Genomic DNA, 56,385 nt, shown 5'->3' on the forward strand with positions numbered 1-56,385 from the left:
TCAGTTAGGATTCTTAAGTGATCAGATCGCACACACGTGAAAGAGTTCAAAAAAATCCCCAAGCTACAAGCTTGGGGATTTGTGTATAAGAGACAGCCTTTTAAGGAGGCTTTTTTTGTGCTTTAACAAATTAAAGCAAACGTTTGCTTTTTCTCTGGCGAGTTAAAATAGTTCTGGTATGATGCCTTCATTCGATTTATTCAGCGCATACTTCTCGCTGGATATCTTCTCTTTATGACGTTTGATTAAGATGATAGGAATGTCGCAATGAGCCTTGCTAATCAAGTACTTGCCGTCAATGACGACCTGCCAATTCGCACCCACAAGCCTGTTCACAGCGGAAAAGTCCGCTCTGTTTACTGGTTAACTGAAGAAGACAGCGCACGACTGATCAAAGAAAAAGGATACGATGTCGCTCCTGATGCCCCACTGGCTATCATGGTGATCAGTGATCGTATCTCAGCCTTCGATTGTATCTGGCACGGCGAAGGTGGACTAAAAGGCGTTCCGGGTAAAGGCGCTGCTTTGAACGCAATCTCTAACCACTGGTTCAAATTGTTTAAAGATAACGGCCTTGCTGATAGCCACATCTTAGATATCCCTCACCCATTTGTTTGGATCGTACAAAAAGCGAAACCAGTTAAGATTGAAGCAATCTGCCGTAAATACATCACGGGCTCTATGTGGCGTGCCTACGCAAATGGCGAACGTGAATTCTGTGGTATTGAACTTCCTGAAGGTCTTGAGAAAGATAAAGCACTGCCTGAATTGCTCATGACGCCTTCAACCAAAGGTATTTTGAAAGGCATTCCTGGCGTTCCTGAAGCGGATGATGTCAACATTACTCGCCAGAACATCGTAGACAACTTCAAAGCCTTTAACTTTTCAAACGCAGAAGACATCGCGCAGTACGAGAAGCTATTGAAAGAAGGCTTTAACGTTATCAGCAATGCACTCGAAGCTATTGACCAAACGTTTGTGGATACCAAGTTTGAATTTGGCTATGTACACGACGCGGCAGGTAATGAGAAGCTTATTTATATGGATGAAGTCGGTACGCCTGATTCATCACGCATTTGGGATACGAAAGAATACCAAGCGGGCAACATCGTTGAAAACTCGAAAGAAGGTTTCCGTCAGTTCTTGCTAAGCCACTTCCCAGATCCTGATATTCTACTAAACAAAGAGCGCATGCCAGAACGTGAAGCGCTTGCTCGTGATAACGAACTGCCAGTAGAATCTTTGATGGACATCTCACGCACTTACATCGGTATTGCAGAGAAGATAACGGGCCAACCAATCAAGTTGAGCAACGATCCAAAAGCTGAAATCATCGAAATTTTGAGCAAAGAATACGGTTTGATCGACTGAAGTAACACTCAGTATTGAACGGTTAAATTAACCAAACGAAAAGTCCGCACAAGTGCGGACTTTTTTATGTTTTGAACAAAGCGACGAGTCGCCCCCTACTCTATATCAAGCGTCAACCCATCCGATGTGGATGCCACTTTTGTAGTGACTTGATAGTTTCTATCTTTAATCGTAGATAACATATACCACGTTGACTCTGCTTTCTCAGGTGTAAAGGTGACACCCATAAAGCCACGTTGCTTGATGTCTGTCCATTGCAGTTCAGAAACTAAATTCGGCAATGTATATTCCATTTGAGCAATGGCGACGGGCTCCAACGCTAAATATTCTTCCAAGCCCGGAGAGCTGACCGAACTTGTCGCGAACTCGACACCAACAGGGTTGTTTGACACATCCTTCAGTTCACTGGTCCACGCATTGTGCGTATCACCAGCTAAGCAAACAAAATTGCCTGAGCTTGCTTTAACGATTTCATAAACACGCTCACGTTCCACGTAATAGCCATCCCAAGCGTCTAGGTTGTATGGCAACTTTACGGTGTCCGAACTTGGATCAGCAAGATAACTGGCGATCGCATTATTCACTGCTAGCAGCGCGTCCATTTTCTGCTCATCCGTCGCCGTAAAGAGTTGGAACATCGCCAACATCACCGAGCTAGGTAGCTCCATTCTCGACATAAGAACCTGCTGCCCAAGCACATTCCATTTTGCTTCTTGATTAAACGCATTCATTAACCAAGCGAGCTGCTCTGTACCAAGTAGTTCTCGTTCTGTACTGCGAGACTGCGCAACTAATCCACCAATCGCTTCCATAGTAGGAGCATCGAGAGAAAAATAATCCAATGGCTGATCGCGGCCTACCAATCGAGTATCGAGCATCATCAAATTGATCAAATCACCAAAGGCAAACTGACGATAAATCAACATATTTGAAAAGGTGTTTTCTCGCACAGGAAGCCACTCAGTCCAAGCCGCTGCCGCCGCGGCGCGTCTGTCATTAAAACTGCCTTCGCTGTTGTGGTGGTTTTCCGCCCCTTCCTTCCACGCATCATTGGCTAACTCGTGGTCATCCCAGATTGCGATCATCGGTAATGCTGCATGCAGAGTTTGGAGATCTTCATCTTGGCGATATTGAGCGTAACGCTTTCGGTAGTCATCTAACGTAATACATTCGGTGCCCTTGCTTGGCTCACGTCCCAATGCTGCCGCATCCTCACTCGCATAACCCCCAGCACCATATTCGTAGATGTAATCGCCAAGGTGCAAAACCACATCGAACGACGCTTTTTGGTGCTGTTCCAAGATCTCTTTATAGACATTGAAGTAACCCGCCGGATAATTCGCACAAGAAACAACGGCCATCGATGCTTTGTCTACACTGCCTTCTGGTAGAGTCTGCGTTATGCCTACAATACTGCTCGCCTCACCGACCATAAAACGGTAGTAATACTGTGTATTGGGGTTGAGATTTTGCACATCTACCTTCACCGTGAAATCACGACTGGTATCTGTCGCAAAGGTGCCGCTTTGCTCAATACTAGAGAAATCTTCCGTTACAGACACCTGCCAAGAGACATCGACATAACTCGCCTCCGTAGTCACGCGTGTCCAGATGATTACTTGAGTTTGTGTTGGGTCCCCACTGGCGACACCATGTTCGAATGAGGCAGCGGTGACTGTATTTTTTTCATCACTCCCACATGCAGTTAATGTGGTAGCAACGGCTCCTGAAGAGACGACTTTTATAAAATCTCGGCGAGACAATGACATAGTAACTTCCTTTGTTATAGTGTTCTTATCGATGCGCGTTTTCCTACGCTAAGTAACAAGCCAATTTTGGTATTGGGTTTGTTTGGCTAATTACTCTAAAAAACATTAAGTTAGAAGCTAGTTATGACAATTGCATTTCTGGATGTGACATTTTTGTTAATTAAAGTGTAAATACTCTATATTCATCACATTTCCAACAAACCATGAACCTATTGATAAATGTGATATTAAAAACAAAAAAAGCGACCCGTTACAGGTCGCTTTGTGTTTGAGGATATGTTCCTTGGCGTTAGAGCTTCAAATTAAGCACATCTTGCTCTGCAGTTTCTACTTTTAGTTTACTTCGAGATTCAATGTACTCTATCTGCTGAGAGTCTAACGAATAAGGCATCACTACACGTAACTCATGGATTCCTTCATGTTTTGCTAGTTTCACCAACATCACTAGATTGGATTCATCGCTCTGACGTGAAGACATCGATTTTAAGGCAGCATCCCAAAGGCGATCCTCTGGTTGGCTTAATTCCGCGATGTTCTGTTTCCACATCAGACCAAAAATGGGAGCGATGGTGGCGAAGGCCTCCAAAAAGGTCCACTTCTTACTTCCCGTTGCTCCTAGGAAGCTTGTGTAGTCGAATTCAATGCATGTCTTTCCTTGTTGCTCCATCCTATGCCTCGACACTCTGAACTGAGGTATACAAAATATCGTTCAATTACTTTGATATAGCAATAGGATATAAAACAATGGTCTTTTATGCCTTAATTTGACCTCAAAAGGAAATATTAAAACCAGCTTTGTAACAAATGATGTACAGCTTCGCCATATATACGCATCCAATTGATTAATATTGTAAACGCCAAACTAAAAGCACGCTCCCACAAGGAGAAGAAGCAAATCGGTACTAGAGGTTAACCAATTTGATTCCCAGTCCAATACGGGTTTGTGAATGGTCATAATCAATCAAGGTTTCACCATAGCCATGGTAGCCCTGAACATACAAACCTAGGATGTCATTAAAGTACAAGGTGTACCCCAATTCTACGCCACCTTTGTCATCGGCAAAGTTGTAGAAGCCTCGGGTATTAAACACACCAGCGCCAGTGTAGAACTTCGCCCACAATTCATAGGGTGCATAGTAGTCTTCCATGTCGTCATTTTCTGTGGTGACAACCCACCAAGCATGCGCACCGTATTCAACTGGACCGGAGAAACGCTCAGCAGCGAGATAAAGACGATCCCAGCTACGAGAAAGCTTACTCGACTGACCGTTTGATTCATGCTTGTAACCTAACTCTAAGTGGTTAAATAACAGCATGTTTGATTGGTGAGCCAAGAACACTTGTGGTTTGTAATTGGTCTCTCTGAACGGAGAGGAAATGTCAGAGTTAGCGAGTTGCCAGAGAGACTTTTGCGTGTATGCGCCCATTAACGCGGTGCCAGAGCTGAATCGGTAAAACGGGATCGAAGCTGAGATCTGAAACTTCACTTCAAACTGTTGCAGCGAGTCCATTTCAGAACCGAGTTCGTTGTAAGCGTTTTGATTGATGTCGGTGGTGTATGTACCTAATACGTAGTTGTCTTCATAAGTTGAAATCTGTGCAATGTTTTTTCCGTAAGCCAATGCGGGACACAACAAGAATGGAATTACTTTATATTTCATCGTTTTCCTTCACGCCGCTCAAGAGGAGCGGCAAATTCATTCCTTATCACCTAAAAATTAGGTCATAAACTGCAAGGGAAACGTATTAAAGCAATTATCGTTCCGGGTTATGAATTGCCTTATTTCACATCCAGCACACGACTGGCTTTTTTGTACTGCACTTTCCAACCAGACCAACGAGGTAGCTCCCAGCGTTTAGGGTCCCCCTTTCGATTGCCATCGGTATAAATAACATGAACCAACTTTCGAGACACGAAGTACTCCACATCGAGTTTTAATTCAGCCAACAGCAGTTTAAGCGGAAATTGCTCTGCAAAGTCCTGATACTCCCAATCAGGAATGCCTTCGAATGGGATATCGTCCGCTTCAAACAGTTCAATGTCTTCCATGCTTTCCACGCCAAGCGTTTCTAACTGTTCCACGAGCCAAGTTGAAAACGACAAACCATCAAGCGTGGCTTTATCGATAGGCTCTTGATTTAATCCAAGCGCGTTATAAATCTTCCAATGTCGTATTTGCTGTTTTCTTAACGGGGCAAAACCCGGCAGTAGCGTTTCGGCTTCAATCATCTCCACGATGGACTGAACGGCGACACCACCTTCAAGCGCTTGGTATTCAGTGCAAATGGTTCGCCCAGCATAGATCAAATGCATGGTCGCGCGCGGCGCTTCTTCCTCATAATTGGTTTCGCCTTGCTGCCACTCGCCAAGTTCTAATTCACGCAACAGCTTAAGTGAAATGGGCAGCATGACAGAGGCAAGGTTAAGAGTCTGCTTTACGCCTCGTCCGGGCACGCTATGACTATCTAGCACCAATGCTGCTTCGCTTTTTTCGGGGAAACGGCTATTGCGCCCGACCATCATTTCCATCAAGCCATTGCCTAGCGCGTCACGACGTCGTTCTCGGCGCACAAATACAAGTTCTGGATGTAACTTGGCAATGGCTTTGGTCAACTCATCACGTTTGTATCGCGATGCGACTTCAAGATCCGGCAATTCAAACACTTCTCGCATTTGTTTTGCTAAACCTTGCGCTTCATCAAGCACGCTCGCATCAACATTAACGCCAGGAAGCTGCTCCCCTCGCACTATACGAATCATCAACGAGGCATCGCAGCCAAATGGTTCTTCTTGCGCTAATGCTTCGGCCGATTCCCCACCTTGCAATTGATACAATTGAGCGGGTACAGACAGCGCTGCTGCTAAGTCGATCATTGCTTCTTTTTCTGCTTTGGTTTGGATACGAGTCACTAAATCCGCAAATAAGGCATCAATTGGTAAAGGGTAAACTTTTTTACCGTGTTCGGTGATGTCACCTTGCTCGTCTATCGCTTCCATCCCTTGCAGGGTTTGGAGTGCGGAGTTGAGTGACTTTTCAGGTACAGAATCGAGGAAGGAAAGTTCGGAAAATCTATAACCACAACAAGCCGCAGCGAGCATTGGCTCTACAAGTTCTTCACGGTGCAATTCAGGTGGCGTCACCAGTTCCAACGGAGCATGCTCACCAAACAAGCGAATACACGCCCCTTCAGCAACACGACCTGCCCGCCCCATTCGCTGCGCCGCACTGGCTTTAGAAATGTTGGTTAACGTGAGTGCTGTGCGTCCATTTCGTTGCACGGTTCTGCGTTCTAAACCACTGTCGATCACGACGCGGATGTTTGGAATGGTCAGAGAGGTTTCCGCGACGTTGGTTGCCAACACCACTTTGCGTTGCTTTTGTACTGTCAATGCACGGTGGCGTTCTTCATCAGTGACTGACGCATGTAACTTCACCACCATTACATCATCAAGGTTTTGCAGCATCTGTGAACATTGAGTGATCTCTTTACGACCCGGTAAGAAAACGAGAATATCGCCCTCTTCGTCTTCCAAAGCTTCTTTCACTGTTCGAACGACATCATTCTCGCAACCCTTTTTGTTCGGCAAGTAACGGCTATCCAGTGAACGATGAGTCAAGGTAACAGGAAAACAACGACCTTCCGATCGCAGCCGTTTGGCATCCAAATAGTTCGCCAGTTTTTCACCCTCTAAGGTCGCTGACGTGACAATCAACCGGTGCTGTTTTTCTTGCTTTAAAATCGCCGTAAGGAGATCAATGTCCCAGCGGCGTTCATGAAATTCGTCCACCATCACGATATCGAAGCTAGCCAGTTTGTCTTCCGCGAACCAACGCAGTGCAACACCGGGTGTCACGAACACGACATTGGTGTTTTCATCGTAGTGTGCATGAAGCTTAATCGCGTAACCAATCTGCTTACCAAGTGGTTGGCCGGATTGCTCGGCAAGAAACTCGGCTAACGATGTGCAAGCAATTCGACGTGGCTCAATCACCAATACTCGGCCGTGATTGGCCGCCCAAAGCGGCAAGCGTGTGGATTTACCAGAACCGGTTTCGGCTTCTACCACTAAATGGTGGTGATTCACGAGTTGGTCAAATTCAGCTTGTAAGCTATCGATAGGTAATTGAGACATAAAAGATAGAACGTGATAATGGATTGCGAGGCATTATACCTGAGTGAGAAATTCCTGCTTTAGGAATCGCTTCTGACTAATTAATGACAGTATTATCGTTTCAGTGACGATATTTTCGTCGGTAATTGGATTTTTTTGCGACATTACGTTGATGTACATCAACGAATGTTTACAACTAAATAGTGAACCCGTTAGAATTTTGCACGCATCCTTCAACCCTACATTTAAGGCACCCAATGAACAACGACAAGCGCCCACTCTATATCCCATATGCGGGTCCGGCTCTTTTAGCGACCCCTCTTTTGAACAAGGGCAGTGCGTTCTCCGGAGAAGAACGTAGTTCATTCAACTTGGAAGGTCTTCTACCAGAGACGACTGAAACCATCCAAGAACAAGTAGAGCGTGCGTACCAACAGTACAAAAGCTTTGAAAGTGACATGGACAAGCACATTTACCTGCGCAACATCCAAGACACGAACGAAACGCTATTCTACCGCCTAGTTCAAAACCACATTTCAGAGATGATGCCGATCATCTACACACCAACCGTTGGTGCAGCATGTGAGAACTTCTCAAACATCTACCGTCGTGGTCGTGGTCTGTTTATCTCGTACCCGAACCGTGATCGTATCGATGACCTGCTAAACAACGCAGCAAACCACAACGTTAAAGTTATCGTGGTAACGGATGGCGAACGTATCTTGGGCTTGGGTGACCAAGGTATCGGCGGCATGGGTATTCCAATCGGTAAGCTTTCTCTGTACACAGCGTGTGGCGGTATTAGCCCGGCTTACACACTACCAATCGTACTGGATGTGGGTACTAACAACCCGCAACGTCTAGCCGATCCTATGTACATGGGTTGGCGTCATCCACGTATCACTGGTCCAGATTACGATGCGTTTGTTGAAGAGTTTATCCAAGCAGTACAACGCCGTTGGCCAGATGCCCTGATCCAGTTCGAAGACTTTGCACAGAAAAACGCAATGCCACTTCTAGAGCGCTATAAAGACCGCATCTGTTGTTTCAACGACGACATTCAAGGTACAGCGGCGGTAACCGTAGGTTCTCTACTTGCAGCATGTAAAGCGGCAGGTACTAAGCTATCTGATCAACGTATTACTTTCTTGGGTGCTGGCTCAGCAGGTTGTGGTATCGCAGAAGCGATCATCGCACAAATGGTGTCGGAAGGGATTTCTGATGAGAAAGCACGTTCACAAGTTTACATGGTTGACCGTTGGGGTCTATTACAAGAAGGCATGCCTAACCTTCTTGATTTCCAACAGCGCCTAGTTCAGAAGTTCGATAACACGAAGAAGTGGGAAAATGAAGGAAATGGCTTCTCACTTCTTGATGTGATGCACAACGCTAAGCCTACTGTACTGATTGGTGTATCGGGTGCTCCAGGTCTCTTCAGCGAAGAAGTGATCAAAGAGATGCACAAGCACTGCAAGCGTCCGATCGTGTTCCCACTATCGAACCCAACGAGCCGCGTAGAAGCAACACCAAACGACATCATTCGTTGGACAAACGGTGAGGCACTAGTAGCAACTGGTAGCCCATTTGAGCCAGTGGTTCATGAAGGTCGCTCTTACCCAATCGCACAATGTAACAACAGCTACATCTTCCCTGGTATTGGTCTCGGTGTACTAGCAGTGAATGCGAAGCGCGTAACGGACGAAATGTTGATGGAATCAAGCCGTGCATTGGCAACATGTTCGCCATTGGCTATCAACGGCAACGGTGCCCTACTTCCGCCACTAGAAGAAATTCACTTGGTATCGAAGAAGATTGCATTCGCTGTAGCGAAGAAAGCGATTGAACAAGGCGTTGCGCTAGAAATAACCGATGAAGCGCTAAACGATGCCATTGACCAAGCATTCTGGCAGCCGGTTTACCGTCGTTACAAACGCACAGCATTCTAAGTTTTGCTACGCTTTGTATAATATTTAGCCCTCGCATTGCGGGGGCTTTTGTTTTTTATGCTTTTTTTTCTCATCCTAACCATATTTTGGCATAAATGGGCTTCTCTCTTTTCATTTCTATCAGATATGATGAGGGATACACATTGAAATAAGGACATCGAACGTTTTGCTGTTTTCTCGCATAAAGTCAAACTGGAAGCTCAAGTTCTCATGGAAGCGTCTGGCTTTGGTTTTGTCGATCTCTTTACTCGGACTCTTGGTCACCGTTATCGCCATTGACCGTTGGGTCGTGCTGCAAGCGCAAGAAGAAATCTTCACCGACTACGAACAAGTACCAGAGCACGAAGTCGCAGTCGTACTTGGCACCAGTAAGTACATTGGGAAAATCCTCAATACTTATTACACCCACAGAATCAACGCCGCTATCGAGCTGTACAAACAAGGAAAAGTGAAGCAGTTTTTGTTGAGTGGAGACAACGCACATCGCTCTTACAATGAACCTTGGACGATGAAGCGCGATTTACTCAGAGCGGGTGTGCCAGAAGAAGTGATTCATCTCGATTATGCAGGATTTCGTACTTTAGACTCGATCGTGCGCGCTAAAAAGATTTTCGCCTCCGAGCGTTTCTTGATTGTCACACAACGATTCCATTGTGAGCGTGCTCTGTTTATTGCTGATGCTTATAATATCGATGCACAGTGTTTGGCCGTAGCGGGCCCAACAGCGAGTAAGCAGAAACTCAATATGAGAACACGCGAACTGATGGCCCGCGTGAAAGCATTTTTGGACTTGTACATCATGAATACGCAACCGCGCTTCCTTGGCCCTCAAGAGCCAATCGTTGCAGTGGAAGAAAAGCAGGAAGCCATCGACAACGAACGCAATATCCCGGTTCAGTGAGTCGAGCCAAGTGTCGCTTCTTTCAACATCCTTGTTCAATACAACACCGCGATAACAATTCATTAAAAGTAAATGGGTAGATTTCTACCCATTTCCAATTCTCAACCTCACACTTTCTTATTCCGCCGCCGATTCAGACAAAACACCCTTTCGCATTCGCAGTAACATTTAAATTAATAAATAACTACAAGTCAGTTACTTTGCCATAAAAAACCAACACTAAGGCAATGCAAAAGGAGCACAACCATGACCGCACTCGCTGTGACATTGAAGAACTGGTTCTTCACACGCAACAGCATGATATTGACGTCTAATGTCCTGCTATTCGCTATTCTGTTCAACACCTTACCCTTTGAGCCTCAAGTCGTAACCGGCTTATGTATTTTGATTTTCGTTGCCGTACTTTGGTTGACGGAAGCCCTTCACGTAAGCATCACGGCCCTATTAATCCCGTTACTCGCGGTGTTCTTAGGCGTATTCAATACCCAAGCCGCACTGAACAACTTCTCCAACTCGATCATTTTCTTGTTCTTGGGTGGTTTCGCACTCGCCGCCGCGCTTCACAAGCAAAAACTCGATCAAGCGATTGCCGACAAGGTATTGCTGATTGCGCGCGGTAAAATGTCTGTCGCGGTCTTCATGTTGTTTGGTGTGAGCGCGGGTCTATCAATGTGGATCTCTAACACGGCAACAACTGCGATGATGCTGCCTTTGGTTCTTGGTGTAATGAGCAAACTAGATGCGAAGAAGAGTCACAGCACTTACCTATTCGTGCTACTTGGTATCGCTTACAGTGCGTCGATTGGTGGTATCGCAACACTGGTTGGTAGCCCACCAAACGCAATCGCAGCGGCAGAAGTTGGTCTGAGCTTCACTGAGTGGATGGAACTTGGCTTGCCGATTTCATTGATTCTTATGCCTATCGCAATCTTAGTGCTTTACGTGATGACCAAGCCGGATTTAAGTCATCAATTCGAACTTGACCACAAACCTGTTGAGTGGACAAACGGTAAGAAGATCACGCTGGCGATTTTCCTATTAACAGTAACTTTCTGGATTTTCAGCAAACCAATTAACGCCATGCTGGGCGGCTTCGCGAAGTTCGATACTTTGGTGGCGATTGGTGCGATTCTTTTGCTTGGTGCTTCTCGCGCTGTAGAGTGGAAAGACATTGAAAAGACGACTGACTGGGGTGTTTTGATCCTGTTCGGCGGCGGTATTTGTCTCAGTAACGTCCTTAAGGCAACAGGGACAAGCGTATTCTTAGCTAACGGTCTAGCTGGTTTCCTAGAGCAAGCAGGCGTACTACTCACGATCCTATCAGTGGTTGCGTTTGTTGTTTTCTTAACAGAGTTTGCAAGTAATACAGCAAGTGCGGCGCTATTGGTACCAGTATTTGCCACCATTGCAGAAGCACTTGGTCTATCGCCAGTCATTCTTTCAGCATTGATTGCTGTAGCTGCATCATGTGCCTTCATGCTACCAGTAGCAACGCCACCTAACGCGATTGTATTTGCGACGGGTCATATCAAACAGAAAGAGATGATGCGAATCGGTATGGTACTGAACGTTGCATGTATCGGTGCACTAACTCTATTCGCTTGGTTGTTCTGGTAAGCATCGCTCAAATATAAAAGAGCTGCGCTCAAACGCCGCTCTCTTTTCAAACTAGCTGTCCTTGGTAATCACCCGAATACCTAACTACTACCCCCTAGTCATGTTCAGCAGTTCCCTTTTGGTGGTCGGTCGGCCACCTTTTTTCTATGAAGCCTCAATTGCCGCTTCAGATTGCTTTTGCATACCGTAGTTAACCTCTATTCTATTTCGGCCGTTACGTTTGGCTAAATACAAGACTTCATCAGCACGTGCCATGGTTTCAGAAACACGCTCATTCTGCATTTGAGCAACACCAATGCTGCACGTCAAAAGCTCACCATGCACCCAAAGATGCTTCTCAACATTCTCTCTGATCAATTCCGCTTTTTTAACGGCTTGTTCGATATTCGTGTTCGGGCAGAAGACCACAAATTCTTCCCCTCCCCAACGAACAAGGCGATCTTCAGGTAGGATCGAGCTTGCAATCACCATCACGAACTCACGCAAGATATCATCGCCCATCTGATGGCCATATTTATCGTTAACACGTTTAAACTTATCCAAGTCCATGTAAAGAATGGAGAACGAGTCATGCCCCCATCGAACTTGTCGTGCTTGCTGCTCTAGCCAACTTTGTACCGCGTGACGGTTCATCGCACCAGTTAAAGCATCGCGATGAGCCAGTTCCGCAAATTCATAATTTTGTGTACGAAGCGTCGAATTCACCTTCTCTAAATGGCGGTGGCGTTTCCGTGCTTTGTTGTATGCGATTTTATTTTTACGCATTTCTTGTAGTGAGAATGCTAAACCCAGCGCCATCCATGAGAACAACAAAGCGAACAACAGTGTCGACTGCTCTACATATGCGCCTTCAAACTCAATCTTGTCGATAACGATCTTATGTTTACCGAGTGCCGCCCCCGCTCCAGTTGCGATATCAATTCGAGTGATATTAGAGAACTCCGGTGCAGAATGTTCAATCGCGACATCGTTGTCATTCAACCACCATGTCATCACCTGAAGGTTTGCAATTGGAATTTCTATGATCTCACTAAAATCTGAGGGAGAAAACTGCATGCCATTGTATTTAATGGTGTACTCATCATTTGGATCTGAGTAAGCCGAGTTAAAGTTTCTCAAATACAAACGTAAGTTCTTACTTGGATTCTCTCCATTCCCTGCCGATTCATAGCGGACTTTAAGACGAACGGTATGGTAACTCGAAAGATCGAGCCCTTTCGTTGCTTCCTTTACATCGGTATAGACTGAGATTCCGCAGTATGGCCATGCATATTTGCTCTCTTTCAAATCACAGTTCAACACCAAACTGTGATTCTGGTAGGTAATGTCAGACTCGCTAAGGCCACCAGCGACTGCATCGTTTGTTACGTGGATATTGAACAAGTCTGGGGTCACAACCAGTTTACGAGTATCACCAAGCAAACTGTATAGCGCCACTAAACTGATGGTGCATATCGACAATGCAAAGATTAATTTATGTATCCACTTCATAATGATAGACCTAGTTACTGACTACTGTACTGTTTATATAGTGCAATGTACTGAAAGTTTTTTAACAATTCAAATAAAGTTATTTATCAAGCTAAAAAGTGATTTTTGATTCACACTCTCGTTTTCAATACACCTCCCTTACAAACTAAATGTGATTTTGGTTCAAGTCTGTAAGAATGTTCTCGCTAATTCTTATTTGCGAAGCATTTCACGGTGCTTAGAGATGGGTGTTTAAAAAGGCAGCGAACACGCTTCAATTCCATTTCAGTGCCGCTTTCTTCTGCCTCTCTTCTTTACTTCGGTATATACTGGTCAAAAACACAATAATGAGTAATGTCATGTCAATAATTGCTACAGGCACGCTAAACAAAATGCGTGCTTCTCTAGATGGTGCAGTAAGCTACCGACTGCCAGTGGGTGAAGAAGAAGTGGATTTGAGTCCGTTTCTTGGAAGAACCCTCACCCTAACTCACACAGGTAACATCTATTGTTGTTCTTGTGGTAAGAAAACCAAGAAGAGCTACTCTCAAGGCCACTGCTTTGTTTGCATGAAGAAGTTGGCGAGTTGCGACATGTGCATCATGAAGCCAGAAACTTGCCACTACGAACAAGGCACCTGCCGTGAGCCACAGTGGGGTGAAGAGAACTGCATGGTGGACCACTTCGTTTACCTATCGAATACTTCGAGTTTAAAAGTGGGCATCACGCGCCACACGCAAATTCCAACCCGTTGGATCGATCAAGGCGCGACACAAGGTCTGCCTATCTTCAAAGTGAAAACTCGTCATATCTCTGGCTTGATTGAAATCGAGCTAGCAAAACACATTGCCGATAAGACCAACTGGCGAACGCTACTTAAGGGCGATGGTGAGCCAATTGAACTGCAAGATCGATTTGCAGAACTGCTGCCATTAGTAGAAGAAAAAATCGCTGAGATTAAACAACAGTACGGTGACGACGCGATCGAGGTGCTAAGTGAGAATATCACTGCCCTAAGCTACCCAGTTCAGCAGCACCCTACCAAAATTACTTCGCACAACTTCGATAAAAACCCAGTTGTTACGGGTACGCTGCAAGGCATTAAAGGCCAATACCTGATCTTTGATACTGGCGTGATCAACGTGCGTAAGTTCACCTCTTATGAGGTTGAAGTGAGCGAATAAGCCCTTCTTCACTCAACAAAAACAAAAAAGCTCGAGGCAAGTGCTCGAGCTTTTGATTTGTGGAATCGTCGATGATTACGCGTCGAGTATGCTCTCTAACACATCAAATAACATATCGATCTCTGCTGTTGTGTTGTAGTGCATACAACCGATACGCACCACGCCACTCGACTCTTCTAGGCCTAACTGACGAACGAGTCCTAGCGCATAGAAGTGTCCATTCCAAACGCAGATATTGTGCTCACCCAACGTCTTCGCGATGAACTCTGGAGCGTATTTATCAAAAGTCAGCGCGAAAGTTGGCGTTCTCAGCTGGCTACTTTCATTGTTAATACCAAACAGATTCACCCCATCAAGCGCACTCAAGCGCTGCAAGAAATGCGCACTTAATTGCTGCTCATGCTGATTGTAAAAAGCATAACTTTGCTCTAAGCGCTGACGAAGTGATGCACCTTCATCACCAAATTGCGCTAGGTATTCGATAGCAGCAGTCACGCCAGCTAAACCTTCGAAGCTCTGCGTACCCGTTTCAAAACGTCCTGGCCCAATATTGGTTGCAGGCTCAACTTTATAAGGCTTGATTGCGTGCAACCATTGATCGGCGATGTAAGCGATACCAACATGAGGTCCAAAGAACTTATAAGCAGAACAAGCAAGAAAATCACACCCTAACGCTTGTACATCAACTAAATGATGTGGCGCATAATGAACTGCATCCACATACACCTGAGCACCAATGTTGTGTGCCATTTCGACTACACGGTGCATATCGACAATCGAGCCGGTGGTGTTTGATGCATAAGTCACCGCGACTAAGCGCGTTTTTTCACTCAACAAGCTCTGAAGGTGCTCAAGATCCAGCGTGCAATCTTCTTCATTAATTCTGACTTGATGAACCACCACGCCTTTGTCTTCTGCTGCTTGCTGCCAACTCGATACGTTAGAGTAGTGGTCTAGGGCTGAAACAATGATCTCATCGCCCTCTTGCCAATCTCGACTAATAGCGCGACTTAGCTGGAATGTCAGGGAGGTCATATTCGCGCCAAACACGATATTGCCAGAGGACGGTGCATTTAGCAGAGCTTGTGCCGACTCACGAGCCGATTGCATTACATCAACTGTCTCTCGACTTGAGAAATAATGACCACCAAGGTTGGAGTTGAATCGTCCAAGGTAGCTAACCATACTATCCAACACCGACTGCGGAACTTGAGAGCCGCCAGGACCATCAAAAAACGTTACTGGACGGTCGTTATGGTATTGCGCCAATGCCGGAAACTGCTCTCGAATTTGGTTAAGATTGAAGTTCATTTCGTTTGTCCGTCGCTGTCAGTACAAATACATCCATGTGACCTTCTTGATCATTAATCACTGAGCGAATTGGAACGGCGTTGTGCCACAGTTTGCTGTCTGCCAGCATTGCTACTTCCCCATTCTCCAGCACTTTACGGAAGAAAGGCGCTTGGTTGTGGCTGCTGTAAAGCATGATGTCACCACCCATGATGTTGTGACGCCCGACACCGACTAATGCAATATGGTCAAAGCCGTCTTGGTGCACTCCTTCTGGCGCAACTTGTGTTTCATCGTAAATTGCGGTGATTCGCATTTGGTGAATTTCGATTTCCTGACCATTTGGTAGATGATTTGCGTTAACGAACAGCTCACACATTTCTCGCAAACCTTCGCTGGAAAGAATCCCTTTTTCAATTGGCTCAAATTGACGAACCACATCGCCTTGAAAACGGTTGATATCCGAAGACTGTACAAAGCTGTTTTTGTTTAAATCGACTACCTGACCATTTTCGAACCCCACGACCGAGTAACGACGAAGACGATATTGGCCGTCAGCGTGCTCAGTACGAGGTAAACCTTCAAAGGAAGGAGAAAGCTGCTCAATCGCTGCCATGCTGAGCTGAGTTAAATGTAGGGTGTTCTCACGTGAATGTAACATCATTGGCTCCTTTAATGAGGCACATCTGGTTTGTATTAGTTAACATTTAATTTACAACCTAGAATACGCAAATATTCTGCAATTACCAGAATTTGACGTTGATAGCTTCAACAAAAACAAAAAAACAACATACATAGCTACTACATGGCTACATATTAGTTTAAACATTCAAACTAGAGACTCAGCAGTATTTGAAACTAGAACTCTGCACTATGAATAGAATTTTATGCTAGAAGAAAACACTTCACGATGAATATCAGCAAGTTCTAACCTATAACCAATAATTCGATCAGTACAATCCGTTTATGCTTTTAAAGCACTAAGAATTTCCATACAATCGAAAGAAATGTTCAGCCCTCTATGGAGCCATAATGAGCGACGTAAAACACTGTAAATTATTAATTCTTGGTTCTGGCCCAGCAGGTTACACCGCAGCAGTCTACGCAGCGCGTGCTAACTTAAACCCTGTGCTAGTAACGGGAATGCAGCAAGGTGGTCAGCTAACGACCACTACTGAAGTAGAAAACTGGCCTGGTGACGCAGAAGGTCTTACTGGCCCAGGTTTGATGGAACGCATGAAAGAGCACGCAGAACGATTCGAAACAGAAATCGTGTTCGATCACATCAACGAAGTGGATCTGTCTCAACGTCCATTCCGTCTAAAAGGTGACTCTGGTGAGTACACTTGTGATGCGTTGATCATCTCGACAGGTGCATCAGCAAAATACCTAGGTCTTGAATCTGAAGATGCATTCAAAGGTCGCGGCGTTTCAGCTTGTGCAACTTGTGATGGTTTCTTCTACCGCAATCAGAAAGTTGCGGTTGTGGGCGGTGGTAACACGGCAGTTGAAGAAGCGCTTTACCTATCAAACATTGCATCAGAAGTTCATCTGATCCACCGTCGTGATTCGTTCCGCGCAGAGAAGATCCTTGTAAAACGTCTGATGGATAAGGTTGAAAACGGCAATATCGTTCTTCACACAGACCGTACACTAGATGAAGTACTAGGCGACGACATGGGCGTTACTGGCGTTCGTGTCAAAGATGTGAACAGCGGTGCGACCGAAGATCTCGAAGTAATGGGCGCATTCATCGCGATCGGCCACCAGCCAAACACGCAAATCTTCGAAGGCCAAGTAGACATGAAAGATGGTTACATCATCGTTCAATCCGGCCTTGAAGGTAATGCAACGCAAACCAGCATCAAAGGTGTTTTTGCTGCAGGTGACGTAATGGACCATAACTACCGCCAAGCGATTACTTCTGCTGGCACAGGTTGTATGGCAGCATTGGATGCAGAACGCTTCCTAGACGCGCTTACTGACAAATAACTTTTCACATTTGTGTCATATCCTTAAAGCCCAGCGGTATTCCCGCTGGGTTTTCTTTTGTATACTACCGCCTCATTAAAACAATTATCATTAAGCCTTCACAATGGATAAGAAAAAGCAAAGCAGCTTGAATAAGTGGCTTAAGCAACAGAGTAAGTTGGCCAAACGCTGGCTGATGGTTGCGATAGGCCTAGGCGTACTATCAAGCGTGTTTTTATTGGCTCAAGCAGCCCTGCTCGCCTCCATTCTTCACCAATTAATTATCGAGCATGTCGACAAGAGTGAACTTGTTTGGCACTTCGTCGGATTGGGTGTCACCGTTGTCGGTCGCGCGGCCTGTACTTGGGGGCGCGAAATTGCCGGTTACCGTTGCGGCGAACAAATCCGCGTTTATATTCGTCAACTGATTCTCGATAAAGTCCACCAACTTGGTCCTGCTTATATCAAAGGCAAGCCTGCAGGTAGCTGGGCAACGTTGATTTTAGAGCAAGTAGAAGACATGCAAGATTTCTTCTCTCGCTACCTCCCGCAAATGTCGTTGTCTGTTTTGGTGCCTTTCATCATCCTAGTGGTGGTTTTCCCAATCAACTGGGCGGCAGGCCTCATTTTCCTTGTGACGGCACCTCTTGTTCCTATGTTTATGGCATTGGTCGGCATGAAAGCCGCGGATGCAAACCGTAAGAACTTTAAAGCGCTACAGCGTCTTTCAGGTCACTTCTATGACCGTTTGCAGGCGATGACAACCATTCGTCTGTTCGACCGCACTAAGTCAGAAACCGAAACTTTGAAAGGAGCATCTGAAGTTTTCCGTACACGTACGATGGATGTATTGAAGATTGCCTTTCTATCTTCTGCGGTACTTGAGTTCTTCACTTCAATTTCAATTGCGATTACGGCGGTTTACTTCGGTTTCAGCTACATCGGTGAACTTAACTTTGGTTACTACGGTGCTGGTGTAACCCTCTTCGCAGGTTTGTTTATTCTGATCCTTGCGCCTGAGTTCTACCAACCACTTCGCGACCTTGGCACTTTCTACCATGCGAAGCAACAAGCGGTCGGTGCAGCAGAAAGTATCGTTGAATTCCTAGAGCTAGACGTTGACCAAGTAAAAGATGGTCACAAAGCTGTTGAACAAAACGCCGCGATTTATATCGAAGCGAACGATCTTGTTATCTTCAGCCCTGAAGGTAAGCAACTTGTCGGTCCCCTATCCTTCTCCCTAGATGCCAACCAAAGCACGGCACTAGTCGGCCCAAGTGGCGCAGGTAAAACCAGCTTAGTGAATACCATCCTTGGTTTTATGCCATACAAGGGCAGCTTGAAAATTAACGGCTGTGAATTGTCTGAGTTGGATCTAACAACATGGCGTGAAGCCATCAGTTGGATTGGGCAAAACCCAATGCTTCTACACGGCAGCATTCGTGACAATGTCACCTTAGGTAAACAAGATATTCAAGACCAACAAGTCCATTCGGTACTCAACGACTCCCACGCCGCAGAGTTTGTTGAAATGCATGGCTTGGATTACCAAATTTCTGACCGCTCCGGTGGTTTATCTGTTGGTCAGGCACAACGTCTTGCACTTGCTCGTGCGATGCTACAAAACGGTCGTTTTTGGTTGCTTGATGAACCAACTGCCAGCTTGGATGCTCGCAGCGAAAAACTGGTTATGGAAGGCATCGGTAAATACACCGAGTCCACCACTAACTTGATGATCACTCACCAATTGGCACCACTGCAAAATGTGTCTCAGATTTTGGTGATGCAACAAGGACAAATTGTCCAACGTGGTGATTACACAACGTTGGCATCGCAAGATGGTTTATTTAAAGAAATGTTGGCTGCCAACCTAGCTCAACGTGAATCAGACAAGGGGAACTTAGATGCGTGATTTACTCCCTTATCTAAAACTGTATAAAAAGCACTGGTTTGGTTTGTCTCTGGGGATGCTTCTAGCGTTTCTGACGCTGGCCGCTTCTGTTGGTCTATTAACGCTGTCCGGCTGGTTTATCTCTGCAGCCGCTGTAGCGGGTTTGACCATTGCTCGCGAGACTTTTAACTACATGCTGCCTGGCGCAGGTGTTCGTGGCGCTGCGATGGCGCGTACTGCTGGCCGCTGGGGCGAACGTGTTGTTAGCCACAATGCAACCTTCAAGCTACTGACGGATCTACGTATCTTCTTCTTCAAGAAGCTTGCACCGCTGATCCCTGGTCGCGTCTCTACCATGCGTGATGCGGATCTACTGAACCGCCTAGTGGCAGACGTAGATGCAATGGATCACGTGTACTTGCGTCTTATCAGCCCTGTGATTGTTGGCGTATTCGGTATCTTATCGCTAACCGCAGTACTTGCTTTCTTTGACTGGCATCTTGCCCTATTGCTTGGCGGTATCCTGACTGTGATGCTGTTGGTATGGCCGGTATTGTTCTACAAACTTGGCAAACATAACGGCGAACACCTGACACAAAATAAAGCGCAGCTGCGAGTGGCGACACTGGACTGGCTTCAAGGTTACAGCGAACTGAGCCTATTCGGTGCAGAAGAGCGTTACCGTAACGTAATTCTAGAGAAGCAAAAACAACTGCTATCCAACCAGTTCGTCAACGCTAACCTAACGGGTATGGCTTCTGGTCTGCTAATGCTAGCGAATGGTTTAACGCTCGTTGCTATGCTGTGGTTTGCTGCGGATGGCGTTGGTGGTCGTGCGCCAGATCCTTGGATTGCGCTGTTCGCATTTGCCACCATGGCAAGCTTTGAAATTCTGATGCCAATCGCCGGTGCTTTCCAATATCTAGGTCAAACACTGACATCAGCGCGTCGATTGAACGAAATCACCTTAGCGGAGCCAGACGTTATCTTCCCAGAACAATCGAAACGCGAAGATAAGCCGTTAGATATTGAGTTCAGCAAGGTAGATTTCACCTACCCTGATGGTCAGCAAAAAGTACTGAAAGATCTCACACTATCACTGCCACTGGGCTCAAAAACGGCGATTGTTGGTCAAACTGGTTCAGGTAAATCAACGCTTATTCAATTGCTTTGTCGCTACTGGGATGTAAACCAAGGTCAAGTAAGCATCGGTGGTGCGCCTCTACAAGATTGGAGCGAATCTGATCTGCGCGCTGCAATCACAGTAGTTAGCCAACGTGTGGATGTGCTTAATGGCACACTGCGTGACAACCTATTGCTTGCAGCTCCAGAAGCAACGGATGAACAGTTGGCTGACATTCTGACTAAAGTGGACTTGGCGAATCTGTTAGACGAACCAGGATTAAATGCTTGGTTAGGTGATGGTGGACGTCAACTGTCAGGTGGTGAGAAGCGTCGAATTGGTATTGCGCGCGCTCTATTGCGTGATGCCCCAATCCTGCTTCTTGATGAGCCGACTGAAGGTCTGGACAAACGCACCGAGCAAACGGTAATGGCACTGTTCAAAGAGCACTTTGCGAACAAGACCGTAGTATTTATTACCCACCGTTTGATTGAGCTAGAAAGCATGGACAACATCTGTTTGATGGAGCAAGGCGAGATCATCGAACAAGGTAGCCACCAAGCGCTACTAACTGAGAAAGGTCGTTACCACCAGCTACTACAATCTCTGTAGCCTGGAATTAACATAAACAAAGGGCTCATCCATTGATGAGCCCTTTTCTTTTACTCTCGCAGTTCCCAAAGCAAGAGCAAACTCGATTATCGACCAGATTTCGCAAGGTACGCCGACATTTCAGCCTCCGGCACCATGCCGCCACCCGTCGCCCAAACGAGGTGAATGGCGTTCTTCATCTTATCTTCACTAAATTGCATTCGAGCTTGGTAAACTTGGTCTTGTGAAACGTGAACTGCCCCCATCATGCCCGCCAGCGCAGACGGCTCTAAACGAATGTCTTCTTGTTCACTTAGCTCACCTAGATGATGATACATGCGCTCATCCGTCATGGTGTAGTAACCATCAAGAAGTCTTTCCATTGCTCGCCCAACAAAACCAGACGCACGCCCTACCGCTAGACCATCAGCTGCAGTAATGTTGTCGATACCAAGATCTTGCACCGCGATGTCATCATGCAAGCCAGTGTGTACACCAAGCAGCATACACGGAGAGTGTGTCGGCTCCGCGAAGATACAATGAACGTGGTCACCAAACGCCATCTTCAAGCCAAACGCCACACCGCCAGGACCACCACCCACACCACAAGGTAGGTAAACAAACAGAGGGTGCTCCGCGTCAACAATGATACCCATATCATCAAATTGTTGCTTCAAGCGTTCACCTGCAACGGAATAACCTAAGAACAAGGTCTGAGAATTTTCATCGTCAATAAAGAAGCAAGTTGGATCTTTTTCCGCTTCTTTGCGCCCCTGCTCTACAGCAACACCGTAGTCTTGCTCGTACTCCACCACGTTTACGCCGTGAGAACGCAGCTTGTTTTTCTTCCACTCTCTTGCATCCGCTGACATATGAACCGATACCGAGAAGCCGAGTTTTGCACTCATGATGCCGATAGACATGCCGAGATTCCCTGTCGAACCTACGGCAATGCTGTACTGCTGAAAGAACTGACGAAACTCTTCACTGAACAATTTGCTGTAGTCATCACTTTCATTTAGAAGCCCAGCTTCAATCGCCAACTTCTCTGCGTGTGTTAGCACTTCATAGATGCCACCACGCGCCTTTATTGAACCTGAGATAGGCAGATGACTGTCTTTTTTAAGCATCAAACGTCCAAGAATTTGAGTGCCGTATTGCGCTTCCAAGCAGGACTTCATCTTGTCGATTTCAACAACGTTCGATTCAATAATTCCGTCAGAAGCCGCCGTTTCTGGAAAGGCTTTCATTAAGTATGGAGCAAAGCGTTTTAGTCGTTCACTCGCGTCTTTGATGTTGGCAGCACCTAAGCCAACGTATGGTAGACCTTCTTCAAGTGTGGTGATATTTGGGTTGAACCAAACCACCTCTTCTAACCCAATGAGTCGCTCAACCAAAGGGAATTCTGCTACTAGTGCGTTTACGTTATGCGTAGTCATTATTGTTTACCTTTATTAGATCATGTACGACAGAAGGAATGTGCCTGCTAATGCAACAAAAGAGGCAATGAATGTCGCTGTCGTGTAGTACTTGAAGATTTCTGTCATCGTGGCTCCACAATATTGCTTCACCAACCAAAAGAGCGAATCGGTCACTATCGTACAACCAATTGCGCCAGAGCCTATAGCCAGAGTAATGATTTCTGGACTTACGTTCGGATAAAGTGGGAGTAACGGGGCCACAATTGCCGTCGCGCCCATCATAGCAACGGTGGCAGAGCCCACTGCCGCATGCAGAATAATCGCGACAAGCCATGCAAGAAGGATTGGATGCATATCGAGATTAGAAAGTAGCTGTGCCAATACATCCGCCAAGCCACTGCCCTTTAATACACCGTTGAATGCACCACCAGCGCCAATAATCAGCAAGATGTTGGCAATCGAAGAAAATGCACCTTCCGTTTTCTCAAGCAGCACACTCATGCCCATGTTCTGCTTAATACCTAACATGTAATAAGCAACAAAAGCGGCGATAAACATTGCTGTAATTGGGTTGCCGATAAATTCCAAAGTGGTGTACAGCGCACTGCCACTCTCCATATTGAGCTCTGCCGCCGTTTTCAACAGCATCAGCGCAATAGGTAACATCACGGTGAATAGCGTCGCCCCCAAAGATGGCAATTGCGCTTCATCTTTCACTTCTAGTGAGGTGAACTCTTCAGGTACGGTTTTGAAAGGTAGACGAGCACCCATCATCTTCAAGAACAGCGGACCGCCAACTAAAGACGCAACCAAACCTATGAGTAAGCCATAGAAAATCACAGAACCGATATCAGCACCAAGCTCATTGGTCACAAACAATGCGGCAGGGTGTGGAGGAACAATACAGTGCACTGCCATCAAGGCGGTACAAAGCGGAATGGCGAGATTTAAAAGTGAGGTATTGGTTTTTTTCGCAATCGAAAAAGCCAGTGGAATTAGCAGCACCACGCCAACTTCTACGAATAGAGTAATTCCGCAAACAAGACCGATTAACACCATAATTACTTCAGGTGATAGCCAGCGAATCTTTTGTAGGGTAAGGCCAATTCGTTCTGCCGCTCCAGACACTTCCATCATCTTGCCAAGTATGGTGCCTAAACCAATCACGACAGCAAGAAAACCAAGCGTTCCGCCAATACCACTTTCGATAGCACTGACCATCTCTAAAGGTTGCATGCCCATCATCCCGCCAACGTAAAAACTGGCGAGTAACAGCGCTAAAAAAGGATGGAGTTTAAACTTAACGATCGCAAAAACGATCATTAAGATACTCGTTATGAGGGTAGTAATGACCCAAAGGTTGGATTCCATGTTCAGACCTATGTTGTTGTTTTAATTGACTGCAATTAAACGAGGAATCCATAGCCCTGACAAACGATCAAAACTCACCTTTAGATGAAGTGAATTTAAACAAAAGCGTGATTTACACGACGTTTAGTGAATTTTTCGACCCATAGATGAGACCAACTATAACAACGCCGTTATTATGTGTTCTATCAAGTTCGACTCAATAACGCACATGTACACCAGAGACAATATTTTCGCCAAGAACCAACGCATCAATAGTTTTCAACTTTCCAAGCTTCATACTTTTGAAGTGGCAGCCCGACACAGTTCATTTTCTCTGGCGGCAGAAGAACTCTCCATGACGCCCAGCGCCATCTCTCACCGTATCAACAAGCTCGAAGAAGAACTTGGCATTGCCTTGTTTACCCGCTCTCACCGAAAAATCACGCTCACAGAAGAAGGGGAACGTATTTATCTCGCCTTGAACAGAACGCTCAACGAGTTAAACCAAGAGGTAATGGAAGTCAGAAATGGCGAAGTCTCCGGAGAGCTGACGATTTACTCTCGCCCTTCTTTTGCGCAATGTTGGCTTGTACCTAGGTTGTACCGATTTAAGCAAAAGCACCCTTCCATCGAGCTGAATATTCTTACTGGCAATGAGAACGTCAATTTCCAAGGCTATGGTATCGATGCTGCGATCTATTTCGATGAGCAGATACCAGAAAAGTTGTGGTCGAAAGAGTTGATGAGTGAAGAGATCATCCCGGTCTGCACTCAAGCGTATGCAGAGCAATTTAACCTATTTGAACAGCCAGCGAATTTGGTAAACGCCACCCTACTTCACGACAACCAAGCATGGGATTACAACTCCCACCACGATGAATGGACGCTGTGGGCAAAGGAAAATGGCATAACAGACATTGACGCTATTCCAAGCATTTCATTCGACCGATCCGATTTGGCAGTTAGTGCCGCAATGCACAATGCGGGTGTCGCTATCGGTCGATTATCACTTGTGGAAAAGCGACTTAAATCCGGCGAACTGATCACGCCTTTTAAAAACCAAACTCTGCAATGCAAACAGAAATATTATGTCGTTACGGCTAACGAAAAACATTCTCGAAAGCTTGAGCTTTTTATTGCGTGGCTAAATCAACAAGTTGGAAATATCTGACCTTTAAGCCCACAACGCTGTGGGCGCTAAACCGCCCGGTTTATACTCACATAATTTAGGGCAAAAATCGGCTACCACAGTTGGTCTATGAAGGTAATAACCCTGAGCATAACAAATGCCTAAACTCTTCATAAAGTTGAGCTCATCCGAGGTTTCGATCCCCTCCGCAACCAGATCAAATTTATATTGAAGCTTCCAACTCGCCAAACGTTGCCAAAACTTTTCGTATTGAGCCCCCTGTCTTCTCAACAAGCTTCGGTCGAGTTTAATGACATCAGGTGCGACATAGCGAATGATCGACTCGTCCCTATGGTTATCACGTCCAAAGTCATCTAGGGCGATCTTAACGCCCAAACATTGGCATAACTGCAGGTTCATTTTAAATACGGCTCTGTTCCAAACCTCAGCGGGATACTGCGTCCGCTCTGTGATTTCAAGCCAAAGTGTCACTCCAAAACGCTTACATGCTTTAAGTAGCGGAAGCGCATCAGAAAAAAAGGATAGGCTTGAAAGATAAGACGGTGGAATATTAACCGAAATAAAACTGATAGACTCAGGCAACTCTCCCAGACTGGTAGAGAGCTTTTTAAATAACCGCTGAGTAAAAAAGTTGGCATAGCCTTCTTCTTCGATGCAACGGAACGATTTTTCATTGCATCGAGGTTTATTCCATCGAGTTAAAACCTCGGCACCGATCTGGTTTTCGCGTTGTAACCCATAGATAGGTTGAAAGATAGGATAAAAAGCACCTTCGCGTATATCTGCAAAGACCGTTTTACATTCATCCTCCCTTGTTGAATTTTTCATAAGTATAACCGTCTACCATCATTGTCTAATATAAAGATTAACGGAGCGTATTGCACAATAGTAGGCATCAGAAAAGCCAATTTCTTGAGCTCTGCCATGCGGAACCTATAATGACATAGCAATCAATAACCTAATCCAGAGCTCGAAATGTGAGGAAGTGAATGTTCGGGGAATACCTAAAACGACTACGGGAAGAGGTTGGACTGACACAAAAAGAGCTCGCGACGAAGTTAAACCTTGCGAGCGTTGATTTTGCTTCGATTGATCCTGTAACGATTAGCCGCTGGGAAAGAGGAACCACTGCCCCTACTACCGTTAAAGCGATCAAGGTCCTCAGAGTGCTGACAACAGATCTAATGCCTTTTCTTAGCTCTCTTCCAGTGGAGTCAGGTAAAAGTATCTTTGACGAGATCGTTGAGTATCGATTTAAGTCTCCTTGGGCCAAATTAATGAGTGATTCTTATGAGGCTCCGACCCAATGTAAAGATGTCCTAGAGGCACCGCTACTCGAGAGCAGCCAGGATGATTATCTAAACAGCTTAAAGCACTTTTTTGCGAGTCTATCTCTAGACAACAGTGCATTATTTGATATCGATTTGTATCAATATCAACAAGAGCAAAAAGCCGTTACTCGTAAGTATATTGCCAAAGAAAGCGAAGAGATCCTTGGACACAATATCTCCTTCTTATTTGATGCAAACGAGCTACGCCAATATCTTTCATTTCCTTTCTTTCCTGTTCCGTTGCAGCAATCTCGACCTTATTCAGCAAACCGCACTATGGCCGTCTGCACCGTTTCCCGCTTCTCATCGAATGAAGCCGTGTTTTGGAAAAATGGTGCATTTGGTGCAAAGTTTGTTGCAACTCATGCGAATATTCATGATATGTATTTTTATGCAGTAGACCATTGGTCAGTAAGTTATATGAATAGCTTAGATGCAGAGAAAGTGGCCTTTGATACACCAAGTGACAACGGCATTGTAAAAATAGGTAACCAATCATTTAAACGCTGTTTATATCGCGTCGACAGTGCAATTTGGTTATCAAGGCCAGAAATTCTATCCCTACTAACATGCGAATAAGCAAGACCGATTATTGTTATCGCCTCCTATAGATGAACAGGATATAACCAAATTCAGACATATTATTGACATGAGTAAAGGTAACTCTGCCTAGCATAAAAACGGTTACTACTGTTTATGTGGTATCAAGAAAGAATGAAATACGATTCAAGTCATCATGAGGCTTATGTATGTTTGGGGATTACCTGAAACGACTTAGGACTGAAGCACAACTTACGCAAAAGGAACTCGCGGTAAAACTGAATTTAGCAGATCCAGAATTTGCCTCTATCGACTCCGTAACGGTCAGTCGTTGGGAACGCAATATTACGTCACCGAATCCCGTTAAAGCGGTGAAAGTGCTTCGTACACTCACAAACGATATTAGACCCTATCTCCTCTCTATTGAGTTCGATGAAGATAAAACGCTCATTGACCATTACCTCAATGAGCGTTACCACTCACCGAAAGATGTGCTCATGAATACGTCATACCGTTCTAATCAAGACGCAGAGCCAAGCGATGTCGTTGAAGCCCCTCTGTTTGAAACTAGGGGAAAAAAGTATGAAGAAAACTTGAAGAACTTCTTAAGCGGTATTGGCATTGATCATAACTCGTTTTTCGATGTTGACCTTTATCAGTATCAACAAGATCATAAGATTTACGGCAAAAAATATCTGGATAGCTTAACGGGAAAGTTGCATGGACATTCCTTGTCTTTCTTCTTTCATGCAGACGACTTGAGAGACTATTTTTGCTCCCCTTATCTCAAAGTACCGATAAGGAAAACCAAGCCCTATGCTGAAACGAAAAAGATGGCAATCTGCGCGTTAACCCACTTTTGCTCTGACGAGCCAACCTTTTGGATTGACCATCAAACTGGAATCGACTTTCTAGCTACACACGCTAACGTGCAAGATCTCTATTACTATGCCGTTGATAAGCTCACGGCCGACTATATGGTTGGGATTGGGGCAGAGAAAGTCGCTTTTGATGAACCTAGTGAGCATGGCATCGTCAAAATTGGGACAGAAAAGTACATGCGCTGCCTCCTCAAGCTTGATAGTGCAATTTGGATGACTCGCCCTGAGTTATTGCTACTATTGAAGAAACAATATTCTCAATAATCAACTAACCTAATTTAGGAGACCAAAGTAATGCAGGCCTCCTTTCAATAATAACAACAAGGTACATGTATGTTTGGAGACTATCTAAAACAGTTGAGAGTGCAACAAGGATTAACCCAAAGGGAACTGGCCACAAAGCTCAACCTTGCTAACCCCGAATTCGCATCCGTTGACTCAGTGACAGTAAGTCGCTGGGAGAGAAACACCACCACACCCAATACGATTAAAGCCATCAAAGTATTGCGTGAGTTAACACTGGATCTAAAGCCCTTCTTACTGTCCATCCCCTCCCCCGAAGATGAGACATTTCTAGATGATATTCTTTATACACGCTTTCGCTCCCAGCGTGCGTTATTGATGATGTCAGACTATGAAGAGTTGAAGCCCAGCGAAGAGATTGAGATTACCGAAGAAACGTTATTTGAAGACGAGGTTGACACTCACCTTACTCGGTTAAAAAACTTTTTCCTGAATGCAGATGCCCACTATCCTGGAATGATCGATCTAGACTTCTTAACAATGCATGAAGAAAAGAAACTGATTGCCAAAGTCTACAAAGACAGCGCTTCACAAAAAGTTCGCGGTCATTCCATTTCTTTTTTATTTCGCGTGGAAGATCTAGATACCTGCTTTAGTACACCGCATCAAACCTTACCGTTTAAGCTTGCACGGGCATACTCAGAAGCCAGAGAACTTGCTTTATGTTGTTTAAGTCGTTATGCGACCAGCGAACAGGTATTCATGATTCTTCACCCTACATTGGTCGATTACATTGCTCAGCGTTCTAACATTACTCAACTGTACTATTACGCCTTTGATAACCAGTTTACTGATTATTTGGTAAGCCTAGGGGCAGAAAAAATCGCTTACGATACTCCCGATAAAATAGGGTCAGTTAAAATTGGAAAAACAGCATATCGTAAATGCTTACTAAAAGTAGATACCGCAGTTTTATTAGCTCAACCATCGATTATTTCTCTTCTTCATCAACATCAAGCCAATATCATCAATGGCTAAAAATCGATATAAGTCATCCTTCTAATATAACAAGCACTATGAAATCGTATTAATTACCATTAAAAATTAGTGCTTGTACTCTAATTAATCCTGAGCGACTAACTCCTTAATAAATATCTAATATACTCATATGAAATATGTTCTCCCTGTCGAACGTTTCTCACTTTTAAGATAAGTGCAAAAAATAATTTACCGTATGGATAAGTGTATATATTTCATTAACCTATGGGATTCAAATCTAAAAAAGAGAGTAAATTCAAGGCATTTTTATTGTTATTTAGGACAAATAAGTCCTGAACTAGGCATCTTCTATTCCCTCAATAAGTACAATGCCTTCTCAATTTAACAACAAACATAATACGATTTGCGTAATATTTATGAACAAATACGACATAAATATTAATGCATTATCAGCCTCCCATACGCCATATCAATTTTTAAGGGCTGTGTGTAAATGGAATACCATTTCAAGTAATTGACATATTCGGCAGGGAAATATCATGCACATAACTTCTACCAAATATAACAAATTTAGCTATGGACATGTTTTAAACCAAAGGGGGAAAGTAAAGTGTTCGGGAGTTATCTAAAATCAATAAGAACCACATTAGGGTTAACTCAGGAGCAAGCATCGATAAGGTTAAACCTATTAGGTGGTGATTTAGCCAACATAGATTGTGTCACTTTCAGTCGCTGGGAAAGAGGCATCACTCAACCAAGCCTTAGTCGAAGGGTAAGGGTGCTTAGGGCATTTGAAAATAACTTGCTGCCTTATTTGTGCAGTTTGGGGGTAGACTCATCGTTAAAAGATGACGTGGAGCAATTTGAATTGTCGTTGAAGCAGCGATATCAGGATGCGATGTCTATTCTTTCAGGAATTGACTACAACACGCCATTTCCTATTGAGCATAACCATATTGACGAGGAAGAGCTCAGCCAAAGTAATGAGCAAGACTTCATCCATAGTCTCAACAACTTTCACAATCAGTTGAAGTGGCTTAACGTCAAACATAATCTCACTTCCATCGATCTGGTTGAATACCAGCGAGACGGTCGAGCAATCGCTTACAAATACCTTTCTAACAAGGAGTTAGTCGGCCATAACATTGGCATGTTCTTTACTGAACCAACATTTGAAAATGAGATTGATAGAATTAAAAAGAACCGCTTACCTATCGATTCAATCGATCTTAGGCTGACTAAGGGGATAAAAGACAAAGGGGTGTATTCTTATTACGCCATCAGTCAACACTCGAAGAACGAGCGTGTTTTTCGGAAGCAATTACATACAGAGTTTACTTTCTTAGCTCAAAACGCTCAGATCCATCATTACTATGCGAGTGTGACACTCAAAAGCTCGGTAGATGTCATGCTAAAAATGGGCTTCAGCGTAGCAGCCTATGAAGGCGAAAACCCTGTAGGAGCGATTAAGGTTGGTTCTAAGCGCTATACTCGAGCCATCATGTACATAGAGACAAGTGAATTGTTTACTCAGCCAGAATTTCTCTATCTGCTTACTTGTTGTGGTGTTTGTTCTCACCGAAACTGCGAAGCCTGTACAGAACGTTCTGGTTGCATCTGCTAAGTAAGCTTCCCCAATTTCATCATTGAGTATCCACTGCGATTAAAGGCCAACATTGCACCTCCCTCTTTCCTATGCCTCGTTGGTCTTTTCATTATTTCGTACTTGGTCAATAGGCCTTGCATCAGCAATCTTTGCCAAAGGGCACGAAATCAATGTGTTTATATTCTAGTTTTCTCAAATCTCATTTCGTAGGCAAATAACAGATTAGATTTCAATAATATGCTTATTGTTGACTACTTCGCCGTCACTTTAGTTCAATCTCATTCCTTGGCGTTTTCACATTTGCTCTGTAAAACCAACTTAGCAAACATGCTTTTATCTATTTCTTGGATGCTATCCCATGTTTCCATTCACTCGTTAATATCGGTAGGTAGAGTGCTTCCGATTTACCTACAGGTGAGAACCATGAAAAAAATTCGCTATCCATTTGATTTACATGGAACGCTATCGATTCGATACAGGGATAAAGTAAACCCAATTTTCTTGGATACTGATGAAGAGAATCAGTCCATTATCAATATCGACGACTTCGCTGTAAGATCGTTCAGTTACGATGCTGAAGATCGATTACTTAAGATCTCTTTACAAAAAGCCGTCAACCTCACTGAAATCTCTGACTGCGGCACCGTGTTTACCGGCGTGGAATTAGAACAAAGCAACATCAAACTGGATCTTGTGTACTGCCTATACAACGCAGGCATCATTAGTTCGAATATCTCTTACCCGCTTGATGATGCCTCACCCATCGCCTCAATTGCAGTCGCAAAACCCTTAACTCTGCACCTAAAGTAAATTTTCGGCATTAAAAAGCCCTCACTCCAACATGGAGTGAGGGCTCTCTATCACTGTTTACATTAGCCGTTATTCGTTGCCTGAGAGTTGATAGAAGGCTCGTTTTTTCTCATACATAGCCTCGTCTGCCATGGAAAATAGATTATCTAGTGAAACATTATCACTTGATGCCCCACCGACAGAGAACTTCACTGGATAACGAGTGCTTTCCGATAGATCAATCCATTTGTCTTCTTGCGCTTCTTCTAGCGAGTTGATCAATGCTTCCAATGATTGCTGACTTCGTTCAGGTGCAATGATCGCGAACTCATCTCCACCGATGCGATAAAGCATCAACTCATCTCGTAATACCGACTTGATCAATTGCGTAGATTTTGAAATCAGTAAGTCGCCTCGATCGTGTCCATAATTATCATTAAGCGTTTTGAGTCCATTAATGTCGATGATGATGACTGCCATCGAGTCCCAGCAGCCTTTCGCTACCGATTGGCGAGCGAACTCATAGTCATCATCAAACGCTTTACGGTTTAGGCACTTAGATAGTTTGTCTCTGCGCGCGAAATCTTCTAGCTCTAACCATGAGTACAACTGCTTTTTGAATAGTTCAAGTAAGATGCGTTCTTCTTCATCTAACGCATAGGTGCCGTAATCAAAATACCCCACCATAGTGCCGGTTGATGAGCGCATGGTTTTCACTCTCTCGCCTTTGGGCTTTGTAAAGCTAAAATGCATATCAGACTGAGGTAACAAGCGATTCAAACCCGAGTTAATCACTTCAGGAATAGCGTGATAACCGACACCAGCTTGACTGTTCGTGAAATTAATCAATATCATCAACTTGGCTTTGTGCGCTTCCTCTCGCGTTAGGTTCACACGCAATTCTGCCGTTTGCTCTTCTACTCGGTGCTCTAGAACTTGGTTAAAGTTCGCTAACTGCGCATTGGTATCTTGAACTTGTTGGTTAGCTTTACGTAACGCTTGGTTTCGAATCTCGAGCTCGTCCATGTGATTCGTCAATTGAACCCACAGTGAATCTAAAAGGTTCATAAGCTGTCTAAACTCTTTGAATTGAAAGCGTTTAGGTGTGAGGTCTGGCCGCTTATTATTTTTAAAACTACGAACCACCATCGCCATTTCTCGGATTGGTAGGGTCAGCCAACGACTTGCCAAAATTGCGATAACAAGCGTCACTACTAACGTTGCAACAATAATGTTTAATAACTGCTGCTTGGATTGCATCAACTCTTGATCACGAGCAGCGTTAGAAACCGAATGGATCATTGAGATTTCGAGGGGCTCAACAAAGTTCCGGTTTGTAACCACGATGTCACTCATGAACTTTGAGTCATCTCCTTTAGTCAAGCGGACATCACCGTAGTGAAAATTGACCGATTCTTGCTTGTAGAGAAAAGGTTGAGAGATCTGGATCAGATCTTGGTAAGACACCAACACGACCAGATAACCTTGAGGCTCATATTCTGAACCAGGTAACAAAGTGTACGGCAAAAGTGGGCTAACAATCGCAATGCCACTCTGCCCGCCTTTATAAACCAAGCCTTCATCAAAGTAAGTGGTGTGGTACATTTTACCTTGCTTATAAAGCACATCTGCGGCTCGAATTTTGGTTAAAAGACGGCTGTTCTCTAGATGATAGACAGAGCCATTACTCTCATACATCGGCTGCCAATTCTTATCAATGATGTAAGTCGTACTGACGTTTGTTGCAAGCCCTTCGAAGGTCTCAATCATTTGCCAGATAACACTTGAATAAAGGACATTATCCATGCCTTGCACTAACAGGCGATCTTTTGAATACCAACGAGTTAAGTTAACAACGAATGTTAGATCTTCACTGATGGTTTTCTGAATACCTTGATTAGTGTTTTCCAACTTGATCTCTTTTTGCACCAAGAGGTCTGCTTGGTGCTTATCGATCATGCTGATCCCAACCCAATAGGCAGGCAAAAGAGAGCCTGCAACGACAATCAAAGTCAGTATGCTACGCAAACTAATCATGATGACTTCCTACGACGATGGATATGCTGTGAGTGATTTTGGATAAAATCGACCACAAATTGAGCTGCGCTTTTGGCTGGCATCCCCGAACGATAACGCTTATAACCGCGAATAAGCGCTTCCCATGTTACCGCCATTTCGACCGTACTTGGCATCGCATAGGCTGGCGTCAGCTCTTTGTACAACTCGCTATAATAGGTGCTATTTGCATCATACCATTTACGGTTTATGGAACGGTTCGTGGAAATAAGGTTCTGATTAATAATCACATCTTCAATAAACTCAGGGTTTTGTACAATGGTGGCCAAAGTGCGCATTGCTTTACGTTTATCGCTATTTGCCATGGCTTCGGCATTGAAAGCGAGCACCTTCCCACCACTCAGAGAATGCATATGATGGTTATTGTAAGTCGGTAAACTGCTGATCTTCAGCTCAGCTGAAAAATGCTGCTTCAACTCACCCAATGCCCAGTCTCCATCAATCAAATACGAGACTTTGCCTTGAATGAACTGAGCGCGCGCTTGCTCTTGAGATACTTCATCGTGCACCACCCCTTTTTCAGGCAACGCGCCATAGAATTTGAGTGCTGCAGCTAACGCAGAGACATCGATATCAGTAAGTGGTTCAGGTCTGTGATCAGAGAACATAGGAACGAACGACATAAGAAAGTACATGTTGGGATATTGCATCGCTAGGGCGTTTTCTCCCTGCTTCGCTTTTTCCAATAACGTTTCCCATGTTGGCTGTATGTCGTCCGTCAGTTTTGTATTTACGTACAAAACAAGGTGATTCCCCAAACCGAGTGGCACACCGTAGATAGCACCATCTACCGTCACTAATTCAAGAGCTTTAGGTTCAATACTCTTTTCCTCTATCCAACTCGGTGGAATCTTGGCGAGGTCAAAGTAATCGTGTAAACCAAGGAAGTCTGAAGGCACCCAAATTACATCAGGTACCGTAATCCCAGTTTGTTTGGCGAGCAGCAACTCAGAGCGGATATTATTAACATCAAATTCTCGGATGGCGAGTGTATTGCCCGTCTCTTCCTGAAATCGCTCATTGATTTCAGCAACCGTGGAGTACTCAATACCACTCCACACTTGGATTTCCTGCGCGGAAATCAAAGAAGGAAGAAACAAGAGAAGGAAACAGCTCAGATATCTCACAAGAACCCTCGAAAATGACTGACATCAAAACAAACATAGCGAACCACAAGTACCGATTCAAACAAGCGCCATGGAAATGTGCGAATGCTTCCATTGACGATTTCACTGTGCTGCAGAAAGCAAAAAGCGCCGCTTTTGCGACGCCTTTTTGGATTATATCACAGCAAATGTTTAAGCGTACTGTTGCTCAAACTCACGCATGAAATCGACAAGCGCTTGAACACCCTCAAGTGGCATCGCGTTGTAGATTGAAGCACGCATCCCTCCTACTGCTCGGTGACCTTTTAGCGCTTTAAGGCCTTTCGCATCAGCAAGCTCTAGGAATGTGCCGTCAAGCTCTGGCTTCGCAAGCTGGAATGGAACATTCATTAGCGAGCGGTTAGCTGAATAAACACCATTGCGGTAGAAATCAGACTGATCGATGTAATCGTAAAGCAGCGCCGCTTTCTCACGGTTTACTTGCTCAATCGCTTTCACACCGCCCTGTTCTTTCAGCCATTTGAATACCAGGCCAGACAAGTACCAAGCAAACGTTGGTGGCGTATTGAACATCGACTCTTTTTCTGCCAACACTTTGTAATCCAAAATGCTTGGTAGTACTTGCTTCGCCAAGCCAAGCAGATCATCACGTACGATGGCAATCGCGATGCCAGAAGGGCCAATGTTCTTCTGTGCGCCAGCGTAAATCACGCCGTACTTTGAAATGTCAATTTCACGAGAAAGAATGGTTGAAGACATATCAGCAACGATTGGTTTGTCCGTTACTGGTAGGTCGTTAATTTCAACACCATCAATGGTTTCGTTAGGACAGAAGTGAACGTAAGCCGCGTCTGGTGAGATGTTCCACTCTGTTGCTGGCAGCACAGCAGCCTTTCCATCGATGACTGTTTTTGCATTAAACACGTCAGGTTCACAGTACTTTTTCGCTTCTGCTACGGCACTTTCTGCCCAGTAACCACCATCAATGTAAGTCGCAGTTTCCGCATCACCTAGCAAGTTAAGTGGAACAGCGGCAAATTGAGCACGAGCACCACCTTGGCAAAACAGTACTTTGTAATTGTCTGGGATATTCAGAAGATCACGAAGGTCTTGCTCTGCTTCTTCCGCAACCTTGATGAACTCTTTACTTCGGTGACTGATCTCCATCACTGAAGTACCAAGACCTTGCCAGTTGATTAGCTCCTTTTGTGCTTGCTGCATGACTGCTTTTGGCAGACCTGCTGGCCCTGCACTGAAGTTAAATACGTTGTCCGTATTTTGTTCCATGATGCTCATTGCTCCTGCTAAGTAAGTATGACGAAATTAATATCACGTTTTTGCAGGGATAAAAACAAGAAAAGAGGTCTTACGACCTCTTTTTAAACTGAAAAAGCTAAAAACTTACTTTGTAAACTTCTCTATTGCATCATCGCTGGCATAAGCAGTGCGATTAAAGGAAACTCTTGTCCATTTTCGAACTTCAATTTCCCATCCGAAATTTGCGCTTTTAGTTCATAACCGTCGTCTTTTTTCTCGATAAGCTCCATCACCATCAACTCATCAACACTTTCTTGAATGAATGGGTAGAGATCCACCAGCTCATCCGAGAAGTAGGTGTTAAGTGAACCACTCGTTGCTGTCATCAACTTCATTGGGTCTTGAGTGATGTTGTCCGTGCCTTGAGGAACAGACAGTTGCCATTCGTTACGGAACTTACCTTCACCAAACGCCAAAGACAGTTCGTTCACAGAAAGACTAAAGCCTTTGCTGAAGAGCGCATCAATATGTGGCAACAGTTTTTGGATTTCTTGCTCATCAAGCATTGGCGAGCTTTGGTAAATCGACATGATCTCATCAAACGATTTGCTATCTACGTCGCCAATAGCAAAGTCCAGCTTGAAGTTATCAACATCTGTTCCATCCGTTAGACGCATTTGCTTCGCATCCAACACCAGTTTCGAACTCAGCTTATCACCCGCTTCGTTGAGAGAGGTATTGCCGCTGTAGCTAGCATTTTCAATCAGGAACAAAGGCGCCAGTTGCGCATCAACGATATCCAGCTTTTGCAGTGAGAAAGATTGCTCACCTAACCAGTAACCTTTCGCTTGTTTGCCTTTACCCTCGCCAGTCAATTCAGTGAGGTGAATTTCTTCGCCGTTTTCAAAATCAATCTGTACCGAAGGGATCGACACTTGGTAGTTCAAATCACCAAGAACTGTCACGTTACCTTTAACCTGAGCAGGACTTGATGAAAGGTGCATACCTTGAGCGTCGTTTTGGTAGTTCCAGCTCGCTAAATCAAGCGTGAAATCGGTATTACCGTTAAGCTGAGTTTGGCTGTGCATTGTCAAAGGCAAGAAATCCGCGTCTACTAATCTAGAATCTGCACTTAGGCTTGTTAAACCATGAGTTACGTCACTGGTCACATCAAATGCTGTTGGCAAACCATCACGTTCAAGCTGCGCTTTGATTTCTGGATCAACCACGGTGTAACGCGTCAAAACAACGGAAGATAAGTAACCGCGGTCATATTCAACAACCTCGCCTTTCACCATCTCATCGTTCATATTGGCAATGCCGTCTTCAATAATAGATTGACCAATCTGACCAACCGCTAACGGCCAACATAGCGCAAGAGAAATAGCGCCACCGATGGCACCCATTTTTTTTAGATTTTCCATAACGTCACTTATTGAGTATTTGTGCTCAGTCTAACCCAAACCCAAAGCGGATAAAACATTGAGATATATCAGACTATTGATGGTTATTTTAGTTCATTAATCGAGAACAATACCCAGCTCCCAACCATTCTTGTATTTAATTGATATGTTGTTAGTGCCAAGTTTTAACCGGAGCTCAAACCACTGTGAACCGCTACGCCGTATTGTGCCTCGACAACAATCCCATTAGTGCCGAGCAGTTTCGCTTGGAGTTGTCAGCTTTCTCGAGCAAGTTTGATATTCTGTCGGTAGAATCGATAGAAGAAGCCCAGAGTGCCTTGGAATATCTCGAAGAGAGAGAACAAAAAGTGGCGCTCGTTATCGCTAGCCATCACGCGCATTTCAACGGCGTCGATTTTCTTATCGGTTTAGATCGTAAACCCCATACCGAGCAAGCTCGAAAGATCCTTATCAGTTGTTCTTCTGATATTGAGGCAATCTTAACCGCCGTCAATGAAGGACGCCTAGATCATTGCTTAACGAAACCACTGCCAGACAAGGTGTTGCTCAATACGGCACAAAAAGAACTTACCCAATTTATTCTTCGTCACGATAGAGAAGACTTACTTAGCTACAGCCAAATTCTCGACCAGCACAAGTTGCTTCGTGCTCACATCGAAAATCAAATGAGCAACTACCAAGCAGGCTTCTTGAACGACTACCACTCTCTTTCTGACGAAGAGCTGGCGGAACAAGTGATCAGCGCACTACAACATTTCTTTGAACAAGATGACGATAGTGAAGCATGTCGAACCTACTCCCCAGAACACTTACTGACGGTAGAAGGTGAACCCAACAGTTTCTTGTGGTTTATCACCAGTGGTGAAGTTGCGCTGTACAAACGCGACGAGCTAGGAATGCAACGTGAAGTGGTTCGTCACTCTAAAGGTAATATCATTGGCGGCATGTCCTTTGTCACCGGAGAAAACTCATTTTCTACGGCACTGACCCTGACTCAAACAGAAGTCATTAAGCTAGATAGAAACGAATTCCGCAAAGTAATGCAGAGCGATTCAAACTTATTACCGCTCTTTACTAACCTGCTCCTCCGTCATTTCAACCGACGATTGCAACGCAGCATCAACACCAAGTTACAACTACAAAAAACTCTGGAGTCTCTAGAATCTGCCCACCAGCAACTTATTGAGAGAGAGAAAATGGCGATGCTTGGGCAACTTGTCGCCGGCGTTGCCCATGAGTTAAACAACCCTATCGCAGCCATTCTCCGCGGGGTGGAAAATCTGACGCAGACACTGGAGAATCTGCTCACAGAACTCCCTAGCCACGACATTCAAGAAAAGGGCGTTGATTTGTTGACTAGAGCCCAAAGGGTTAAGCCAGCCTCAACCGCGGAGTTAAGAGAGCGCGTTAAACAGCTTAGCAACTCCCTGCCAGATAGGAACCTAGCCAAAAAAGTCGTGAACCTTGGTCTCGAATCCGATAAAGCGTTGATAACAGATCTTACTCGTCAAAAAGCGGATTCATTACAGACATTAGGAACATTAGAGCAATATCATCAAGTCGGCTCATCACTTCGCTCGATAAATGTTTGTGCTGCCCGCATTGCCGACATGGTGAAGAGCTTGAAGGGATATGCACGTTCCGATGATGAAAGTTTGCACTTTGCTGATCTGCATGAAGGCATTGAAGATACGTTAGTGATCTTTGAAAACAAGCTCAAAATGCACAAGGTCACCACTGACTACGCTCCGCTGCCTCATACGCTCTGCCAACCCATTGCGCTGCAGCAAGTATGGACCAACCTGATTTCCAACGCGATTGATGCCTTCCCCGATAAAGGCGAGCTGACTATTCGATCGCGATCGGTCGAGAAAAATAATCAAACGTACGCTGTCATCTCATTCAAAGACAACGGATGCGGCATCCCAAAATCACAACAAAAAGCCATTTTTGAACTCAACTTTACAACCAAGAAAGAAGGCAATTTCGGCTTAGGAATCGGACTTTCTATCTGCCAACAAATTATGGCTAGCCATAAAGGCTGGATAGAGGTGGAGTCCGAGCTCAACCAGTACACTTGCATGACCGTCTGGTTACCTATCACTCAAGAAGGAGATGAAGCATGACTAAATATCTGATTTTGTGCGTGGATGATGAAAGAGAAGTCTTGGATAGTGTCCTTCAGGATTTGATCCCATTTGAAGATAACTTTGTGGTCGAGGGCGCGGAATCCGTCACGGAAGCCAAACAAGTGATTGAAGAAATGGCGGAAGATGGCATTCAGCTCGCCCTCATTCTTTGTGACCACATCATGCCAGAGCAGACTGGTATAAGCTTCTTAATCGAGCTCAGTCAAAATGGTGACACAAAATCGGCACGTAAACTCTTACTCACCGGGCAAGCAGGCCTAGAAGACACCGTTGAAGCTGTAAATCATGGAAGTCTCGATTACTACATCGCCAAGCCATGGAAAGGTGAAGAACTGCGGGAAGCCACCACGTCTCAACTGACTGCTTTTATGATAGAAAATGATGACAACCTGTTGTCGTGGACCTCAATTCTGGATGCAGAAGCCATCCTCAATGCAATGGCTAACAGACGAGCAAGCTTCGGCGAATAATCGTTTTGCGAGAAAAAGGCACCAAGATACCTCCTACATGGCGCGTTTTTTGCTGTGAACATGGCACAATTGACTCATTTGACAAAACATCGGCACTTTTTTGTTGGTCGTCGACCTTGGTTTTTATTATGATGTCGAACAAATCAGATTACGGTTCAAGTGGTTACTTGGATCCATGGAACTATAAGACAAGGTTTATCGTTAGTTATGCGTAAAACACTATTAGCCACTGCCCTTTTGCTGGCATCTAGCCAAGCTCTAGCTGCGAACGACTACAACGCTCCAGCAACAATGAGCAACTTTAGCTACGACTACATGGAAGCTCGCATTGGTGCAAGCCCTGTGACATTCGGTGCTGGTTTTAGCAAATCAATCCACCCAAATGCACACGTAGTTGCGCGCATCGATTCTGAATTCGATGGCGATTTCGACTCTGCTGCAGGTTTTGGTTTCCACTCTCCACTTAACAACTGGGCAGACCTAACTGGTGAAATGCTAATGCGTGTTGTGCAGCCATCAAACTCAAGCAGCACAGACGTGGGTATGGAACTTAACCTTGGTGTACGCCAGTGGCTTGGTCCTCAGCTAGAAGTGGGGGGTAAAGCAGGTTACGTATCTATCGACAACGATGACGATTGGATCGGTTCGGTTTACGCTCGATTCCACTCTACAGAGCTATTCTCTCTAGGTGCAGAAGCGCGTATCAACGACTTCTACGGTGACCAAGTAATGTTCACGACTCGCTTCAAGTTCTAATCAATCATTTGATTACGCTCCAACAGAAGCAAAAATACAAAAACCGAGGCATATGCCTCGGTTTTTTATGGGTAAAAACTAATTTGTTGCAATGACTAACTCAAATGAAGTGGTCAAAAACATCAACTTCCTTTTTGTCGCTTTCAACACTCACCTTTTATGACTCGCTAACTTCATCCTAAACGAGTCAATCATCGTGAAACTAAATAGATTTATTCACACATAGCCAGTAGCTGCTTCTTGCGTGGTTCTTGGATCAGTTTCCAATGGATACCATCAATCGCACCAGCAAACTTCCAAAGTAGCTTAACGTCTACATCACTGCCGTATGCCACTCTTACTTTGTTGAAGACTTCTACTGGGCCAAGCTCCAAAAACGTGTCTACGTCATCAATACCAGCTTTCTTTACCATACGCTCTAGCGTTAGCTGCATATTCGGTAGATCACGCAAACGTCTACTGGCTGAAGACTTTTGGTATTTGCGTTCCTTGATAGAACAATTAATTGATTTTTGTAGCAGCTCATCCAACCCGGCAAAACCGGAATCGAACAATTCTGTTACATCGTAATAATTTACCGTTGCCGTCGTTTGTTTTTTGACGTGCTTATATTTTTCACAGTTTAGTTGAGTAAACTCTTCATCAAGGCCATTGCCACCGCGCAAGTAACAGCAGTCGTTACTTACCAGAGCAAACATTGCGTCGTTGCTGAATAAACCAATACCGCCAAACATTGAACGTTTTTGGTACTCACTAAAATTGCTTACATAGTTAAAAAAAGCTTGGTCTGTCATGTCCATTGACCTCTTTAATTGGAATAAGTTACCCCGATTAGCGATGTCACCAGATAAACAGCAGCTTGTAGCGAATTATAAATTGTCGATATGTTGGCGTATTTTTTGTGAATTGCGCTCACCAACTGTCTTAATCATACTTAACGTTGAAAAATAAGTTAGGATCTATGTCACAGATGCCAAAGTACAAATTCAACATACGTGATTAGTTTCACACTTACAACTCCTAGACCGATGTTTTTTTGACGCAACCACTGCCAAAAATTAAGCATCATGGTGATTAATGCGGCAATTGCGAAAGCGAGACAGGTATTTAATTGATAACTAACATACTGTGAGGGTACACTGTACGAAAGCTCTCAAGCACAGCGTCGTAATGGAACATCTATCATTTTTCTGGCTACCGAATAATAAAGATAAGCTTATAAAAGCACTCGAATCTGAGTTCGCTCAGCTGGTTGAACAGTCTATTTCTACTGGAAAAATTTCCCTTCCTCCGATCCCTGATGTCGTACTCAGGATTCAACAGCTTTGCACTGAAGAACACACCACCATCGCAGACGTTGCCAATGCACTTTTAGAAGATCCTGGCCTAGCTGCTGTTGTCGTGCGTGTCGCGAACTCCGTTATCTTTAATCGTCGCAATATCACTTGTAATGACTTAATAACAGCGGTTTCTCGACTCGGAATTCTTCGAGTAAGAGACATTGTCACTGCACAAGCGATTGAACAATTAAAGCATTCAGTAAACTTAACTAAAGAATGTAATAGTATCTTGGTGAAAAGTGCCGCAGTTTCTCGTGAACTTGGCGCAACCATGGTTTTGGTGGTTCAAGAGTTTCGCAAGCATGAACCTGCGACTTATGGTCATCTAGAACAAGAGAAGGCATTGTTGGTTGGCTTATTGGCGGACATCGGCTTGTTCTGCTTGATAAACGAATACCACTTGTATCTTGATCGCGGTAATTACCTCGATCCAGATATCGCATTACAGATATTCCAAACCCGCTGTTCTGCAACGAGTAAATTAGTGCTTGAGAAATGGGGCTTTGATAACGATTTCCGCGAAGTTTCATCTAATGAGAAATACGAAGCTTCACGTCCAGAGGTCAGCTACCTCGATATTGCTCGCATTGCTAATCACCTCTTAATGTTCCGTAATCAAGATGACCGTATCGAAGATCACGAAGTAGAGTTCAATTTAACTGGCGCCGAGGTCTTGTACGATCTCAGCAATATGAGTGATACTGACTTCCAAAGTGAAATTAAAGAAGTGCTTAGCGCAAGCGGTCTTTAATCTCTAATACATCAAAATCCAGCCACGACTTCATTCAGATAGTATTCTGATTCATTTTTGCGTGGCTGAATTATCTTGCTTATCTCAGAAAGGAATCATTGAGTTTTATGTTCTCAGGGATGCTATTTATCTTCGCCCCATTAGTGGTGGGCTATTTAATTCCAGTTTCTCGCTCGTCAATACTGGAGAAGATCAATAAATCGACCTCTTACCTTATTTACGTCATCCTCTCTTTGATGGGATTGAGCTTGGCTGAGCTTGATAACCTTGGTAGCAACCTGCAAACCATCCTCCTCTACGCGGGCACTTTTTTTGTTTGCTTGGGTGTATGTAACCTCATGGCTTTGCCATTGGTTGATAAACTGCTGCCTTTGCAGACGGACCAAAATCAAAAGAAACTTCCTCTCTCTTCTATGGCATTAGAATCGGTCAAATTAGTGGTCGTTGTTGGCGGTGGTTTGATTGCTGGCTTAATTCTTCCTATTGGGCTTTCTTGGGTTGATACCGCAAGCGAGTGGATTTTATTTCTATTGCTGTTCTTTATTGGCATTCAACTGCGCAACAGTGGCCTAACGCTGCGCCAGATTCTTTTGAATAAACAAGGCATGGCAATCGCTTCAGTGATCATAGTGACGTGCATGATCGGTGGCGTCATTGCCGGAATGATTCTCGACCTACCACTCTATCAAGCGTTAGCAATGTCATCGGGCTTTGGCTGGTACTCTCTGGCGGGTATTTTGATGGGCGATGCATTTGGCCCAATCTTTGGCGGAGCCTCCTTCTTGATTGAGTTAATGCGAGAGCTGGTTGCATTGGTCGCGATTCCACTATTTATTCGCACTTATCCTTCGACTGCTATTGGCTACGCGGGTGCTACAGCAATGGACTTTACCCTACCGGTGATTCAAACCACTGGTGGTGTTCGATGTGTGCCTGTCGCGATTGTTAGCGGTTTTATCCTAAGCTTATTAGTGCCTGTAATGATGCTTTTCTTTGTGTCTCTTGCTAGCTAGATCTCAGGAATAGTCCTTAACATCCATTACAATACGGCAAAAATTCAAATACCCACGTAACCTCAAAATGCTCAATTCAAAGAGAATTTTCTGGTTTACCGCTTTGTTATCGAGCCCTTTGATTTTTAACTCTTGGATCGGTAATCAGTGACAGGCAAGGCATAGTGCCTATTAGGGTTACAAAGGGAATACAACCAAAAGGAATAACAATGAAACGCTTTGTCGTTGCGGCGCTCCTCGCTACAAGCTCAACTTTCACTTTTGCTGCTGATCAGCAATGTCTTGCAAACAAATACGACGGTTACATCGACGCTTCTCTACAGTGGTACCAAGATCTCGTTGACCTAACCGTTACGCAATACCCTGATTTGAAAGAAGTAAGCCAGTGGTTCTTAGAAGGTCGTAAGCACCACTTTGAGCTTAACCGTGAAGCGGTACATTACTTCTTGAAAAATGATCCTAGCCGTGTTGCAACAGAGCAACCTGTCGAAGCATGGCTGAAGCTAGAACAGCACGATGTAAAACAACTGGCGACACGCAGCGATGAACTAGGCCAAGCGGCACAAAAGACGTTCAGCGACCGCCAATCAGCAAACCACCCAAAGAACTATGACCTACGTTCTGCTTTTGCTGACTTATTAAGCCATCCAAAACAGATCGATTCTGCACTTAATAAGTACAATCAATCAATTGCTAAGATTGAAAAGCAGAAGTGTGAATAAACCTCGACTAAGAATTTCATTTCAGCAACATGGGTTTCAATAATTAAAACGGGACTTTGCGCCCGTTTTGGTTTAGATTGTGCCGCTCGCATTACCAAAATAACTACAAAGATTCTTTGCTATGGTTAAGGAACAAAAAACCGCTGACGTTAGCTTCGAGAGCTTGTTAAAGATCTTCACGATTCCTGAAGGTCCAGATTCGACGTTGACCAAAATCGACGAAAGTCTCTCCCAGAACTTGAATCAATTTCTTCGTGAACACATCGTGGCAGAAGAAAAGCCTTTACACGAAATAGAGAAAGACTTTTCTTCTGCTCAGATTCCTGAGCAACCTGAGTTCGTTTCAGACCACACCGAGCACCTGCTTGATACTTTGGTATCTCACTCGGTTCACACTTCTGCACCAAGCTTTATTGGTCACATGACTTCTGCCCTACCGTATTTCTTAATGCCGTTGTCGAAGATCATGATTGCTTTAAACCAAAACTTGGTAAAGATTGAAACTTCGAAAGCATTCACACCACTTGAACGCCAAGTGCTTGGTATGTTGCACCGCCTTATCTACGGACAGGACGATAAGTTCTACGCTAAGTGGATGCACAGTGCGAAGCACTCTCTCGGTGCATTTTGTTCTGGCGGTACCGTCGCCAACATTACTGCGCTTTGGGTTGCACGCAACAAGGCATTAAAAGCGAACGGCGCATTTAAAGGCGTGGAGAAAGAAGGTCTATTCAAAGCCATGAAGCACTATGGCTATGAAGGACTGGCAATTCTGGTTTCAGAGCGTGGCCACTACTCATTAAAGAAAGCCGCTGACGTGCTTGGGCTTGGCCAAGAAGGCTTGGTTGCTGTCAAAACAGATGCGAATAACCGCATTATCGTTGATGACCTTAAAGTGAAAATCGCTGAGCTTGAAGCACAAAACATCAAGCCTATCGCTGTCGTTGGTGTTGCAGGTACAACCGAGACGGGTAGTGTTGATCCTCTGACTCAAATCGCCGAAGTTTGTGCGGAACACAATTGCCATTTTCACGTGGATGCAGCATGGGGTGGAGCTACTCTGATGTCGAATCACCATCGTCACCTGCTTGACGGTGTTGAGCTTGCAGACTCGGTCACCATTGACGCCCACAAACAGCTCTACATCCCAATGGGCGCGGGCATGGTTCTGTTTAAAGATCCAGACGCGATGAAGTCTATCGAGCATCACGCGCAGTATATCTTGCGTAAAGGTTCAAAAGACTTAGGCAGCCACACTCTGGAAGGCTCACGTTCAGGTATGGCGATGCTGGTTTACGCAGCGATGCACATCATCAGCCGCCCTGGTTATGAACTGCTTATCGATCAGAGTATTGCCAAGGCTCGTTACTTTGCTGATCTTATCAACCAGCAGGAAGACTTTGAGTTGGTGTCTGAGCCTGAGCTTTGCCTACTGACCTATCGCTACTTGCCAACTCATATGCGAGCAGCGCTAGAAAAAGCACAAGGTACGCAGAAAGAGAAATTGAACGAGTTGTTAAACCAGCTGACTCAATTTATCCAAAAGCGTCAACGTGAAACAGGTAAATCATTCGTTTCTCGTACTCGACTGAACCCAGACCAATGGCAGCGTATGAACACCATCGTTTTCCGTGTTGTATTAGCCAACCCATTGACTACGAACGATATTCTAAGTGCTGTTCTGGATGAACAACGCGAAATTGCTTTGCAAGCTCCAAGTTTAATGGCGAAGATTGAAGAAACAGTCGAAGACATTCTCAATTCCTAAGCGTCAATGTGAGTTACATCAAATTGAAAATTTCTTTCGTTTTGGTGTAACTCAAACATCATTATTGTGCCACTAGAGCAACAAACCAACTATCCCACATCCAATTCTGTAGTTTTTACAACATTTTGTTTGAGGCTTGTCAAATTCTCACGAAATAGTAACCGTATTTGGTTTAGCCAGATTGAGGATCGGGTTTATACTGATTTTATGGCGCTGGTAGTTTTCGTTAACGCCCCTCTAGACCGAGAAGCCCTTGGGTTTCCACCCGTTAGCAGAGCCAGCGAGTTGTTCTCTATACCCTCGTGAACACTATGAATACATTAGAAAAAATTCAAAAAAATCTGGAGAATTTCAGTAAGTCAGAGCGCAAAGTTGCAGAAGTAATTATGGCGTCTCCACAAACTGCAATTCATTCAAGCATTGCAACGTTAGCGAAAATGGCTGACGTGAGTGAGCCTACTGTAAACCGTTTCTGTCGCCGTCTGGATACCAAAGGTTTCCCGGACTTTAAACTTCACCTTGCGCAAAGCCTTGCCAATGGTACACCTTACGTTAACCGTAACGTGGAAGAAGACGATGGCCCTGATGCCTACACGCACAAGATTTTTGAATCGACAATGGCGTGTTTGGATGTTGCGAAAAACAGCCTTGATGCGATGCAAGTTAACCGTGCGGTTGATCTGTTGACTCAAGCGAAGCGCATCTCATTCTTCGGTCTAGGCGCCTCTTCTTCTGTTGCGCGTGACGCTCAAAACAAGTTTATCCGCTTCAACATTCCAATTACTTGTTTTGAAGACATCGTAATGCAACGCATGAGCTGCATTAACTGCAGTGATAACGACGTGATCGTTCTGATTTCTCATACGGGTCGCACTAAGAGCCAAGTTGAGATTGCGAACCTTGCACGTGAAAACGGTGCAACCGTTATTGCTATCACAGCCAAAGATTCACCGCTAGAGAAAGCAAGCTCACTGGCTATTACTCTAGACGTACCAGAAGACACTGACGTTTACATGCCAATGGCAAGTCGCGTAGTACAAATGACGGTGATCGATGTGCTAGCCACTGGCTTTACTCTGCGCCGTGGCACTGGCTTCCGTGAGAACTTGAAGCGAGTAAAAGACGCGCTGAAAGACAGCCGCTACGACAAGCTGAGTCAATACTAACGAATCGACTTAGTCAGTAATAAAAAATAGAAAGGGGAGCTAAATAGCTCCCCTTTTCGTATCTGGTCAATCGTATTTCTATTGATTCACATCTGAGAGATCAGAACGTGACTCCAACACCTCTACTGAGCTTACATGTTGGCTACCCTCACTCTCGCCCACGCAGGCATCGCTGCAATCACATACTTGGCGAAGAATGTACACCAAACGATCCTGCGTGAGCGGTAATGGGTTGCCTTTGATAGCAACTGACTTAAGTGCATCGTCAGCGACTTGCTCAAACGACGTCTGACACACACCAAATTTTCCAAGCTGAGGTAACTCAAGCTTATCCAGCACCATTCTCACCCAAAGTACGCCGTCATGCTCGTTGGCATTGGTTCTTTCCGTGACGAGTTGCGCCAATCGCTTGTAACGGCTTATTACGTCGCTGCGCCCTGCCCTTTTTGCAGCATTGATGTTTTCTTGCATAACATGAGGAGCCAAACGCGCGGTAATGACACTGTGAGGAGCATCAAGCTTGCCACCCAATGCAGAAGCTAAACCGTGCGCAGCGCCTAGCTTAGCGTTGGTGATGGCCATTCCACCCAAAAGTGCTGCAAAAGAAAGGTCTGCTCTGGCTTTGTGACTGTCTTGCTTACACCCTGCAATGACCGAACGGCTTAAACGACGCAACCCTTCCTCACACACCATGTCAGTGAGCGGATTAGGATCACCACATACGTAAGCTTCCATAAGGTGAGTGAACGCATCCATCGCGCCGCGACCAGAGGTATATTGATCAGTGCCATAGGTTAACGTTGGATCGACTATCGCTACATCAGCAAGCATTTCCGGGCTTCTTAAACTGACCTTCACTTGATCTTGCCCCGACTTAAGCACCGCATTTCTGGTCACTTCAGATCCAGTACTTGCTGTCGTAGGAATTGCAATAAAATGAATCGGTTTGGTTTTTAAAGGTACGTTTCGCCCAACCACTTCGACGTAATCATAGACATCACCTTGGTTGGGGATGATAGCGGCAAGTGCTTTGCCCATATCAATGACACTGCCCCCACCAATTGCAATGACCATGTCCGGCTGAAACTTGCGCCCAAGCACGGCAGTTTCTTCCACCATGGTGATATTAGGTTCGCCATTAATGGCGACATGCTGATAACGCATGTTCTGCGCTTTTAGATAATTAATGATAGGTGTGGCTCGTTGCGTATCTTTACCCGTGACCAGTAAAACGCTGTAGCCAAATTGATTGATTACAGACAGCGAAGATTGGAGCGCCCCCTCGCCGAAGATAATCCGTGTCGCAGTCATAAACTGAAACATACACTTCCTCCCCAAACAACAACTCACACTAGAGTGCTATGCTTTCAGCAAAAAAAAGTTGACCGAGTGCACCTTGCCGCCATTAACCCTACATTAAGTATGTTTTTATGCGTCACTTCACATACTTAACACGCCATTTAAACGATTAAGAATTGCCCTCAAAAGTGACTTTTCTTGGCTATAAGCTTAGTGCGCGTTCAGTTTTTATACGATAGATTTCACCTATCGAGACAAGAGGTAATTGCTACTTTATTTCCGTAACTGGATCGGGCATAGTTATCTCAACAAATGAAGGCGTGTACCGACATGAAGTCTAGTGTCGCTTTCTACAAGAAGAGATTTTAGGAGAAATAAGATTATGTTCGTAGTTATCTTTGGTCGCCCAGCTTGTCCATTCTGTGTTCGTGCAAAAGAGCACGCAGAAACGCTAAAAGCAAAACGTGATGACTTCAACTACCGTTACGTAGATATCCACGCTGAAGGCATTTCTAAAGCTGACCTAGAGAAAACAGTTGGTAAGCCAGTAGAAACTGTTCCTCAAATCTTCATCGACCAAACGCACATCGGTGGTTGTGATGACTTTGAAGCTTACGCAAAAGAGCACCTAGGTCTGTTCGACGAGTAATTCAAATTACTGATTTTTTAAAGCCGCTATTAGCGGCTTTTTTATTATCTTTCCAAATTAGAATTCCCCTACGTCAAGTAATAGTAAAACCTAAAAAATTTCACTTATCTTTTTTCCATATTTAGTTACAATTCGAAATTCTTAACTATTTTATTTGGCACACACCTTACCCGAGCCACGCAGTGAACATAGACGTCGTACACCTTCTCGAACAAAACCCCATTCTTCTAATCTTCGTCGTATTAGCAATTGGCCTTGCCATTGGTAAAATTCGCTTTGGAAAGTTGCAGTTAGGCAATTCTATTGGCGTTCTCATTACTTCTCTCGTAATGGGCCATCTTGGCTTTTCTTTTAATGCAGAGGCCTTAACCATCGGCTTTATGCTCTTTATCTACTGTGTAGGTATTGAAGCTGGGCCTAACTTCTTCGGCATTTTTTTCCGAGACGGTAAACATTACTTTATTCTAAGTATGACCGTATTAGTCTCTGCGGTAGGTCTTACCTACTTTTGCAGCCACTATATGGGCCTTGATTTTGGTTTATCTGCCGGCATGATGGCGGGCGCTCTTACCGCTACGCCTGTTCTGGTAGGTGCACAAGATGCATTAAACTCTGGTCTTGCAACCATTCCGCGTAATATGGATTTTTCTTTGGTATTAGAAAATCTATCCGTCGGTTACGCGATGGCTTATCTGGTAGGTTTGATCAGTATGATCATGTTCGCCAAACTGCTGCCAAAGCTGCAAAAGCAAAACCTATCGGATTCAGCGCAACAGATCGCACAAGAGCGTGGACTTGGTAACTCTAGCCAACGTAAGGTGTACCTGCCGATTATCCGTGCGTACCGTGTTGGCCCTGAGCTGATTGACTGGACAGATGGTAAGAACCTTCGTGAGCTGGGCATTTACCGCCAGACAGGTTGTTACATAGAACGTATTCGTCGTAACGGCATTCTGGCCCACCCAGATGGTGACGCAATCCTACAAGAAGGTGACGAAATCGCTCTAGTAGGTTTCCCAGACAGCCACGCACGTCTTGACCCAAGTTTCCGTAACGGCAAAGAAGTATTCGACCGTAACCTACTTGACCTTCGAATTGTCGAAGAAGAGATCGTGGTTAAAAGCGATGCGATTGCTGGTAAGCGTCTATCTGATTTGAACCTATCGGAATTCGGCTGTTTCTTGAACCGCGTAGTACGTGCTCAAATTGAAATGCCGATGGATTTAGACATTGTTCTCGCTAAAGGTGATGTACTTCAGGTGAGTGGTGAAAAGAGTCGTGTTCATGGCCTTGCTGAGAAAATCGGTTTCATCTCGATCCACAGCCAAATGGCAGACTTACTCGCGTTTTGTAGCTTCTTTATTCTGGGCATTATGTTTGGCTTGGTGACCATGACGTTTGGTCAAGTGTCATTCAGCTTAGGTAACGCAGTCGGCCTATTACTTTCTGGCATCACACTGGGCTTCCTACGAGCAAACCACCCGACTTTTGGTTATGTTCCACAGGGGGCACTGAACATGGTCAAAGACTTAGGCCTGATGTTCTTTATGGTCGGAATTGGTTTGAGCGCTGGTGGTAAGATTTTTGAGCACCTTTCACAAGTCGGTCCGCAGATCATCGGTTTGGCGTTTATCGTCAGCGTTGTGCCTGTCGTGCTTGCTTACCTAGTTGGCGCTTACGTACTTAAGATGAACCGTGCGCTACTCTTTGGTGCCATCATCGGTGCGCGTACATGTGCTCCAGCAATGGACGTAGTGAACGAATACGCGAAGTCGACAATCCCTGCTCTGGGTTATGCAGGCACGTACGCGATTGCCAATATCTTGATGACGCTGGCAGGTACTATCCTGATAATTCTAAGCTAAAACCTTTGAATGAGCGTTGCTGTTTGGTTTTAGGTAGCGCTCATGATTCAACACAAGGCATTGAGACACAAAAAAGGCGCTCTATTGAGCGCCTTTTTTAATTCCGTTAGAAACGATTAGATTTGAGTGAAATCTGTTTCTACTGCTGGGTTCACGTCTGCTTCGTAATCCACACCGTCAACACCGAAGCCGAATAGCTTCAAGAACTCTTCTTTGTACTCAACGTAGTCAGTTAGCTCTTTTAGGTTTTCAGACGTGATCTGTGGCCATAGGTCACGACAGTGTTGTTGGATATCTTCGCGCAGTTCCCAATCATCCAGACGTAGACGGTTCACTTCATCTACTTCTGCAGCGCTGCCGTCTTCTTTGTAAAGACGCTGGCTGAACATACGGAAGATCTGCTCCATACAACCTTCATGTACGCCTTCTTCACGCATTTTCTTGAATACCATTGCGATGTATAGAGGCATAACAGGAATTGCAGAACTTGCTTGAGTCACAACAGACTTAAGTACCGCTACGTTTGCGCTACCGCCAGTTGCAGATAGTTTCTCGTTCAGTGCTGCTGATGCACGATCAAGGTCCATTTTCGCTTTACCTAGAGCGCCATCCCAGTAGATAGGCCAAGTTAGCTCAGTACCGATGTAGCTGTATGCGACTGTTTTGCAACCATCTGCTAGCACGCCAGCGTCTGATAGTGCGTTAATCCATAATTCCCAGTCTTCACCGCCCATTACGGTTACTGTGTCTTGGATTTCTTGCTCAGTTGCAGGCTCTACGCTTGCTTCGATGATGACGTCTTTGTTGGTATCAACAGCCGTTGACGTGTAAGTCTCACCGATAGGCTTAAGTGCTGAACGGATCAGTTCACCCGTCTCTGGCATTTTACGTACTGGAGAAGCCAGTGAGTAAACCACCATATCTACCTGACCAAGGTCTTCTTTAATCAGATCGATTGTTTTCTGTTTTGCTTCATTTGAGAAAGCGTCGCCGTTTAGGCTTTTCGCGTACAGACCTTCTTCACGAGCTAGCTTCTCGAAAGCAGCCGCGTTGTAAAAACCTGCTGTACCTGGCTTCTTCTCTGTGCCTTCTTTTTCGAAGAAAACACCGATAGTTGAAGCGCCGCCACCAAATGCCGCAGCGATACGAGAAGATAGGCCGTAGCCACTTGATGCACCCACAACAAGAACGCGTTTTGGTGCGTTTTTAATTGGGCCTTGTGCTTTAGTGTAAGCAATTTGTTCTTTTACGTTAGCTTCACAACCCACTGGGTGCGTAGTAGTACAGATAAATCCACGAATTCTAGGTTTGATGATCATATTCAACTTCCTTTAAAAAACGTTGCTAGGATAAAAGGTTCAGCCCTACTTCGCACCTAATTTCTGTAAAAATGCTGCGAAAATGCAAGTGGTTGGAGCACTCAACAGAAAAACCTAAAGGCTCAAACACAAAAAAGCACCTCAATTGAGGTGCTTCTCTCATTTTATACTCAAACGCTTCATGCTGCTGAGTTCAGGTGCGATTTCTTCGTCGTCACGTTGGTGCGAACTTCTGAGAAATCGTGACTAAAGTGGTCGACTTGAATCGCTTTGTAGCGCAACTTATCTGCCGCCATGATTTGGTCGATTTCTTGCTCTGTCAGCACCTCGGCTTCAAACGCTTGCTGTAGGCGGTCATGCAATAGACCTTTACGCGCTACTTTGCCATCTTTTGCAGCTTTCATCAGTTTACGCTCAAGAGGCTTCACATCGTACATCGCTAAGAATGCACGTTCCATTAGGCCAACGCTGTCGTCTTCCTCTTTGCCGATGTAGCACAGATGAGTCAGTCGGTCACGTTGAGCGCCTGGTGTCATCATCGCTTCTGCTAGGCTCACACATAGCTCGTCGCTTGGCGCATTGAAGTGGTTACCCAATGGGAACAACAAGCCTTTTAGAACGCCACCTACGTATTTCACAGGGAAGTTCGAGTAAGCCTCATTCAACGCCTTCGAAGCATTGTATAAACAGTGTTGTACTGCATAATGTACAAAGTTCAAATCACCCTGCTGACGACCTTCATCTTCATACTTCTTGAGTGCAGCAGAAGCCATGTACAAGTAGCTTAAGCCATCACCAAGGCGTGCAGAAATCATTTCTTTGCGCTTCAGGTCACCACCTAGAGTCAACATTGCGAAGTCTGCACTCACTGCCAGCGCGCGGCTGAGGCGAGTAATATCTTTATAGTATTGCTGCGTCGGCCCGCTCATGTGTGCTTTCACGAAGCGAGAACCAGTCAACGCTGCACCCAATGCGCCAAAGGTGTTACCCATTGCGTGTTTGATATGTTTGAACAGCAGATCATCAAACTCTTTCGCGCCCTCTTTCGGATCAGGATTGGCCGCCGCTTCCATCTCTTTCAGAACGTATGGGTGACAACGTGTTGCACCCTGACCGAAGATCATTAGGTTACGAGTCAGAATGTTTGCACCTTCAACCGTAATCGCGACCGGAATACCTAGATAGTGTTTTGCTAGGTAGTTCATTGGACCGTCTTGAATAGCACGACCAGCATGGATATCGAAAGAGTCATTTAGGATAGTACGAGCGATTTCCGTCATGTGGTATTTCGCAATCGCAGTTACAATGCCTGGCTTCTCCTTCATATCCAGAGAAGTGGTGGTTAGCGTTCGAGTCGCTTCTAGTAGGTAAGTTAAACCACCAATGCGCCCCATCGCCTCTGCAACACCTTCAAACTTACCAATCGACATACCAAACTGCTTACGAACATAAGCATAAGCGCCAGTTGTGCGTGTTGTTAGGTGGCCAATCGCTGTGCCTAGTGCAGGAAGGGAAATGCCTCGTCCAGCCGATAGACATTCCACCAACATACGCCAACCTTTGCCAGCGTATTCGGAGCCACCGATCAACCAATCCATTGGAATAAACACATCGTTACCGCGTGTTGGGCCGTTCATGAATGCAGAACCCAGTGGGTCGTGACGCTCACCAATTTCGACACCTTCGTGATCAGCAGGAATTAGCGCACAAGTGATACCCACGTCTTTCTTATCACCAAGTAGACCATCAGGGTCTTGAAGCTTAAACGCTAGACCAAGAACCGTAGCTACAGGTGCTAGAGTGATGTAACGCTTGTTCCAGCTAACACGGATACCTAGAACTTCTTCACCTTCATGCATGCCATAACACACAACACCTTGGTCTGGGATACCACCAGCGTCCGAGCCCGCTTCAGGACCAGTAAGGGCAAAACATGGAATATCCGTACCGTCTGCAAGACGCGGCAGCCAATAATCTTTTTGATCTTGAGTACCATAGTGAGAAAGCAGCTCACCCGGACCAAGAGAGTTTGGAACCATCACTGAAACCGCAGCACTGATACTGCGCGTTGCAATGCGAGAAACGATGGTTGAGTTAGCCAGCGCTGAAAACTCTCGGCCACCGTACTCTTTTGAAATGATCAGCGAGAAGAAACGCTCCTTGCGTAAAAACTCCCATACTTCTGGTGGAAGATCTCGATCGTCTTTCACGATCTTTTGGTCATCCAGCATTTCTAGTAGCGTTTCTAGCTCATTGTCCATGAAGGCTTGCTCTTCAGACGTTAGCGCAGGCTTCGGATAATGATGTAGCGTTGTAAAGTTTGGTTTGCCTGAGAATAGCTCAGCGTCCCACCATACACTGCCCGCTTCCATTGCTTCTTTTTCAGTACTCGACAATGGAGGCAATACTTTCTTAAACATTTTAAATGCTGGGTCACTAATCCATTTTCTTCGTAGAGAGCTCATAGTTCAGATCCTTTTGTTCACGTCACCGCTAGCGGCTTTAACTTATCTTTATTATTGATTTAATATGCTTTACTTTGCCGACATGCCAGCCGACAAGTATGGAATCAAAAGGTCGACGACAGACTTAACATCAACCTCTTTTTCAAACTTACTTTCTGCAATTTCTGTTAACGCTTGGCTTGATGCCATAGTGAAAACACAAGTGCCTAATGTGAAGTGTAATCGCCAGAACAATTGTTCTTCGGTTAATTCTGGGTTCGCTTTCATGATGGAGAACATGAACAAGCTCATCACTTCTTCATATCTTGTACTGATAAACCAGCGTAAATGACCTTGTACGTCGGTGTAGCCTCGACCAATCAGTAACATAAACAATGCCGTACCGTTCGGTCTTACCTCATTCAAAGATCTTAGCGGTAGACGCAACGATTCAAACACTTCATCCATGTTGTAGCTATCACGTGTGTTTAGCTCGATTAACGACGTCTTAATGCTTGGCATTAGCGCTTCTAGGTAACGGTCTAGTACTGCCCTTACAAGCGTTTTCTTGTCGCCAAAGTGGTAGTTAACCGAAGCCAGGTTTACGTTTGCCTTACCAGTAATGGTTCGTAGTGATGTGTCATTGAAGCCGTATTCTGCAAATAGTCCTTCTGCTACATCGAGTATTTTTTCTTTTGTTGTACTTCTCGGGGCCATTTCAATCACTCGTATTAAACAACTGTTTGAAAATATACTCCCGAAACCTGAGATTAACAAATGATTAACATCACATTTTCACGCATTGGTCTGACCAGAAAGAAAAGTGGCGCTTTAAGAGAATGAATTTAAAGCGAATATTATTTTGTGAAAAAAACTTCTAAAAAAAATGGAACTGTTTGGAATTAGCCCGGTCTGAATTACTGTAACAACTAGGGCATTTAAAGTTTTTCAGGCCGTCAAACTTGTTTCTATCTAGTTGCTACATTGCTGCTTTTTCTTATTAACTCCTATGTTTGTATCCGCCCAGACACTTTTTAGTCTGGGCTTTTTTTCGCCTGTCATTTGAACTCCCCTTTGGATGAGCTTTGTATTGTGCTTAGCAAACTTCGCCAACCTACAGATACAAAAAAGCCTCCCAGTCGGGCTGTCTCTTGATCACAAGTCTAGTGATCAAGAGACATTGCGAGTTCGTAGCCCTCAAGGATGGTTTGTAGTTTAAACCATCCTTCCCAAAGCACCTTTATTGAAGCTCTACCCGTCCT

The 56,385-nt window shown here is 44.8% G+C and carries 43 protein-coding genes; 24 read left to right on the top strand and 19 right to left on the bottom strand.

Annotated features, from left to right (window positions below):
* The first annotated feature begins 267 nt into the window (after positions 1-267).
* The gene (locus GXP65_RS20060) at positions 268-1,371 is read left to right on the top strand and encodes a phosphoribosylaminoimidazolesuccinocarboxamide synthase (protein ID WP_162093561.1); all 1,104 of its coding nucleotides are present in this window, start codon (positions 268-270) and stop codon (positions 1,369-1,371) included.
* A 95-nt stretch (positions 1,372-1,466) separates the two neighbouring features.
* Here GXP65_RS20060 and GXP65_RS20065 read toward each other — a convergent pair whose 3' ends face one another.
* The 4 genes from GXP65_RS20065 to GXP65_RS20080 all read right to left on the bottom strand — a co-directional run bounded on the left by GXP65_RS20065 (position 1,467) and on the right by GXP65_RS20080 (position 7,275).
* Positions 1,467-3,140 carry an alkaline phosphatase D family protein gene (locus GXP65_RS20065; protein ID WP_162093562.1) on the bottom strand — a complete coding sequence of 558 codons (1,674 nt, stop codon included), beginning with the start codon at positions 3,138-3,140 and terminating at the stop codon, positions 1,467-1,469.
* Between the two features lie 289 nt (positions 3,141-3,429).
* Positions 3,430-3,807: a hypothetical protein gene (locus tag GXP65_RS20070; protein ID WP_005428025.1), complete on the bottom strand. Its 378-nt coding sequence runs from the start codon at positions 3,805-3,807 to the stop codon at positions 3,430-3,432.
* Positions 3,808-4,042: 235 nt separating this feature from the next.
* Positions 4,043-4,801: a phospholipase A gene (locus GXP65_RS20075; protein WP_005428061.1), complete on the bottom strand. Its 759-nt coding sequence runs from the start codon at positions 4,799-4,801 to the stop codon at positions 4,043-4,045.
* Positions 4,802-4,920: 119 nt separating this feature from the next.
* Positions 4,921-7,275, bottom strand: coding sequence for a helicase-related protein (locus GXP65_RS20080; protein ID WP_162093563.1), 2,355 nt, complete (start codon positions 7,273-7,275; stop codon positions 4,921-4,923).
* A 236-nt stretch (positions 7,276-7,511) separates the two neighbouring features.
* Here GXP65_RS20080 and GXP65_RS20085 point away from each other — a divergent pair, with 236 nt between their 5' ends.
* The 3 genes from GXP65_RS20085 (at position 7,512) to GXP65_RS20095 (ending at position 11,718) form a co-directional block, all read left to right on the top strand.
* The gene (locus GXP65_RS20085) at positions 7,512-9,200 is read left to right on the top strand and encodes an NAD-dependent malic enzyme (protein ID WP_038891325.1); all 1,689 of its coding nucleotides are present in this window, start codon (positions 7,512-7,514) and stop codon (positions 9,198-9,200) included.
* Between the two features lie 166 nt (positions 9,201-9,366).
* Entirely contained in the window at positions 9,367-10,101 is a 735-nt protein-coding gene (locus tag GXP65_RS20090) for an ElyC/SanA/YdcF family protein (protein ID WP_005533464.1), read from the top strand.
* A 246-nt stretch (positions 10,102-10,347) separates the two neighbouring features.
* The gene (locus GXP65_RS20095; RefSeq protein ID WP_162093564.1) at positions 10,348-11,718 is read left to right on the top strand and encodes a DASS family sodium-coupled anion symporter; all 1,371 of its coding nucleotides are present in this window, start codon (positions 10,348-10,350) and stop codon (positions 11,716-11,718) included.
* Positions 11,719-11,862: 144 nt separating this feature from the next.
* On the opposite strand, the gene GXP65_RS20100 is transcribed toward GXP65_RS20095, so the two are convergent.
* On the bottom strand, positions 11,863-13,209 hold the full coding sequence (locus GXP65_RS20100) for a diguanylate cyclase (protein WP_086369479.1): 1,347 nt from the start codon (positions 13,207-13,209) through the stop codon (positions 11,863-11,865).
* A 338-nt stretch (positions 13,210-13,547) separates the two neighbouring features.
* Here GXP65_RS20100 and GXP65_RS20105 point away from each other — a divergent pair, with 338 nt between their 5' ends.
* Positions 13,548-14,372, top strand: coding sequence for a DUF2797 domain-containing protein (locus tag GXP65_RS20105; RefSeq protein ID WP_162093565.1), 825 nt, complete (start codon positions 13,548-13,550; stop codon positions 14,370-14,372).
* A gap of 75 nt (positions 14,373-14,447) precedes the next feature.
* On the opposite strand, the gene GXP65_RS20110 is transcribed toward GXP65_RS20105, so the two are convergent.
* Together GXP65_RS20110 and GXP65_RS20115 are read right to left on the bottom strand one after the other, a co-directional pair.
* Complete coding sequence (locus tag GXP65_RS20110; protein WP_162093566.1) at positions 14,448-15,683, bottom strand: cysteine desulfurase-like protein; 1,236 nt, start codon at positions 15,681-15,683, stop codon at positions 14,448-14,450.
* Positions 15,667-16,323, bottom strand: coding sequence for a 2OG-Fe dioxygenase family protein (locus tag GXP65_RS20115; RefSeq protein WP_005428534.1), 657 nt, complete (start codon positions 16,321-16,323; stop codon positions 15,667-15,669). Before GXP65_RS20115 ends, GXP65_RS20110 begins: the two co-directional genes overlap by 17 nt.
* A 371-nt stretch (positions 16,324-16,694) precedes the next feature.
* Here GXP65_RS20115 and trxB point away from each other — a divergent pair, with 371 nt between their 5' ends.
* The 3 genes from trxB to cydC all read left to right on the top strand — a co-directional run bounded on the left by trxB (position 16,695) and on the right by cydC (position 21,259).
* On the top strand, positions 16,695-17,654 hold the full coding sequence (gene trxB / locus GXP65_RS20120; RefSeq protein ID WP_162093567.1) for a thioredoxin-disulfide reductase: 960 nt from the start codon (positions 16,695-16,697) through the stop codon (positions 17,652-17,654).
* A gap of 103 nt (positions 17,655-17,757) precedes the next feature.
* Entirely contained in the window at positions 17,758-19,545 is a 1,788-nt protein-coding gene (gene cydD, locus GXP65_RS20125) for a cysteine/glutathione ABC transporter permease/ATP-binding protein CydD (RefSeq protein ID WP_162093568.1), read from the top strand.
* Positions 19,538-21,259, top strand: coding sequence for a cysteine/glutathione ABC transporter ATP-binding protein/permease CydC (gene cydC / locus GXP65_RS20130; protein WP_162093569.1), 1,722 nt, complete (start codon positions 19,538-19,540; stop codon positions 21,257-21,259). The genes cydD and cydC overlap by 8 nt, the downstream gene beginning before the upstream one ends.
* A gap of 86 nt (positions 21,260-21,345) precedes the next feature.
* Here cydC and GXP65_RS20135 read toward each other — a convergent pair whose 3' ends face one another.
* The gene (locus tag GXP65_RS20135) at positions 21,346-22,677 is read right to left on the bottom strand and encodes a D-serine ammonia-lyase (protein WP_162093570.1); all 1,332 of its coding nucleotides are present in this window, start codon (positions 22,675-22,677) and stop codon (positions 21,346-21,348) included.
* Between the two features lie 15 nt (positions 22,678-22,692).
* Positions 22,693-24,030, bottom strand: coding sequence for a D-serine transporter DsdX (gene dsdX / locus GXP65_RS20140; protein WP_045452886.1), 1,338 nt, complete (start codon positions 24,028-24,030; stop codon positions 22,693-22,695).
* 208 nt (positions 24,031-24,238) lie between these two features.
* On the opposite strand from dsdX, the gene dsdC reads away from it, so the two are divergent.
* A complete protein-coding gene (dsdC, locus tag GXP65_RS20145) occupies positions 24,239-25,180 on the top strand; it encodes a DNA-binding transcriptional regulator DsdC (protein WP_162093581.1) in 942 nt (313 codons plus the stop codon).
* Between the two features lie 3 nt (positions 25,181-25,183).
* Here dsdC and GXP65_RS20150 read toward each other — a convergent pair whose 3' ends face one another.
* The gene (locus GXP65_RS20150) at positions 25,184-25,987 is read right to left on the bottom strand and encodes an EAL domain-containing protein (RefSeq protein WP_162093571.1); all 804 of its coding nucleotides are present in this window, start codon (positions 25,985-25,987) and stop codon (positions 25,184-25,186) included.
* Between the two features lie 161 nt (positions 25,988-26,148).
* On the opposite strand from GXP65_RS20150, the gene GXP65_RS20155 reads away from it, so the two are divergent.
* From GXP65_RS20155 to GXP65_RS20175, 5 genes are all read left to right on the top strand, one after another.
* Entirely contained in the window at positions 26,149-27,069 is a 921-nt protein-coding gene (locus GXP65_RS20155) for a helix-turn-helix transcriptional regulator (RefSeq protein WP_162093572.1), read from the top strand.
* A gap of 170 nt (positions 27,070-27,239) precedes the next feature.
* Positions 27,240-28,175 (top strand): helix-turn-helix transcriptional regulator, encoded by a 936-nt coding sequence (locus tag GXP65_RS20160; RefSeq protein ID WP_162093573.1) that lies wholly within the window; start codon positions 27,240-27,242, stop codon positions 28,173-28,175.
* Between the two features lie 69 nt (positions 28,176-28,244).
* Complete coding sequence (locus GXP65_RS20165; protein WP_162093574.1) at positions 28,245-29,192, top strand: helix-turn-helix transcriptional regulator; 948 nt, start codon at positions 28,245-28,247, stop codon at positions 29,190-29,192.
* A 571-nt stretch (positions 29,193-29,763) separates the two neighbouring features.
* The gene (locus tag GXP65_RS20170; RefSeq protein ID WP_086369488.1) at positions 29,764-30,777 is read left to right on the top strand and encodes a DNA-binding protein; all 1,014 of its coding nucleotides are present in this window, start codon (positions 29,764-29,766) and stop codon (positions 30,775-30,777) included.
* A gap of 405 nt (positions 30,778-31,182) precedes the next feature.
* Positions 31,183-31,569 carry a hypothetical protein gene (locus GXP65_RS20175; RefSeq protein ID WP_005428530.1) on the top strand — a complete coding sequence of 129 codons (387 nt, stop codon included), beginning with the start codon at positions 31,183-31,185 and terminating at the stop codon, positions 31,567-31,569.
* Positions 31,570-31,638: 69 nt separating this feature from the next.
* On the opposite strand, the gene GXP65_RS20180 is transcribed toward GXP65_RS20175, so the two are convergent.
* The 4 genes from GXP65_RS20180 to GXP65_RS20195 all read right to left on the bottom strand — a co-directional run bounded on the left by GXP65_RS20180 (position 31,639) and on the right by GXP65_RS20195 (position 37,411).
* A complete protein-coding gene (locus tag GXP65_RS20180) occupies positions 31,639-33,585 on the bottom strand; it encodes a diguanylate cyclase (RefSeq protein ID WP_162093575.1) in 1,947 nt (648 codons plus the stop codon).
* Complete coding sequence (locus GXP65_RS20185; protein ID WP_233966224.1) at positions 33,582-34,685, bottom strand: extracellular solute-binding protein; 1,104 nt, start codon at positions 34,683-34,685, stop codon at positions 33,582-33,584. Before GXP65_RS20185 ends, GXP65_RS20180 begins: the two co-directional genes overlap by 4 nt.
* 237 nt (positions 34,686-34,922) lie before the next feature.
* Positions 34,923-36,017 (bottom strand): 3-phosphoserine/phosphohydroxythreonine transaminase, encoded by a 1,095-nt coding sequence (gene serC, locus GXP65_RS20190; protein ID WP_162093576.1) that lies wholly within the window; start codon positions 36,015-36,017, stop codon positions 34,923-34,925.
* A gap of 131 nt (positions 36,018-36,148) precedes the next feature.
* On the bottom strand, positions 36,149-37,411 hold the full coding sequence (locus tag GXP65_RS20195; RefSeq protein ID WP_045378356.1) for a DUF945 family protein: 1,263 nt from the start codon (positions 37,409-37,411) through the stop codon (positions 36,149-36,151).
* Positions 37,412-37,596: 185 nt separating this feature from the next.
* Between GXP65_RS20195 and GXP65_RS20200 the strand changes: the two genes are divergently transcribed.
* From GXP65_RS20200 to GXP65_RS20210, 3 genes are all read left to right on the top strand, one after another.
* Positions 37,597-39,537 (top strand): ATP-binding protein, encoded by a 1,941-nt coding sequence (locus GXP65_RS20200; protein WP_162093577.1) that lies wholly within the window; start codon positions 37,597-37,599, stop codon positions 39,535-39,537.
* Positions 39,534-40,031 (top strand): response regulator, encoded by a 498-nt coding sequence (locus GXP65_RS20205; protein WP_162093578.1) that lies wholly within the window; start codon positions 39,534-39,536, stop codon positions 40,029-40,031. The genes GXP65_RS20200 and GXP65_RS20205 overlap by 4 nt, the downstream gene beginning before the upstream one ends.
* Before the next feature lie 207 nt (positions 40,032-40,238).
* Positions 40,239-40,787: a hypothetical protein gene (locus GXP65_RS20210; protein WP_005428519.1), complete on the top strand. Its 549-nt coding sequence runs from the start codon at positions 40,239-40,241 to the stop codon at positions 40,785-40,787.
* Positions 40,788-40,999: 212 nt separating this feature from the next.
* Here the strand turns inward: GXP65_RS20210 and GXP65_RS20215 are convergent, their stop codons facing one another.
* Positions 41,000-41,587, bottom strand: a complete 588-nt coding sequence (locus GXP65_RS20215; protein WP_005428539.1) for a TfoX/Sxy family DNA transformation protein — start codon at positions 41,585-41,587, stop codon at positions 41,000-41,002.
* Between the two features lie 370 nt (positions 41,588-41,957).
* On the opposite strand from GXP65_RS20215, the gene GXP65_RS20220 reads away from it, so the two are divergent.
* The 5 genes from GXP65_RS20220 (at position 41,958) to GXP65_RS20240 (ending at position 47,547) form a co-directional block, all read left to right on the top strand.
* Positions 41,958-42,878 carry an HDOD domain-containing protein gene (locus GXP65_RS20220; RefSeq protein WP_005428540.1) on the top strand — a complete coding sequence of 307 codons (921 nt, stop codon included), beginning with the start codon at positions 41,958-41,960 and terminating at the stop codon, positions 42,876-42,878.
* Positions 42,879-42,985: 107 nt separating this feature from the next.
* Positions 42,986-43,891 (top strand): lysine exporter LysO family protein, encoded by a 906-nt coding sequence (locus GXP65_RS20225; protein WP_162093583.1) that lies wholly within the window; start codon positions 42,986-42,988, stop codon positions 43,889-43,891.
* A 209-nt stretch (positions 43,892-44,100) separates the two neighbouring features.
* Positions 44,101-44,613 (top strand): hypothetical protein, encoded by a 513-nt coding sequence (locus GXP65_RS20230; protein WP_038891356.1) that lies wholly within the window; start codon positions 44,101-44,103, stop codon positions 44,611-44,613.
* A 121-nt stretch (positions 44,614-44,734) separates the two neighbouring features.
* Positions 44,735-46,381: a pyridoxal-dependent aspartate 1-decarboxylase PanP gene (gene panP, locus GXP65_RS20235; protein ID WP_162093579.1), complete on the top strand. Its 1,647-nt coding sequence runs from the start codon at positions 44,735-44,737 to the stop codon at positions 46,379-46,381.
* A gap of 311 nt (positions 46,382-46,692) precedes the next feature.
* Positions 46,693-47,547 (top strand): MurR/RpiR family transcriptional regulator, encoded by an 855-nt coding sequence (locus tag GXP65_RS20240; RefSeq protein ID WP_005444542.1) that lies wholly within the window; start codon positions 46,693-46,695, stop codon positions 47,545-47,547.
* 78 nt (positions 47,548-47,625) lie between these two features.
* On the opposite strand, the gene GXP65_RS20245 is transcribed toward GXP65_RS20240, so the two are convergent.
* Entirely contained in the window at positions 47,626-48,870 is a 1,245-nt protein-coding gene (locus GXP65_RS20245) for an iron-containing alcohol dehydrogenase (protein ID WP_045418302.1), read from the bottom strand.
* A gap of 358 nt (positions 48,871-49,228) precedes the next feature.
* Here GXP65_RS20245 and GXP65_RS20250 point away from each other — a divergent pair, with 358 nt between their 5' ends.
* Positions 49,229-49,495, top strand: a complete 267-nt coding sequence (locus GXP65_RS20250; RefSeq protein ID WP_005428550.1) for a GrxA family glutaredoxin — start codon at positions 49,229-49,231, stop codon at positions 49,493-49,495.
* A 182-nt stretch (positions 49,496-49,677) separates the two neighbouring features.
* Entirely contained in the window at positions 49,678-51,360 is a 1,683-nt protein-coding gene (locus tag GXP65_RS20255; RefSeq protein ID WP_045452918.1) for an aspartate:alanine antiporter, read from the top strand.
* Positions 51,361-51,476: 116 nt separating this feature from the next.
* Here GXP65_RS20255 and fabV read toward each other — a convergent pair whose 3' ends face one another.
* The 3 genes from fabV to GXP65_RS20270 form a co-directional block, all read right to left on the bottom strand.
* Entirely contained in the window at positions 51,477-52,679 is a 1,203-nt protein-coding gene (gene fabV / locus GXP65_RS20260) for an enoyl-ACP reductase FabV (protein ID WP_005529200.1), read from the bottom strand.
* A gap of 179 nt (positions 52,680-52,858) precedes the next feature.
* On the bottom strand, positions 52,859-55,144 hold the full coding sequence (locus GXP65_RS20265) for an acyl-CoA dehydrogenase (protein ID WP_162093580.1): 2,286 nt from the start codon (positions 55,142-55,144) through the stop codon (positions 52,859-52,861).
* Positions 55,145-55,213: 69 nt separating this feature from the next.
* Complete coding sequence (locus GXP65_RS20270) at positions 55,214-55,840, bottom strand: TetR/AcrR family transcriptional regulator (RefSeq protein WP_038891364.1); 627 nt, start codon at positions 55,838-55,840, stop codon at positions 55,214-55,216.
* Positions 55,841-56,385: the final 545 nt, after the last annotated feature.

The sequence above is a fragment of the Vibrio sp. LB10LO1 genome (genome assembly GCF_010092875.1).
GTDB classification, from domain to species: Bacteria; Pseudomonadota; Gammaproteobacteria; order Enterobacterales; family Vibrionaceae; genus Vibrio; species Vibrio campbellii.

Coding starts and splice junctions, on each gene's coding strand:
- GXP65_RS20210 (WP_005428519.1), top strand. CDS start 40,239: ATGCGTAAAACACTATTAGCCACTGCCCTTTTGCTGGCATCTAGCCAA.
- GXP65_RS20105 (WP_162093565.1), top strand. CDS start 13,548: ATGTCAATAATTGCTACAGGCACGCTAAACAAAATGCGTGCTTCTCTA.
- GXP65_RS20225 (WP_162093583.1), top strand. CDS start 42,986: ATGTTCTCAGGGATGCTATTTATCTTCGCCCCATTAGTGGTGGGCTAT.
- GXP65_RS20070 (WP_005428025.1), bottom strand. CDS start 3,807: ATGGAGCAACAAGGAAAGACATGCATTGAATTCGACTACACAAGCTTC.
- trxB (WP_162093567.1), top strand. CDS start 16,695: ATGAGCGACGTAAAACACTGTAAATTATTAATTCTTGGTTCTGGCCCA.
- dsdX (WP_045452886.1), bottom strand. CDS start 24,030: ATGGAATCCAACCTTTGGGTCATTACTACCCTCATAACGAGTATCTTA.
- GXP65_RS20195 (WP_045378356.1), bottom strand. CDS start 37,411: ATGGAAAATCTAAAAAAAATGGGTGCCATCGGTGGCGCTATTTCTCTT.
- GXP65_RS20175 (WP_005428530.1), top strand. CDS start 31,183: ATGAAAAAAATTCGCTATCCATTTGATTTACATGGAACGCTATCGATT.
- GXP65_RS20095 (WP_162093564.1), top strand. CDS start 10,348: ATGACCGCACTCGCTGTGACATTGAAGAACTGGTTCTTCACACGCAAC.
- GXP65_RS20150 (WP_162093571.1), bottom strand. CDS start 25,987: ATGAAAAATTCAACAAGGGAGGATGAATGTAAAACGGTCTTTGCAGAT.
- GXP65_RS20135 (WP_162093570.1), bottom strand. CDS start 22,677: ATGACTACGCATAACGTAAACGCACTAGTAGCAGAATTCCCTTTGGTT.
- GXP65_RS20240 (WP_005444542.1), top strand. CDS start 46,693: ATGAATACATTAGAAAAAATTCAAAAAAATCTGGAGAATTTCAGTAAG.
- GXP65_RS20180 (WP_162093575.1), bottom strand. CDS start 33,585: ATGATTAGTTTGCGTAGCATACTGACTTTGATTGTCGTTGCAGGCTCT.
- GXP65_RS20065 (WP_162093562.1), bottom strand. CDS start 3,140: ATGTCATTGTCTCGCCGAGATTTTATAAAAGTCGTCTCTTCAGGAGCC.
- GXP65_RS20060 (WP_162093561.1), top strand. CDS start 268: ATGAGCCTTGCTAATCAAGTACTTGCCGTCAATGACGACCTGCCAATT.
- GXP65_RS20075 (WP_005428061.1), bottom strand. CDS start 4,801: ATGAAATATAAAGTAATTCCATTCTTGTTGTGTCCCGCATTGGCTTAC.
- fabV (WP_005529200.1), bottom strand. CDS start 52,679: ATGATCATCAAACCTAGAATTCGTGGATTTATCTGTACTACTACGCAC.
- GXP65_RS20165 (WP_162093574.1), top strand. CDS start 28,245: ATGTTTGGAGACTATCTAAAACAGTTGAGAGTGCAACAAGGATTAACC.
- GXP65_RS20265 (WP_162093580.1), bottom strand. CDS start 55,144: ATGAGCTCTCTACGAAGAAAATGGATTAGTGACCCAGCATTTAAAATG.
- GXP65_RS20160 (WP_162093573.1), top strand. CDS start 27,240: ATGTTTGGGGATTACCTGAAACGACTTAGGACTGAAGCACAACTTACG.
- GXP65_RS20245 (WP_045418302.1), bottom strand. CDS start 48,870: ATGTTTCAGTTTATGACTGCGACACGGATTATCTTCGGCGAGGGGGCG.
- dsdC (WP_162093581.1), top strand. CDS start 24,239: ATGTACACCAGAGACAATATTTTCGCCAAGAACCAACGCATCAATAGT.
- GXP65_RS20230 (WP_038891356.1), top strand. CDS start 44,101: ATGAAACGCTTTGTCGTTGCGGCGCTCCTCGCTACAAGCTCAACTTTC.
- GXP65_RS20115 (WP_005428534.1), bottom strand. CDS start 16,323: ATGTTACATTCACGTGAGAACACCCTACATTTAACTCAGCTCAGCATG.
- cydC (WP_162093569.1), top strand. CDS start 19,538: ATGCGTGATTTACTCCCTTATCTAAAACTGTATAAAAAGCACTGGTTT.
- GXP65_RS20250 (WP_005428550.1), top strand. CDS start 49,229: ATGTTCGTAGTTATCTTTGGTCGCCCAGCTTGTCCATTCTGTGTTCGT.
- GXP65_RS20155 (WP_162093572.1), top strand. CDS start 26,149: ATGTTCGGGGAATACCTAAAACGACTACGGGAAGAGGTTGGACTGACA.
- GXP65_RS20220 (WP_005428540.1), top strand. CDS start 41,958: ATGGAACATCTATCATTTTTCTGGCTACCGAATAATAAAGATAAGCTT.
- serC (WP_162093576.1), bottom strand. CDS start 36,017: ATGGAACAAAATACGGACAACGTATTTAACTTCAGTGCAGGGCCAGCA.
- GXP65_RS20100 (WP_086369479.1), bottom strand. CDS start 13,209: ATGAAGTGGATACATAAATTAATCTTTGCATTGTCGATATGCACCATC.
- GXP65_RS20205 (WP_162093578.1), top strand. CDS start 39,534: ATGACTAAATATCTGATTTTGTGCGTGGATGATGAAAGAGAAGTCTTG.
- GXP65_RS20215 (WP_005428539.1), bottom strand. CDS start 41,587: ATGGACATGACAGACCAAGCTTTTTTTAACTATGTAAGCAATTTTAGT.
- GXP65_RS20080 (WP_162093563.1), bottom strand. CDS start 7,275: ATGTCTCAATTACCTATCGATAGCTTACAAGCTGAATTTGACCAACTC.
- panP (WP_162093579.1), top strand. CDS start 44,735: ATGGTTAAGGAACAAAAAACCGCTGACGTTAGCTTCGAGAGCTTGTTA.
- cydD (WP_162093568.1), top strand. CDS start 17,758: ATGGATAAGAAAAAGCAAAGCAGCTTGAATAAGTGGCTTAAGCAACAG.
- GXP65_RS20085 (WP_038891325.1), top strand. CDS start 7,512: ATGAACAACGACAAGCGCCCACTCTATATCCCATATGCGGGTCCGGCT.
- GXP65_RS20270 (WP_038891364.1), bottom strand. CDS start 55,840: ATGGCCCCGAGAAGTACAACAAAAGAAAAAATACTCGATGTAGCAGAA.
- GXP65_RS20110 (WP_162093566.1), bottom strand. CDS start 15,683: ATGAACTTCAATCTTAACCAAATTCGAGAGCAGTTTCCGGCATTGGCG.